At 67.0% G+C, this 55,922-nt stretch carries 55 protein-coding genes (1 of these 55 running past the window's edge); 30 read left to right on the forward strand and 25 right to left on the reverse strand.

The annotated features are described in order from the left end of the window. Positions 1-308: 308 nt before the first annotated feature. Entirely contained in the window at positions 309-1,085 is a 777-nt protein-coding gene (locus tag AC1DT6_RS06370; RefSeq protein WP_441634115.1) for an enoyl-CoA hydratase, read from the reverse strand. Between the two features lie 195 nt (positions 1,086-1,280). Between AC1DT6_RS06370 and paaG the strand changes: the two genes are divergently transcribed. Genes paaG through paaK form a run of 3 tightly spaced genes read left to right on the forward strand, consistent with a single transcriptional unit; the run spans position 1,281 to position 3,933 of the window. Next, entirely contained in the window at positions 1,281-2,084 is an 804-nt protein-coding gene (gene paaG, locus AC1DT6_RS06375; protein WP_441634176.1) for a 2-(1,2-epoxy-1,2-dihydrophenyl)acetyl-CoA isomerase PaaG, read from the forward strand. Positions 2,085-2,135: 51 nt separating this feature from the next. After that, positions 2,136-2,579, forward strand: coding sequence for a hydroxyphenylacetyl-CoA thioesterase PaaI (gene paaI, locus AC1DT6_RS06380; RefSeq protein ID WP_441634117.1), 444 nt, complete (start codon positions 2,136-2,138; stop codon positions 2,577-2,579). Between the two features lie 52 nt (positions 2,580-2,631). Continuing rightward, complete coding sequence (paaK, locus tag AC1DT6_RS06385; RefSeq protein ID WP_441634119.1) at positions 2,632-3,933, forward strand: phenylacetate--CoA ligase PaaK; 1,302 nt, start codon at positions 2,632-2,634, stop codon at positions 3,931-3,933. A 36-nt stretch (positions 3,934-3,969) separates the two neighbouring features. Here paaK and mltA read toward each other — a convergent pair whose 3' ends face one another. After that, positions 3,970-5,139 (reverse strand): murein transglycosylase A, encoded by a 1,170-nt coding sequence (gene mltA, locus AC1DT6_RS06390; protein ID WP_441634121.1) that lies wholly within the window; start codon positions 5,137-5,139, stop codon positions 3,970-3,972. 114 nt (positions 5,140-5,253) lie between these two features. On the opposite strand from mltA, the gene AC1DT6_RS06395 reads away from it, so the two are divergent. Further along, positions 5,254-5,463 carry a hypothetical protein gene (locus AC1DT6_RS06395; protein WP_441634123.1) on the forward strand — a complete coding sequence of 70 codons (210 nt, stop codon included), beginning with the start codon at positions 5,254-5,256 and terminating at the stop codon, positions 5,461-5,463. A gap of 67 nt (positions 5,464-5,530) precedes the next feature. Here AC1DT6_RS06395 and apaG read toward each other — a convergent pair whose 3' ends face one another. Continuing rightward, the gene (apaG, locus tag AC1DT6_RS06400; protein WP_035872641.1) at positions 5,531-5,905 is read right to left on the reverse strand and encodes a Co2+/Mg2+ efflux protein ApaG; all 375 of its coding nucleotides are present in this window, start codon (positions 5,903-5,905) and stop codon (positions 5,531-5,533) included. A gap of 164 nt (positions 5,906-6,069) precedes the next feature. On the opposite strand from apaG, the gene rpe reads away from it, so the two are divergent. The 8 genes from rpe (at position 6,070) to AC1DT6_RS06440 (ending at position 13,507) form a co-directional block, all read left to right on the forward strand. Beyond that, a complete protein-coding gene (rpe, locus tag AC1DT6_RS06405; protein WP_045238867.1) occupies positions 6,070-6,771 on the forward strand; it encodes a ribulose-phosphate 3-epimerase in 702 nt (233 codons plus the stop codon). Then, positions 6,768-7,499: a phosphoglycolate phosphatase gene (gene gph / locus AC1DT6_RS06410; protein WP_441634128.1), complete on the forward strand. Its 732-nt coding sequence runs from the start codon at positions 6,768-6,770 to the stop codon at positions 7,497-7,499. Before rpe ends, gph begins: the two co-directional genes overlap by 4 nt. 456 nt (positions 7,500-7,955) lie before the next feature. Further along, positions 7,956-9,473, forward strand: a complete 1,518-nt coding sequence (gene trpE / locus AC1DT6_RS06415) for an anthranilate synthase component I (RefSeq protein WP_045238889.1) — start codon at positions 7,956-7,958, stop codon at positions 9,471-9,473. 24 nt (positions 9,474-9,497) lie between these two features. Continuing rightward, positions 9,498-10,067, forward strand: a complete 570-nt coding sequence (locus tag AC1DT6_RS06420; RefSeq protein WP_441634130.1) for an aminodeoxychorismate/anthranilate synthase component II — start codon at positions 9,498-9,500, stop codon at positions 10,065-10,067. A 56-nt stretch (positions 10,068-10,123) separates the two neighbouring features. Continuing rightward, a complete protein-coding gene (trpD, locus tag AC1DT6_RS06425; RefSeq protein ID WP_477102476.1) occupies positions 10,124-11,152 on the forward strand; it encodes an anthranilate phosphoribosyltransferase in 1,029 nt (342 codons plus the stop codon). Positions 11,153-11,193: 41 nt separating this feature from the next. Further along, positions 11,194-11,997 carry an indole-3-glycerol phosphate synthase TrpC gene (gene trpC / locus AC1DT6_RS06430; protein ID WP_441634134.1) on the forward strand — a complete coding sequence of 268 codons (804 nt, stop codon included), beginning with the start codon at positions 11,194-11,196 and terminating at the stop codon, positions 11,995-11,997. A gap of 19 nt (positions 11,998-12,016) precedes the next feature. Then, positions 12,017-12,658, forward strand: coding sequence for a CYTH domain-containing protein (locus AC1DT6_RS06435; protein WP_441634136.1), 642 nt, complete (start codon positions 12,017-12,019; stop codon positions 12,656-12,658). A 57-nt stretch (positions 12,659-12,715) separates the two neighbouring features. Continuing rightward, positions 12,716-13,507: a uracil-DNA glycosylase gene (locus AC1DT6_RS06440; RefSeq protein WP_441634138.1), complete on the forward strand. Its 792-nt coding sequence runs from the start codon at positions 12,716-12,718 to the stop codon at positions 13,505-13,507. Positions 13,508-13,516: 9 nt separating this feature from the next. Here the strand turns inward: AC1DT6_RS06440 and AC1DT6_RS06445 are convergent, their stop codons facing one another. Further along, on the reverse strand, positions 13,517-13,789 hold the full coding sequence (locus AC1DT6_RS06445) for an acylphosphatase (protein WP_441634140.1): 273 nt from the start codon (positions 13,787-13,789) through the stop codon (positions 13,517-13,519). 268 nt (positions 13,790-14,057) lie between these two features. On the opposite strand from AC1DT6_RS06445, the gene AC1DT6_RS06450 reads away from it, so the two are divergent. Together AC1DT6_RS06450 and AC1DT6_RS06455 are read left to right on the forward strand one after the other, a co-directional pair. Beyond that, positions 14,058-15,812 (forward strand): ABC transporter permease, encoded by a 1,755-nt coding sequence (locus AC1DT6_RS06450; RefSeq protein ID WP_441634142.1) that lies wholly within the window; start codon positions 14,058-14,060, stop codon positions 15,810-15,812. 70 nt (positions 15,813-15,882) lie between these two features. Then, positions 15,883-17,235: an ABC transporter ATP-binding protein gene (locus AC1DT6_RS06455; RefSeq protein ID WP_441634144.1), complete on the forward strand. Its 1,353-nt coding sequence runs from the start codon at positions 15,883-15,885 to the stop codon at positions 17,233-17,235. Between the two features lie 27 nt (positions 17,236-17,262). On the opposite strand, the gene AC1DT6_RS06460 is transcribed toward AC1DT6_RS06455, so the two are convergent. The 5 genes from AC1DT6_RS06460 to AC1DT6_RS06480 all read right to left on the reverse strand — a co-directional run bounded on the left by AC1DT6_RS06460 (position 17,263) and on the right by AC1DT6_RS06480 (position 24,741). Beyond that, the gene (locus AC1DT6_RS06460; protein ID WP_441634146.1) at positions 17,263-19,728 is read right to left on the reverse strand and encodes an FUSC family protein; all 2,466 of its coding nucleotides are present in this window, start codon (positions 19,726-19,728) and stop codon (positions 17,263-17,265) included. A 25-nt stretch (positions 19,729-19,753) separates the two neighbouring features. Next, the gene (locus tag AC1DT6_RS06465) at positions 19,754-21,559 is read right to left on the reverse strand and encodes a M61 family metallopeptidase (protein WP_477114562.1); all 1,806 of its coding nucleotides are present in this window, start codon (positions 21,557-21,559) and stop codon (positions 19,754-19,756) included. Between the two features lie 54 nt (positions 21,560-21,613). Then, positions 21,614-22,603, reverse strand: coding sequence for an acrylyl-CoA reductase (NADPH) (gene acuI, locus AC1DT6_RS06470; protein WP_045238857.1), 990 nt, complete (start codon positions 22,601-22,603; stop codon positions 21,614-21,616). Positions 22,604-22,684: 81 nt separating this feature from the next. Further along, a complete protein-coding gene (locus AC1DT6_RS06475; protein ID WP_441634151.1) occupies positions 22,685-23,434 on the reverse strand; it encodes a DsbC family protein in 750 nt (249 codons plus the stop codon). A 50-nt stretch (positions 23,435-23,484) separates the two neighbouring features. Next, positions 23,485-24,741 (reverse strand): UbiH/UbiF family hydroxylase, encoded by a 1,257-nt coding sequence (locus AC1DT6_RS06480; protein ID WP_441634153.1) that lies wholly within the window; start codon positions 24,739-24,741, stop codon positions 23,485-23,487. A gap of 331 nt (positions 24,742-25,072) precedes the next feature. On the opposite strand from AC1DT6_RS06480, the gene ychF reads away from it, so the two are divergent. After that, positions 25,073-26,164: a redox-regulated ATPase YchF gene (gene ychF / locus AC1DT6_RS06485; protein WP_441634155.1), complete on the forward strand. Its 1,092-nt coding sequence runs from the start codon at positions 25,073-25,075 to the stop codon at positions 26,162-26,164. A 128-nt stretch (positions 26,165-26,292) separates the two neighbouring features. Here ychF and AC1DT6_RS06490 read toward each other — a convergent pair whose 3' ends face one another. Beyond that, on the reverse strand, positions 26,293-26,583 hold the full coding sequence (locus AC1DT6_RS06490) for a hypothetical protein (RefSeq protein ID WP_441634157.1): 291 nt from the start codon (positions 26,581-26,583) through the stop codon (positions 26,293-26,295). A gap of 595 nt (positions 26,584-27,178) precedes the next feature. On the opposite strand from AC1DT6_RS06490, the gene AC1DT6_RS06495 reads away from it, so the two are divergent. Together AC1DT6_RS06495 and AC1DT6_RS06500 are read left to right on the forward strand one after the other, a co-directional pair. After that, positions 27,179-27,817: a DUF433 domain-containing protein gene (locus AC1DT6_RS06495; protein WP_477114563.1), complete on the forward strand. Its 639-nt coding sequence runs from the start codon at positions 27,179-27,181 to the stop codon at positions 27,815-27,817. Beyond that, positions 27,814-28,218 (forward strand): PIN-like domain-containing protein, encoded by a 405-nt coding sequence (locus tag AC1DT6_RS06500; RefSeq protein WP_441634161.1) that lies wholly within the window; start codon positions 27,814-27,816, stop codon positions 28,216-28,218. Before AC1DT6_RS06495 ends, AC1DT6_RS06500 begins: the two co-directional genes overlap by 4 nt. 258 nt (positions 28,219-28,476) lie before the next feature. On the opposite strand, the gene AC1DT6_RS06505 is transcribed toward AC1DT6_RS06500, so the two are convergent. From AC1DT6_RS06505 to AC1DT6_RS06515, 3 genes are read right to left on the reverse strand one after another with little or no spacing between them, the layout of a single operon-like run. Continuing rightward, the gene (locus AC1DT6_RS06505; RefSeq protein WP_441634163.1) at positions 28,477-28,977 is read right to left on the reverse strand and encodes a GDYXXLXY domain-containing protein; all 501 of its coding nucleotides are present in this window, start codon (positions 28,975-28,977) and stop codon (positions 28,477-28,479) included. Next, on the reverse strand, positions 28,974-30,095 hold the full coding sequence (locus tag AC1DT6_RS06510) for a DUF4401 domain-containing protein (RefSeq protein WP_477114564.1): 1,122 nt from the start codon (positions 30,093-30,095) through the stop codon (positions 28,974-28,976). Before AC1DT6_RS06510 ends, AC1DT6_RS06505 begins: the two co-directional genes overlap by 4 nt. Further along, the gene (locus AC1DT6_RS06515) at positions 30,092-31,147 is read right to left on the reverse strand and encodes a DUF2157 domain-containing protein (RefSeq protein ID WP_441634167.1); all 1,056 of its coding nucleotides are present in this window, start codon (positions 31,145-31,147) and stop codon (positions 30,092-30,094) included. The genes AC1DT6_RS06510 and AC1DT6_RS06515 overlap by 4 nt, the downstream gene beginning before the upstream one ends. A 156-nt stretch (positions 31,148-31,303) precedes the next feature. On the opposite strand from AC1DT6_RS06515, the gene AC1DT6_RS06520 reads away from it, so the two are divergent. Continuing rightward, positions 31,304-32,071 (forward strand): 5'-methylthioadenosine/adenosylhomocysteine nucleosidase, encoded by a 768-nt coding sequence (locus tag AC1DT6_RS06520; protein WP_441634169.1) that lies wholly within the window; start codon positions 31,304-31,306, stop codon positions 32,069-32,071. A 79-nt stretch (positions 32,072-32,150) separates the two neighbouring features. On the opposite strand, the gene AC1DT6_RS06525 is transcribed toward AC1DT6_RS06520, so the two are convergent. Next, on the reverse strand, positions 32,151-32,387 hold the full coding sequence (locus AC1DT6_RS06525; protein ID WP_441634171.1) for a hypothetical protein: 237 nt from the start codon (positions 32,385-32,387) through the stop codon (positions 32,151-32,153). A gap of 263 nt (positions 32,388-32,650) precedes the next feature. Between AC1DT6_RS06525 and hemA the strand changes: the two genes are divergently transcribed. The 6 genes from hemA to AC1DT6_RS06555 all read left to right on the forward strand — a co-directional run bounded on the left by hemA (position 32,651) and on the right by AC1DT6_RS06555 (position 37,890). Next, positions 32,651-33,955: a glutamyl-tRNA reductase gene (hemA, locus tag AC1DT6_RS06530; RefSeq protein WP_035875423.1), complete on the forward strand. Its 1,305-nt coding sequence runs from the start codon at positions 32,651-32,653 to the stop codon at positions 33,953-33,955. Positions 33,956-34,088: 133 nt separating this feature from the next. Then, positions 34,089-35,171, forward strand: a complete 1,083-nt coding sequence (gene prfA / locus AC1DT6_RS06535) for a peptide chain release factor 1 (protein ID WP_477114565.1) — start codon at positions 34,089-34,091, stop codon at positions 35,169-35,171. Between the two features lie 234 nt (positions 35,172-35,405). After that, entirely contained in the window at positions 35,406-35,732 is a 327-nt protein-coding gene (locus AC1DT6_RS06540) for a hypothetical protein (RefSeq protein WP_045238844.1), read from the forward strand. Positions 35,733-35,932: 200 nt separating this feature from the next. Further along, positions 35,933-36,856 (forward strand): peptide chain release factor N(5)-glutamine methyltransferase, encoded by a 924-nt coding sequence (gene prmC / locus AC1DT6_RS06545; protein ID WP_441628964.1) that lies wholly within the window; start codon positions 35,933-35,935, stop codon positions 36,854-36,856. Between the two features lie 115 nt (positions 36,857-36,971). Continuing rightward, positions 36,972-37,283, forward strand: a complete 312-nt coding sequence (gene grxD / locus AC1DT6_RS06550) for a Grx4 family monothiol glutaredoxin (RefSeq protein ID WP_035875397.1) — start codon at positions 36,972-36,974, stop codon at positions 37,281-37,283. A gap of 7 nt (positions 37,284-37,290) precedes the next feature. Next, positions 37,291-37,890 carry a UbiX family flavin prenyltransferase gene (locus AC1DT6_RS06555; protein WP_045238842.1) on the forward strand — a complete coding sequence of 200 codons (600 nt, stop codon included), beginning with the start codon at positions 37,291-37,293 and terminating at the stop codon, positions 37,888-37,890. A 45-nt stretch (positions 37,891-37,935) separates the two neighbouring features. On the opposite strand, the gene AC1DT6_RS06560 is transcribed toward AC1DT6_RS06555, so the two are convergent. From AC1DT6_RS06560 to AC1DT6_RS06570, 3 genes are all read right to left on the reverse strand, one after another. After that, entirely contained in the window at positions 37,936-38,145 is a 210-nt protein-coding gene (locus tag AC1DT6_RS06560; protein WP_441628961.1) for a hypothetical protein, read from the reverse strand. A gap of 132 nt (positions 38,146-38,277) precedes the next feature. After that, complete coding sequence (amaB, locus tag AC1DT6_RS06565) at positions 38,278-39,798, reverse strand: L-piperidine-6-carboxylate dehydrogenase (protein ID WP_477114566.1); 1,521 nt, start codon at positions 39,796-39,798, stop codon at positions 38,278-38,280. Next, positions 39,795-40,922 (reverse strand): saccharopine dehydrogenase family protein, encoded by a 1,128-nt coding sequence (locus tag AC1DT6_RS06570; RefSeq protein ID WP_441628973.1) that lies wholly within the window; start codon positions 40,920-40,922, stop codon positions 39,795-39,797. The genes amaB and AC1DT6_RS06570 overlap by 4 nt, the downstream gene beginning before the upstream one ends. 312 nt (positions 40,923-41,234) lie before the next feature. Here AC1DT6_RS06570 and AC1DT6_RS06575 point away from each other — a divergent pair, with 312 nt between their 5' ends. Together AC1DT6_RS06575 and dapB are read left to right on the forward strand one after the other, a co-directional pair. Further along, positions 41,235-41,684 (forward strand): Lrp/AsnC family transcriptional regulator, encoded by a 450-nt coding sequence (locus AC1DT6_RS06575; RefSeq protein ID WP_441628957.1) that lies wholly within the window; start codon positions 41,235-41,237, stop codon positions 41,682-41,684. 92 nt (positions 41,685-41,776) lie between these two features. Further along, the gene (dapB, locus tag AC1DT6_RS06580) at positions 41,777-42,586 is read left to right on the forward strand and encodes a 4-hydroxy-tetrahydrodipicolinate reductase (RefSeq protein WP_441628955.1); all 810 of its coding nucleotides are present in this window, start codon (positions 41,777-41,779) and stop codon (positions 42,584-42,586) included. A 77-nt stretch (positions 42,587-42,663) separates the two neighbouring features. On the opposite strand, the gene AC1DT6_RS06585 is transcribed toward dapB, so the two are convergent. The 3 genes from AC1DT6_RS06585 to AC1DT6_RS06595 form a co-directional block, all read right to left on the reverse strand. Beyond that, complete coding sequence (locus AC1DT6_RS06585) at positions 42,664-43,332, reverse strand: hypothetical protein (protein ID WP_441628953.1); 669 nt, start codon at positions 43,330-43,332, stop codon at positions 42,664-42,666. Between the two features lie 95 nt (positions 43,333-43,427). Beyond that, positions 43,428-43,748, reverse strand: coding sequence for a hypothetical protein (locus AC1DT6_RS06590; RefSeq protein WP_441628951.1), 321 nt, complete (start codon positions 43,746-43,748; stop codon positions 43,428-43,430). A gap of 128 nt (positions 43,749-43,876) precedes the next feature. Continuing rightward, entirely contained in the window at positions 43,877-45,340 is a 1,464-nt protein-coding gene (locus AC1DT6_RS06595; RefSeq protein WP_441628949.1) for a chloride channel protein, read from the reverse strand. A 29-nt stretch (positions 45,341-45,369) separates the two neighbouring features. Between AC1DT6_RS06595 and AC1DT6_RS06600 the strand changes: the two genes are divergently transcribed. After that, entirely contained in the window at positions 45,370-45,507 is a 138-nt protein-coding gene (locus tag AC1DT6_RS06600) for a hypothetical protein (protein WP_441628947.1), read from the forward strand. Here the strand turns inward: AC1DT6_RS06600 and AC1DT6_RS06605 are convergent. The 3 genes from AC1DT6_RS06605 to AC1DT6_RS06615 all read right to left on the reverse strand — a co-directional run bounded on the left by AC1DT6_RS06605 (position 45,494) and on the right by AC1DT6_RS06615 (position 48,966). Continuing rightward, positions 45,494-46,471 carry a Bug family tripartite tricarboxylate transporter substrate binding protein gene (locus AC1DT6_RS06605; protein ID WP_441628945.1) on the reverse strand — a complete coding sequence of 326 codons (978 nt, stop codon included), beginning with the start codon at positions 46,469-46,471 and terminating at the stop codon, positions 45,494-45,496. The genes AC1DT6_RS06600 and AC1DT6_RS06605 overlap by 14 nt on opposite strands. A gap of 63 nt (positions 46,472-46,534) precedes the next feature. After that, on the reverse strand, positions 46,535-48,040 hold the full coding sequence (locus AC1DT6_RS06610) for an acyl-CoA synthetase (protein ID WP_441628943.1): 1,506 nt from the start codon (positions 48,038-48,040) through the stop codon (positions 46,535-46,537). After that, on the reverse strand, positions 48,040-48,966 hold the full coding sequence (locus AC1DT6_RS06615) for an SDR family oxidoreductase (protein ID WP_441628941.1): 927 nt from the start codon (positions 48,964-48,966) through the stop codon (positions 48,040-48,042). The genes AC1DT6_RS06610 and AC1DT6_RS06615 overlap by 1 nt, the downstream gene beginning before the upstream one ends. A gap of 170 nt (positions 48,967-49,136) precedes the next feature. Between AC1DT6_RS06615 and AC1DT6_RS06620 the strand changes: the two genes are divergently transcribed. The 3 genes from AC1DT6_RS06620 to AC1DT6_RS06630 all read left to right on the forward strand — a co-directional run bounded on the left by AC1DT6_RS06620 (position 49,137) and on the right by AC1DT6_RS06630 (position 52,355). Further along, positions 49,137-50,063 (forward strand): LysR family transcriptional regulator, encoded by a 927-nt coding sequence (locus tag AC1DT6_RS06620; protein ID WP_441628939.1) that lies wholly within the window; start codon positions 49,137-49,139, stop codon positions 50,061-50,063. A gap of 377 nt (positions 50,064-50,440) precedes the next feature. Next, a complete protein-coding gene (locus AC1DT6_RS06625) occupies positions 50,441-50,980 on the forward strand; it encodes a winged helix-turn-helix transcriptional regulator (protein ID WP_441628937.1) in 540 nt (179 codons plus the stop codon). Positions 50,981-51,050: 70 nt separating this feature from the next. Continuing rightward, on the forward strand, positions 51,051-52,355 hold the full coding sequence (locus tag AC1DT6_RS06630) for an MATE family efflux transporter (RefSeq protein WP_441628971.1): 1,305 nt from the start codon (positions 51,051-51,053) through the stop codon (positions 52,353-52,355). Positions 52,356-52,393: 38 nt separating this feature from the next. Here AC1DT6_RS06630 and AC1DT6_RS06635 read toward each other — a convergent pair whose 3' ends face one another. Both AC1DT6_RS06635 and AC1DT6_RS06640 read right to left on the reverse strand, forming a co-directional pair. Beyond that, entirely contained in the window at positions 52,394-53,839 is a 1,446-nt protein-coding gene (locus AC1DT6_RS06635) for an efflux transporter outer membrane subunit (RefSeq protein ID WP_441628935.1), read from the reverse strand. Further along, positions 53,836-55,922, reverse strand: partial view of an efflux RND transporter permease subunit gene (locus tag AC1DT6_RS06640; protein WP_441628933.1) — the 3' portion only. It continues 1,078 nt past the right edge of the window; only the last 2,087 of its 3,165 coding nucleotides appear in the window; the start codon falls outside the window, past its right edge; it ends in the stop codon at positions 53,836-53,838. The genes AC1DT6_RS06635 and AC1DT6_RS06640 overlap by 4 nt, the downstream gene beginning before the upstream one ends.

Below are 55,922 nucleotides of genomic sequence, written 5' to 3' on the forward strand. Positions count from 1 at the left end.
TGAAGAGCAATCAGCGTTTCGTCAACAGGTTTTTTTACTTCAGTTCGCCGCGCCTTTCGCGCCGCCAACCACCCCTGCCAACCCCGCAACCCTTGTCCCGCCTGCTTTGCAGCGCGGTAGTTGTGTTGCGAGGGGGCGAATCTTAAGGGGATCAACCCAACTTGGCAACAGCTTTGTCACACAAGTATGAGAGAGGTTTTTGGCGATCGAAATCAACCCATTGATCTATAAAGAAAATATGCCCTTTCCAGCCGCATCGGGAAGATGAGTACCCGATAAGGTTACTCGGGTATTTACCTATCAAGTTTTCAGCAATGCTGGAAATTGGCCGCGCGCTTCTCCACAAATGCGGCCATTCCCTCCTTCTGGTCCTCAGTCGCGAAGGTCGAGTGGAACAGGCGGCGCTCAAGGTGAACACCTTCGGAAAGACTCGTCTCGTAAGCGGCGTTGATCGACTCCTTGATCATCATGACCACTGGCAGCGAGAAGCCGGCGATGGTCTCGGCGGCGGCCAGGGCGTCGTCGAGCAGTTTGTCGGCCGCAACCACGCGCGACACCAGGCCTGCACGCTCGGCTTCCGCCGCATCCATCATGCGCGCGGTCAGGCACAGGTCCATGGCCTTTGCCTTGGACACGGCGCGCGGCAGGCGCTGGGTGCCGCCGGCCCCGGGCATCGTGCCCAGCTTGACTTCCGGCTGGCCGAAGCGGGCGCTATCGGCCGCGATGATGATGTCGCACATCATGGCCAGTTCGCAGCCACCGCCCAGCGCGTATCCCGCTACCGCCGCGATCACCGGCTTGCGGACGCGGCGGATAGCCTCCCAATTCCGCGTGATGTAGTCCCCCTTGTACACATCCATATAGGAGTACTTGGCCATCATGCCGATATCCGCGCCCGCGGCAAAGGCACGCTCGCTGCCGGTAATCACGATGCTGCCGATGGCCTCATCGGCATCAAAGGCAAGCAGGGCCGCGCCCAGTTCATCCATCAGCGCGTCGTTAAGCGCGTTCAGGGCCTTCGGGCGATTCAACGTCACCAGGCCTACGCGGCCGCGCGTCTCCACCAGAATGTTCTCGTACGACATGTGCTCTCCTCTTGGAAGTGGATCGATTCGTTACCCAGCGAGACAATACTCGCGCGTGGAAATTAGTGCTACCATTCGCCGACCGACTGGTCGGTTTATTTAAACGGCGCTCCGCTTCCGTCTATATATAAGGGAGCGCCGGCGTACCACCAGACATAGCAGCCACAAACATGGCAGGAGACAAAGATGCCAGAAATGCCCCCACAGGTCAGCCTGACTTCCGGCCCGATACTGCTCGCATGGCACGGCCAGGTAGCGGTTATCACGCTCAATCGCCCCGACAAGCTCAATAGCTTCACCCGCGAGATGCACGCCGTGCTGCAGCAGGCGCTCGACCATGTCGAGGCCGGCGGCGCGCGGTCCTTGCTGCTGACCGGCGCAGGGCGTGGCTTCTGCGCGGGACAGGATTTGGCCGACCTGGATTTCACACCCGGTGCGATGACGGATCTGGGCGAATTGATCGATGTGTGGTTCAACCGCTTGATCCGGCGCCTGCAAAAATTGCCGCTGCCCGTGATCGCCGCTGTCAACGGCACGGCGGCCGGCGCGGGTGCCAACCTTGCCCTGGCCTGCGACATGGTGCTGGCGGCGCGCTCCGCCAGCTTCATCCAGGCTTTCGTCAAAATCGGGCTGGTCCCGGATTCCGGCGGCACCTGGCTGCTCCCCAAACGCATCGGCATGGCGCGCGCCATGGGCCTGGCCATGACGGGCGACAAGCTCAGCGCGGAAGAGGCCGAGAAATGGGGGCTGATCTGGGAGGCGATGGACGACCCCCTGCTGCCCGAGCAAGCGCTGGCCCTGTCCACCCACCTGGCGGCTCAGCCGACGCGGGCGTTGGCAGCCATCAAGCAGGCGATGTACGCCGGCGCAAGCCAGGGGCTCGACGTCCAGCTCGACCTGGAACGCGACCTGCAGCGCGAACTGGGCGCCTCGCATGACTATGCCGAGGGAGTGAACGCCTTCCTGGAAAAGCGCGCGCCGCGCTTCACCGGCCGCTAAGGCCGGCCCCCACCGGTAATCCACCCTCCCCGCCCCCGACAGGAGACCAGCTTGACCCACAATCCCCAGGCCCTTGCCGAAGCGGCCGCCGCCAGCATGTACGAAGCCGATGCCTGCAGCCGCTGGCTGGGCATTACCCTTGAGGCCGTACGGCCCGGCTACGCGCGCCTGTCCATGCCGGTACGGCAGGAGTTCCTCAACGGCCACGGCATCTGCCACGGCGGCCTGATGTTCACGCTGGCCGATTCGACCTTTGCCTTCGCCTGCAACAGTCACAATATCAACACGGTGGCCGCGGGCTGCAGCATCGAATTCCTCAAACCCGTACACGATGGCGACGTGCTGACCGCCGAAGCCACGGAACAGGTCCTGTCGGGCAGGCATGGCATCTACGATATCCGCGTAATCAACCGTGCGGGCGAAGTGGTGGCGATGTTCCGCGGCAAGTCCGCCCAGATCAAGGGGCATGTGGTTACCCCGCCGGAACCGGCGTGAATCCATCGACATAGACACACCAATACATAAGCCCCCACGCGCAGGAGACACTATGACGCGCCTGACAGATCTGCCGCTCGATCCGATCGAGACCGCCAGCCGCGACGAATTGCAGGCCTTGCAGCTGGAACGCCTGAAATGGTCGCTCAACCACGCCTACCAGAACTCGCCGGTCTACCGTGCCAAGTTCGACGCCGCCGGCGTGCATCCGGACCAGGTGCGGACCCTGGCCGACCTCGCCCGCTTTCCCTTCACCACCAAGCAGGACCTGCGCGACAACTATCCGTTCGGCATGTTTGCCGTGCCGCAGGACCGTGTGGCGCGCATCCATGCCTCGTCGGGCACGACCGGCAAGCCCACGGTGGTGGGCTATACGCTGAAGGACATCGACACCTGGGCCACGGTGATGGCGCGTTCGATCCGCGCGGCAGGAGCCCGGCGCGGCGACAAGGTGCATATCAGTTATGGCTACGGGCTGTTCACCGGCGGCCTGGGCGCGCACTATGGAGTGGAAAAAGCGGGGCTCACAGCGATCCCCTTCGGCGGCGGCCAGACCGAGCGGCAGGTTCAGCTGATACAGGATTTCAAGCCCGAAGTGATCATGGTCACGCCCAGCTATATGCTGGCCATCGCGGACGAATTCGAGCGCCAGGGCATCGATCCCGCGTCCACCTCGCTTCGGGTCGGCATCTTCGGCGCCGAACCCTGGACGCCCGAGATGCGCCTGGCCATCGAGAAGCGCATGGGCATCTCGGCGGTGGATATCTATGGGTTGTCGGAAGTGATGGGGCCGGGTGTGGCCAACGAGTGCGCCGAGACCAAGGACGGCCCGACCATCTGGGAAGATCATTTCTATCCGGAAGTGATCGATCCGGTCACTGGCGAAGTCCTGCCCGATGGCGAGTTTGGCGAACTGGTCTTCACCTCGCTATCCAAGGAGGCGCTGCCGATCATCCGCTACCGGACCCGTGACCTGACCCGCCTGCTGCCCGGCAGCGCCCGCCCGGCCTTCCGCCGGATGGAAAAAATCACCGGCCGCTCCGACGACATGATGATCGTTCGGGGCGTCAATGTGTTCCCCTCGCAAATCGAGGAACTGATCCTCAAGCATGCTGAACTGGCGCCGCACTACCAGTGCGTGCTGAGCAAGGACGGCCATCTCGATGTGCTGACCGTGCGCGTGGAATGCGCGCATGGCGTCGATCCTGCGGCCGCGCAGCAGGCCAACAAGCAGCTGACCTACGACATCAAGGCCTATATCGGCGTCACCGTCAGCATCGAGATCCTGCCCTCCGGTGGCGTGGAGCGCTCCGTGGGCAAGGCGCGGCGCATCGTCGACCAGCGCCCGCGCTGAAAGCCCGTGGCCGGCCAGGACTGGCCGGCCGGCGGCCTAGCTACGCGGCATCAGCACCCACATGCGCCCGCCCTGCTTCATGCGGCCGGCGGTTTCGCCCGCCGCATCCCCGGCGCCCCAGAAGAAGTCAGCGCGCACGCCCCCCTTGATGGCGGTCCCCGTATCCTGCGCGAACATCAGGCGCTGGATCGGCTCGGTGGAGAGCGGCCTGGTGGTGGAGAGGAAGACCGGCACGCCCAGCGGAATGGTGGCGGGATCTACCGCGATGGAGCGCTCCGCAGTCAGGGGCACGCCCAGTGCGCCGACCGGCCCATCGTTGTTGGCCGGCAGCTCACGGAAAAACACAAAGCGCGGATTGACGTTGAGCATTTCCTCGACGCGGCCCGGATTGGCGCGCGCCCAGGCCTTGATGCCCTGCATGGTGGCCTGCGCCGGCGTGATCTCGCCACGGTCGAGCAGCCACTTGCCGAAGGAGCGGAACGGCTGGTCATTGGTACCGCCGAAGCCCACCCGCATGACGCTGCCGTCCTGCAGGCGGATCCGGCCTGAGCCCTGGATCTGCAGGAAGGCGGCTTCCACGGGATCGTCCACCCAGACCAGCTCCTGGCCGCGCAGCGCCGGGTTCTGCAGCAGTTCGGCGCGCGCCGGCAGCGGCCGGTTGGCCCATTGGGGCGGCTTGCGGTACAGCGGGATCTGGTACTGGCCCTGGCGCGTGCGCGCGCCATGCAGGATCGGCTCGTAATAGCCGGTGATCAGCCCGCTGTCGGTGCCGTCGCCGTTGACCACGCGGAAGGGCTGGAAGTTGGATTCGAAGTAGGCGCGCATGGCGCCCAGGTCGCCGGCATCGACCAGCATGCCAAGCGCACAAACGCGGTTCCATTCGGCGCGCTTCTTCAAGGCCTGGCAGCTGGCCTGCAGCGCCGGCCAGGCGGCGCGCACGTCGTCCTGGCCCCAGCCCCCGATCTCGTTCCAGTTGGCGGCCTGCAGGACGCCCTTCTGCGTGGAACCGGTCGGCGGTGTCACGGGCCGCGTCCCGGGCCCCTCGACGCGGGGCGGCGGACCGCTCATGCAGCCGGCCAGCAGCGAGGCCGCGGCGGCCAGCCCCAGCCAGCCGAGCCGGCACCCRCCGGCCTCCTTGCGTGCCTGTGCGGCCGAGGCCCGGGGGGGAGAAAATGGAAAACGGAAAAAGGAATGCAGGTATGCCATCTTGATTGGATGAAAACTCAGCTTGTCGCGGATGCAGCGGATGCCACGGCCAGCCGTGGCGGGCTATGGCCTACAATGCCCACCGTCGCCTCCACGTAGCCCTGTCGCCCTGTCATGAGCAAGTTTTTCGAAGCCCATCCCATGCTGCTGTTCGCCCTTGAGGCCGGACTGGCGCTCTTCCTGCTGATCTTTATCGTGCTCTGGACCATGGGCACGGCCAAGAAAAACCCGCGCCCAAGCCGCGCTCCGGACAATCATCCTTCACGTGCCGGCCAGGACGCTGCCCATACCCGACAGGATCAGGACCGCACGCCGGGCCAATAGGTTCCGCGCCGCGCCGGCGGGCAGCCTTGCACGCATTGCAGCCCGGCCCCGCCCCGGCGGGCGCGCCTCAATGCAGCATGCGCGGCAGGACCAGCGCAAACTCCGGAATCGGCACCTCGAAGCGATGACCATCCTCGGCCACGCAGAAATACTCTCCCTTCATCGAGCCCACCGGCGTCGAGATGGTGGCCCAGCTGGTGTATTCGAAATGCTCGCCCGGCTTGAGCAGCGGCTGGTGCCCRACCACGCCAAGGCCGGCCACTTCCTGGGTACCATTGTCGCTATCGGTAATGACCCAGTGGCGCGAGATCAACTGCGCCGCCACCTCGCCGGTATTGTGGATCGTGATGGTGTAGGCGAAGGCATGGCGCCCCCGCTCGGGGTCTGACTGGTCGGTCAGGTACTGGGTCCGTACAGCCACGGAAAACGCGTATTCGCTCATTGTCGGCACATCGCAGGCGGGATCAGGGTAGCCGCATTGTGCGGCAAGGCTCCGGGGGCGGCAAGCAAAGCCGCCGCGAGTTGCCCGCCTGCGGGCAGCGCCACGCTGCGCGGGGAGGGTAAAATACCGCCTTCCCCTTGAAGCACCCTCCTCCGAGCCCCGCCATGAGCACGCCCACCTACCGCATCGCCCCGTCCATCCTGTCCGCCGACTTTGCCCGCCTGGGCGAGGAAGTGCGGCGCGTGACCGCGGACGGCGCCGACTGGATCCATTTCGACGTGATGGACAACCATTACGTGCCGAACCTGACCGTGGGCCCGCTGGTGTGCGAGGCGATCCGCCCGCATGTGACCGCCCCGATCGACGTGCACCTGATGGTGCGCCCGGTGGACCGCATCGTCCCGGACTTCGCCAAGGCCGGCGCCAATATCATCTCCTTCCACCCGGAGGCCAGCGACCATATCGACCGCACGCTGTCGCTGATCCGCGATCATGGCTGCCAGGCGGGTCTGGTGTTCAACCCGGCCACGCCGCTGCACCATCTGGACCACGTGATGGACCGCATCGACCTGATCCTGCTGATGTCGGTCAACCCCGGCTTCGGCGGCCAGTCCTTCATTCCCGAAACGCTCAACAAGCTGCGCGAGGCCCGCAAGCGTATCGACGCCTACGCCGAGCGCACCGGCCGTCGCATCCTGCTGCAAGTGGACGGCGGCGTGAAGGTGGACAACATCGCCGAGATTGCCGCGGCCGGCGCCGACACCTTTGTCGCCGGCTCGGCCGTGTTCAGCAAGCCGGACGCCGATGGCGGCTACAAGGGCGTGCTGTCGGCCATGCGCGCCGAACTGGCCAAGGTTGGCCAATGAGCGTGGTCCAGCCTAAACGCACCGACTGGCGCGGTATCCGGGGCGTCATTGTCGACCTGGACGGCACCATGGTGGACACCGCGGGCGACTTCCATGCCGCGGTCAATGCCATGCTCAAGGCGCTGGTCCACCTGCATCCGCAACTCGGCAGCGCCGAGCCGATGGGCAAGGCGGAAATCGTCAGCTTCGTCGGCAAGGGCTCGGAAAACCTGATCCGGTGCGTGCTTGACGCGCGCTTCTCGCCAGCCCACGCCAATGGGATGTTCGCGGATGCGCTGACCCTGTACGACCGCGAATACCTGCGCATCAATGGCCAGTTCTCGCGAGTCTACGCCGGCGTCACCGAGGGGCTGGCGGCGCTGAAGGCAGCAGGCCTGCGGCTGGCCTGCGTAACCAATAAGCCACACAACTTCACCGAGCCGCTACTCGCGAAGACAGGCCTGGGGCGCTTCTTCGAGCTGGTCTACGGTGGCGACGCCTTCGCCCTGCGCAAGCCGGATCCCCTGCCGCTGCTCAAGGTGGCCGATGCGTTCCGGCTGGAGCCGGCCCAGATGGCGGCGATCGGCGACTCGGAAAACGATGCGCAGGCAGCGCGCGCGGCGGGCATGGGAGTGCTCCTGGTGCCCTATGGCTACAACCATGGCAATCCTGTACAAGGCGTCGACGCCGATGGTATAGTCGATTCCATTGTCCTGGCTGCGGAGCTTTTTGCGGCACATCGGACATGACCCTGGCGGCCACGGCCGTCGGACACCAGCATCGCCAAACACCCAAACCATAAATCGCTGAACACGATTTCATGTTTCTGAACCGCAAACGCATCTCTTCTGGCAGTGATCGGCAGGCCTGGCCCTGGCGTCGCTGGCGCGCCTCCCAACAGGCGTAAAGTGCGTTCGCGAGTCTCCTGACCGCCCCCTTCCCGCATCCCCGCGATGCATCCGTACCAGGATGGGGCCGGCCAGACCGGCAGGTTGCCGGACCCTCACTGATTTTCCAGCCGCCCGACATCCCAGCCTTGCGCCGGTGTCACCCGAACGCGCTGCACGCCCACCCCGGCCGTGCGTGGACACTCGTCCGCGCCATGGTCTCTCCGGGGCGGGTCTGACGACCTTCCAGCCCCAAGTTGCCGACATCGCGGCGTGCGCCATACTGATACGCAGGCGCCGCAGCACAAGAGGATCGACATGACCGAACTGGAATTCAAATCGCTGGCCGAGCAGGGCTACAACCGCATCCCGCTGATCGCCGAAGCCTTCGCCGACCTGGAAACGCCGCTGTCGCTGTACCTGAAGCTGGCGCAGTCGCAAACGCGCGGGGTCAACACCTTCCTGCTGGAATCCGTGGTGGGCGGCGAGCGCTTCGGCCGCTACTCCTTTATCGGCCTGCACGCCCGCACCCTGCTGCGCGCCCACGGCATGCGCACCGAAGTGGTCACCGACGGCCGCGTGGTGGAAACCCATGAAGGCAACCCGCTCGACTTCATCGCCGATTTCGAGAAGCGGTTCAAGGTGGCGCTGCGCCCCGGCCTGCCGCGCTTCTGCGGCGGCCTGGCTGGCTACTTCGGCTACGATGCCGTGCGTTATATCGAAAAGAAGCTGGCCAACACGCAAAAGCCGGACGATCTGAATCTGCCTGACATCCAGCTGCTGCTGTGCGAAGAGCTGGCGGTAATCGACAACCTGTCAGGCAAGCTCTACCTGATCGTCTACGCCGACCCGACCACGCCAGAGGCCTACGCCCGTGCCCGCCAGCGCCTGCGCGAGCTGCGCATGAAGCTGCGCCAGCCGGTGGATGTGCCGATCACCAGCCCCTCGGTGCAGACCGACGTCTACCGCGAGTTCGACAAGGCCGATTACCTCACCGCCGTGCACAAGGCCAAGGAGTACATCATGGCCGGCGACATGATGCAGGTGCAGATCGGCCAGCGCCTGGTCAAGCCGTACCGCGACTCGCCGCTGACGCTGTACCGCGCGCTGCGCTCGCTGAATCCGTCGCCCTATATGTACTTCTACAACTTTGGCGACTTCCAGATCGTGGGCGCCTCGCCCGAGATCCTGGTGCGGCAGGAAACCCGCCGGGTTGGCAGCAATGGCGACCAGCGCGAGGATCACATCGTCACCATCCGTCCGCTGGCCGGCACCCGCCCGCGCGGCAACACGCCGGAAAAGGACGCGCAGCTCGCCACCGAACTGCTCAACGACCCGAAGGAAATCGCCGAGCACGTGATGCTGATCGACCTGGCGCGCAACGATATCGGCCGCATCGCCGAGACCGGCTCGGTCAAGGTCACCGACCAGATGGTGATCGAGAAGTACTCCCACGTGCAGCACATCGTCAGTTCCGTGGAAGGCACGCTCAAGCCCGGCATGAGCAACCTGGACGTGCTGCGCGCCACCTTCCCGGCCGGCACGCTGTCGGGCGCGCCCAAGGTGCATGCGATGGAGATCATCGACGAACTGGAGCCGCGCAAGCGTGGCATCTATGGCGGCGCGGTGGGCTACCTGTCCTTCGGCGGCGAAATGGACCTGGCGATCGCCATCCGCACCGGCATCGTCAAGGACGGCAATCTCTATGTGCAGGCCGCCGCCGGCATCGTTGCGGACTCGGACCCCGAAGCCGAATGGAGGGAAACCGAAGCCAAGGCGCGCGCCGTGATCCGCGCCGCCGAGCAGGTCCAGGACGGCCTGGATTCGGATATCTAAGGTAAAGGGAACAGGGGAACCGCCATGCTGCTGATGATCGACAACTACGATTCGTTTACCTACAACCTCGTCCAGTACTTCGGCGAACTCGGCGCCGACGTGCGCACCTATCGCAACGACGAAATCACGCTGGAAGAGATCGAGGCGCTCAGGCCCGACCATATCTGCGTCTCGCCCGGCCCGTGCAGCCCGAAGGAAGCCGGTATCTCCGTGGCGACGCTGCAGCACTTTGCCGGCCGCATCCCGATGCTGGGCGTGTGCCTGGGCCACCAGGCCATCGGCGAGGCCTTCGGCGGCAAGGTGATCCGCGCCAAGCAGGTCATGCACGGCAAGGTCAGCCGCATCGAGACCACGCAGGAAGGCGTCTTCGCCGGCCTGCCCAAGCATTTCGACGTGACGCGCTATCATTCCCTGGCGATCGAGCGCGAGACATTGCCGGATTGCCTGGAAGTGACCGCCTGGACACCGGATGGCGAAATCATGGGTGTGCGCCACAAGACGCTAGCCGTCGAGGGCGTGCAGTTCCATCCCGAGTCCATCCTGTCCGAGCATGGCCATGCGCTGCTGGCCAACTTCATCAAGGCGCCGCGATGAGACTGCTCGATACGCCGAACGCGCCCGCGCCATCAAATATCAAGACGGAAACCGCCATGTCCATCACGCCCCAGGAAGCCCTGACCCGCTGCATCGAACACCGCGAGATCTTCCATGACGAGATGCTGCACCTGATGCGGCAGATCATGCAGGGCCAGATGTCGCCGGTGATGGCGGCGGCCATCCTGACCGGGCTGCGCGTCAAGAAGGAGACCATCGGCGAGATCTCGGCGGCGGCGCAGGTGATGCGCGAGTTCGCCAACAAGGTGCCCGTCAAGGACCGCGAGAACTTCGTCGACATCGTCGGCACCGGTGGCGATGGCTCGCACACCTTCAATATCTCCACGGCGTCGATGTTCGTCGCCTCCGCCGCCGGCGCGCGCATCGCCAAGCACGGCAACCGCGGCGTCAGCTCCAAGTCGGGCAGCGCCGACGTGCTGGAAGCGCTGGGCGTCAATATCATGCTGACGCCGGAACAGGTCGGCGCGTGCATCGAGCAGACCGGTATCGGCTTCATGTTCGCGCCCACCCATCACCCGGCCATGAAGAACGTGGCGCCGATCCGCAAGGAAATGGGCGTGCGCACCATCTTCAATATCCTGGGCCCGCTGACCAATCCGGCAGACGCGCCCAATATCCTGATGGGCGTGTTCCACCCCGACCTGGTCGGCATCCAGGTGCGCGTGATGCAGCGCCTGGGCGCCAGGCATGCACTGGTGGTCTACGGCAAGGACGGCATGGACGAAGTCTCACTGGGCGCCGCCACGCTGGTGGGCGAACTGAAGGACGGCGAGGTGCGCGAGTACGAGATCCACCCCGAGGACTTCGGCCTGCAGATGATCTCCAATCGCGGCCTGAAGGTGGCTGATGCCACCGAGTCCAAGGAGATGCTGCTCGAAGCACTGACCGACGTGCCAGGCACTCCGCGCGAGATCGTCACGCTCAATGCCGGCACCGCGCTATACGCGGCCAATGTGGCCACCTCGATCGAGGACGGCATCCAGCGCGCGCGCGAAGCCATCGCCAGTGGCGCGGCGCGCGAGAAGCTCAACCAGTTCGTGCGCGCCACGCAGCAGTTCAAATAAGCCGGCCCCGTAGCCCATCCGTCGAGCGAGAGAATTACCGCATGTCCGATATCCTGCAGAAGATCCTGGCCGTGAAGGCCGACGAAGTGAACGCGGCGCGCAAGAAGCGCGACCTGCCCAGCTTGCGCGCCGAGGCCGAGAGCCTGCGCGGCGAGCCGGGCCTGGCGCCGCGCGGCTTTGAGCGCGCGCTGCGCGAAAAGATCGCCGCCGGTGACGCCGGGGTGATCGCCGAAGTGAAGAAAGCCTCCCCCTCCAAAGGCGTGCTGCGCGAGAATTTCGTGCCGGAGGCGATTGCCGAGAGCTATGCCAGCCATGGCGCGGCCTGCCTGTCAGTGCTGACCGACGTGAATTTCTTCCAGGGCCACGCCGACTTCCTCAAGCGCGCCCGCGGCGCCTGCCCGCTGCCGGCTCTGCGCAAGGACTTCATGATCGACCTCTACCAGGTCTATGAAGCCCGCACCTGGGGCGCCGACGCCATCCTGCTGATCGTGTCCGCGCTCGACCACGGCCTGATGGCGGAACTCGAAGCCTGCGCCCATGAGCTTGGCATGGACGTGCTGGTGGAAGTGCACGGCGGCGAAGAGCTGGATGCCGCGCTGCGCCTGAAGACGCCGCTGCTGGGCGTGAACAACCGCAACCTGCGCACGTTCGAAGTCACGCTCGACAACACGCTGGACCTGCTGCCGCGCATCCCGGAAGACCGCCTGGTGGTGACCGAATCCGGCATTCTCGGCCCGGACGACGTGCAGCGCATGCGCGACGCCAATGTGCATGCATTCCTGGTGGGCGAGGCCTTCATGCGCGCGCCCGACCCCGGTGCCGAGCTGGCACGCCTGTTTGCCTGAGCGGGAAGCACACACCAAAATGGCCCAGGAAATCGAACTCAAACTGGCGGTGCCGGACGGCGCCATGCCGGCGCTCGCGGCCTGGCTGGATGCGCAAGGCCAGGCGCGCGGCGAGCACACCCTGCTCAATGTCTACCTCGACACCCCCGCGCGCGACCTGGCCGGCGCCCGTGCCGCCCTGCGGCTGCGCCGCCACGGCGAGCAATGGCTGCAGACCTTGAAGACCGCCGGCAAGAGCGAGGCCGGCATGGCCACCCGCCACGAGTGGGAAACCAAGGTGGCCGCCGAAGCCATCGAACTCGACGCCTTCCCGGCCGAAGCCCGCGCCTTGCTGACGCCGCTCGCCGCAACACTGGCGCCGGTATTCCGCACCGATTTCGCGCGGCGCACCTGGCTGGTCGAACAGGATGGCGTTCGTATCGAGGCCGCACTCGACGTCGGAACGATTTCGGCGCCGGCGAGCGCCGAGCAAGAGACGATCCGGGAACTGGAGCTTGAGTGGCTTCCCGGCGATGCCGGACAGGCGCCCACGCAGCAACAAGCCGAGGCCGCGCTGCGCGCACTGGCGTTGCGCCTCCAGCATGTCGCGCCCCTTAAGCCGTCCGACCAGAGCAAAGCCGCACGCGGCTACCGGCTCGCGGCCGGAGCGGGCCGCGCCTGACGTCGCGCCGGCGCCCTCCTCGGCCCCTCCCAACAAAGAACCAGGTATTCCTCCAGCATGAGCAAGCACAACAGCGTACAGGCCGACCTGTTCGCAGCCCCGGCCGTTGCCGATGCCGCCCCCGCTCCGGCCGCCGCCAGCCTGTCCGCGCAAGCCGCGGCGCTGCCGGCTGCCTGGCGCGAATTGCTGGCCCCCTGCATGAACACGGCCGGCTGGCGGGAACTGGCCAGCTTCGTCGACGGCGAACGTGCCAACGGCAAGCCCGTCTTTCCGCATGAGGTGTTCCACGCCTTGCACCTGACGCCGCCCGAGACCGTCAAGGTGGTCATCCTCGGACAGGATCCCTACCACGGCACTGGCGTGGTCAACGGCAACGAGATTCCGCAGGCGCACGGGCTGGCCTTCTCGGTACCCGACGGCGTGCGCGTGCCGCCCAGCCTGCGCAATATCTTCAAGGAGATCGCCGCGGAATACGGTGACGGCGCCACGGCGGCGCCCACCTCCGGCAACCTGGAAGGCTGGGCGCGCCAGGGCGTGCTGCTGCTCAACACCGTGCTCACGGTGGAGCAAGGCCAAGCCGCCAGCCACGCCAAGCGCGGCTGGGAAGCGATAACGGACTGCCTGATCCAGGGCTTGTCCGCCGCCCGCCCCAACCTGGTCTTCCTGCTGTGGGGCAGCCACGCCCAGGCCAAGAAACCCTTGCTGGCCGGCTCGCACTGCGTTCTGGAAGCGCCGCACCCGTCGCCGCTTTCGGCGCATCGGGGTTTCCTGGGGTGCGGACATTTCCGGCTGGCCAACGACTGGCTGCAGCGGCACGGCGCCGCACCGGTGGATTGGCGCGCCAACTGACCCCGGACGCTAGGCTGTCGGCAGGCAGTCGAAATCGTCGAACTCGCCCGCGCCGGGCAGCGCCACCAGCGCGCTGACCTGCGCGGCTGGCGGCCCGCGCCGCATCCAGGCGCAAAGTGCCTCCAGCCGATCAGGCGGCCCGTAGGCCATCACTTCCACCGAGCCATCCTGCCGGTTGCGCACCCAGCCGCCCAGCCCGAGCGCCCCGGCCTGCCCTGCGCAGGCCGCGCGGTAGCCCACGCCCTGCACCCGCCCCTTGACCACGATGTGCCATGTTTCCATCTGGGTTCCCCTTGCCCGACGCGGCGGCTGAAACAGCCGCGGCATGCATCACAAGTAAACTAGACTGCGATCCCAAGCGTTACCAGTAAGGACACCCCAACACGGGTAACGCCAAAAGCACAACGATGCGCCCGGCGTTGCGGCATCATTGCAAATCCCGCTCTCCGCCAACGCCGGCGCGGCGCCACGCGCGCGCCGCCGATCCATCCAGGCCCCGGGGCCAGCCGGCCCCGCACCGGCAACCGCTCAACGATCCACTGTCAAGATAATGCAGCAAGCCGAACACGACCAGGCCAGCTCGGTCACACTCCGAGGCTATGCCAGCCAGTTGCTGACCGCGCCGCCGAACCGATTCGACCTGGCGCTGCTGCCCATCATCCTGGCGGTGATCGTGCTGGTGGCCTTTGCCGCCCGGCAAATGAACGTGCCCTACCAGCCCGGCGAGCCGCTGGCGGTGCATCTGGACATCGCCTACCTGCCGTATTACCTGATGCGCACCAGCATCCGCATGCTGGTGGCGCTGATGGCGTCGCTCCTGTTCACCTTTGCCTTTGCCGCGCTGGCCTCCAAGAACCGCACCGCCGAGAAAGTGATGGTCCCGGCGCTGGACATTCTGCAATCGATTCCGGTGCTGGGCTTCCTGTCGATCACCGTGACCGGTTTCATCGCGCTGTTCCCCGGCAGCCTGGTAGGCGTCGAGTGCGCCGCCATCTTCGCCATCTTCACCTCGCAGGCCTGGAATATGGCGTTCAGCCTGTACCAGTCGATCCGCACCATTCCGACCGACCTGGTGGAAGCGGCCGCCATGTTCCGGCTCTCGGCGTGGCAGAAATTCTGGCGCCTCGAAGTGCCCTTCGCCATGCCGGGCCTGCTGTGGAACATGATGATGTCGATGTCCGGCGGCTGGTTCTTCGTGGTGGCTTCCGAGGCCATCTCGGTGTCGGGCAACGACATCCGGTTGCCGGGCATCGGCTCCTACATCGCGCTGGCGATCCAGCAGCAAGACCTGGCGGCGATCGGCTGGGCCATCCTGGCCATGCTGATCGGCATCGTGCTCTATGACCAGTTGTTCTTCCGTCCGCTGATCGCCTGGGCCGACCGCTTCCGCTTCGAGACCATGGCACAGGAAAGCGAGCCGCAATCGTGGCTGCTCAACCTGCTGCGCCGCTCGGAATGGGTGCGCATGCTGCTGGGCCGCACGGCAGCGTTGGCGGAACGCACGCTGGCCTGGCGCTCGGGCCGCAAGGCAGTGGACCCCAAAGCCAGCGATGACCGGCGCGCGCTGTGGTTCGAGCGCCTGAGCAATCTCGTCATCATCCTGATCGCGGTGGCGGCCTTGTATCGCGTGATGCATTTCGTGCGTACGGAGGTGGGCTGGGCGGAGGTGGGCCATGTGCTGTGGCTGGGCTCGCTGACGATGGTGCGGGTGATCGTGCTGATCGCGCTGGCGGCGGTGATCTGGGTGCCGATCGGCATCCGCATCGGCCTGAACCCGAAGGTGGCGCGCATCGCGCAGCCGGTGGCGCAGTTCCTGGCCGCCTTCCCGGCCAACCTGATGTTCCCGCTGGTGGTGATGCTGATCGTGCGCTTCGGCCTGAACCCCGAAATCTGGCTGAGTCCGCTGATGATTTTCGGCACGCAGTGGTACATCCTGTTCAACGTGATTGCCGGCGCCTCCGGCATCCCCACCGAACTCAAACTGGCGGCGCGCAACTTTGGCCTGCGCGGCTGGCTGTTGTGGAAGCGCTTCCTGATCCCGGCCGTGTTCCCCAGCCTGCTGACCGGCCTGGTGACCGCGGCGGGCGGCTCATGGAATGCGAGTATCGTCTCCGAATACGTCACCTGGGGCGACCGCACGCTGGTCGCCACCGGCCTGGGCAGCTATATCGCGGAAATGACCGCCAAGGGCGACTTTCCCCGCATCGCGCTGGGCATCGGCGTGATGGCGGTGTTCGTGGTGGGCTTCAACCGCCTGCTGTGGAACCGCCTGTACCTGCTCGCGCAGGAACGCACGCGCCTCTGACCCGCACAAGCCGCACAAGCCATACAAGCCGTACAGGCGGCAAAGCCCTGAACTCGAACGGAACATCATCATGGCAAGCCCCATCGCAAACGCAGTCGAATCCGTCATCGAACTGCGCGGCGTCTCGAAAATCTTCCGCACCGCGGACCGTACCGACCGCGCGGTGCTCGAAGGCGTGGACCTGACCCTCAAGCGCGGCGAGATCGTCGCCATGCTGGGCAAGTCCGGTTCGGGCAAGTCCACGCTGCTGCGCATCATGGCCGGGCTGGTAGGCGCGGATCGCGGCCAGGTGCATTTTCGCGGGCAGCCGTTGCGCGGCACGGCCGAAGGCATCGCCATGGTGTTCCAGTCGTTCGCGCTGTTCCCGTGGCTGACCGTGCAGCAGAACGTGGAACTGGGGCTGGAAGCCCAGGGCGTGCACAAGGAGGAGCGCGGCCGCCGGGCCGAGGCGGCGATCGACATGATTGGCCTGTCGGGCTTCAACAGCGCGCTGCCGCGCGAACTCTCCGGCGGCATGCGCCAGCGCGTCGGCATTGCCCGCGCGCTGGTGACCGAACCCGACCTGCTGCTGATGGACGAAGCCTTTTCCGCGCTCGACGTGCTGACCGGCGAGACCCTGCGCGACGAGATGCTCGACCTGTGGGAAGACGGCCGCACCAATATCAAGTGCATCCTGATCGTCTCGCACAATATCGAAGAAGCGGTGATGATGGCCGATCGCATCGTAGTCCTGTCGAGCGATCCGGGCCGCATCCGCGCCGAGGTGAAGATCCCGTTCCCGCGCCCGCGCAACCGCGATTCGGCGCAGGTACGCGCGCTGATCGACGAGGTCTACACGCTGATGACGTCGCCCGCGGCGCTTGAGCCACGCGCGCCCGCGCTGGCGGCGGCCCAGGACATCGGCTACCGCCTGCCGGACGCCGACATCAGCCAGATGGAGGCCATTCTCGACCTGCTCTGCGAAGCGCCTTTCTTCGGCCGGGCCGACCTGCCGCACCTGGCCGAGGAAGCCAGCCTCACCGACGATGACCTGCTGCCCGCCTGCGAGGCCCTGCACCTGCTGAAGCTGGCGACCATCGAACGCGGCGACATCAACGCCACCGACCTCGGCCGCGCCTACTACGAGACGGAGCCACCGGAGCGCAAGGTGCTGTTCGGCAGGCAACTGCTGCAACACGTGGCACTGGCCGCGCACATCCGCCGCGAGCTCGAACAGTCCGAGGACGGCGAGATCCGCGAAGAACACGTGCTGCGGGAACTCGAGGCTTTCCTCAAACCGGAAGAAGCCAAGCGCGTGCTGACCATCGGCATCGAATGGGGGCGCTACGGGGAGGTCTATGAATACAGCTACAACAGCGGCATGCTGACGCTGCCGCGGGAAGAGCAGCCGGCGCCGGGCGCGGGCACGGACACCCAGCCCTGATTGCGTTTGGCCCGGCGGCCCGGTAGCCTAGCGCTCCCGCATCGCGCGGCCGATCGCGCCGGTGCGCAGGGCGATCTTTGCGGTGTCCTCGCGCAACGCGCGCAGGCGGCGCTCCAGGACGGCATTGGCGGTGCGGCCGGTTGAGCTGGCCGTACTGGCGGTGCCGCCGGCTTCGCTGGCAGCGCGTGTCAGCTCGCCCGACGCTGCGGCATGCACCAGCACATCGGCGCGGCGGCGGTCGGCCGAATCGGCCAGGCGGGCACGGCGCTCGCTGGCGTCTTCGGACGGCGGCGGCGCATCGGCGGTGGCCGCGGCAAGCGCCAGGTCGGCGGTCCGGGCCGCATGGGCATCGGAGACGCTGGCGGCTACGCCCGCAACGGCGACCCCGGCAGCGCCTGCCATCGCGGCGCCGGTGCTCTCGTTGGCCACGTCAGCCGCCTTCGGTTCCTTTACCGCCGCCTTGCCCTTCGCCGGACGAATGAATCCCGCGCCACGCCCGCCGAAGCGATCGCCCTCGGCCAGCCTTTCACTGGCCAGTTGCAGACTGTGAACAGCGGCATCGGTGGCCTGGCGGATAGCGCTTTCGGCGGCCGGCAAATCCAGCTCGCCATAATGCTCGCGCACCTGGATGCGTGCCGCGGCCACGTGCGCCGCCACCAGGTAGTTCTGCACGATAAAGCGGTTCAGGTTGTCCACCGCGCGATGCCGGCTCTTTGGCTCGTCGAGCATGCGCTGGAACGAACCAATCAGCGCGGACAGGCTGTCCATGAACTGCTTGCGCTGCACCCGGTAGGCAAAATCGTCCTTGGCCACGCGCAGCAGCAGGTCGCGCGTGGCGGCAATGTAGCGGCGGTTGACCTCAAGCACGGTCTCCACCAGCGCGGGCAGCGCGCGGTATTCCCAGCTGGGCAGCACGAAGCTGAACACCGTGGCGATCAGCCCGCCGATCACGGTATCGATCAGCCGCTCGCCAGCCACGGTGGGGCTGCCCGGCATCAGCAGGTTGATCTGGATCAGCACCTGCACGCAGGCCGCCACCGCGGTGTAGCGGTACTTGATGGTGGAAAACGCCGTGCTCGCCACCAGCGCCAGGAACAGCACGCCCAGCAGGATCAGCGGCTGGTGCACAACCCTGAGCACGGCTACCGCGATCACGCAGCCAATCAGCGTGCCGATCAGGCGATCGTTGTAGCGCTGCTTGGTCATGCTGAAGTTGGGCTTCAGGATCACGATGATGGTCAGCAGGATCCAGTAACTGTGCGACACATACGGCAGGTGATCGGCGATCCACAGCCCCGCCCCCACCGCCATGGTGATGCGCACCGCAAAGCGGAAGGCGGGCGATTTCCAGTGCAGGTTGTCGCGCAGCACCTTGAGCTCGTAGCGCTGGCGCGTGAGGAAGGGCGTCATGTCCGGCCCGGGCAGCACCTTGCTGGGCTCCACCGGCGTGCGCGACGCCTCGTGCAGTTGTTCCACCAGCACGATGGCGCCCTTGATCATGTCGAGCGTCTCCGCCACCGCCGTCATCGCCGCGGCGTTGATGTGGTGATGGCGCAGCTGCGCGATCTCGTGCTCGACCGCACGCAGCTCCTGGCGGTAGTCCACGGTGGCGTAGGAAGGCCGGCCACGCGTGATGTCGTAGGCGATCCCTTCCACATCCTTGCACATCAGCTGTACCAGCCGGCTCAGGTGATCGAGCACCGGCGTGCCGGCAAAGGTCTGGCGCAGCAGCGGGTAATCCGTATTGGTGGAAAGGATGTACTCGTACAGGTCCAGCATGCGCAAATGGACCTGCACCAGCAGCCCGTCGTGGGTGGTGGTGTTGCCGCGCAGCACCAGGTCGCGCGCCGCCTGCTGCCGCTCCGCCACCACGATCTGCTGGCGCACCAGCTGGTTGAACTGCGCCTCGTAGTCATTGCCGGCATCGTAAAAGCCCGCCTTGATCTGGAGGTAGCCCGCCATCTCGTACAGCGCCTCGGCCAGCACCTGCTGCTTGGTGCGCCGCTGCGTTGCCCAGCTCACCACCATCGCGTAGGCCATGTAGGCCACCGCGCCAATGCCGAACAACAAGGCATGCTCGAACGCGCGCCGCACCACGAAGTCCTCGTTGATGGTCAGCGTCATGACAAACAAGGCCGAGAACTGCAATGGCAGGGTCTTGTTGCCATACACCGTCATCATGCCGGCCATGAAGGTCACCAGTACCAGCACCAGCGGCATCACGCGCGGGAACGGCGTGGCCATGGCCACCAGCAAGGTCACCGCCGTGCACAGCAGCACGCTGGCCAGCATCTCATTGAACTTGTGGCTGAACGGGCTGGGCAGGTCCATCAGGCTGGTGCACAGCGCGCCCATCGACACCACCATGGCGGTGGGCAGGTCCGTGAACTGCATGGCGATCAGCGTGGCGCCGATCACCCCGGTCGCGGAGCGCAGCCCGCGATAGACGTAATGCGAATAGACGAAGGTGCGGGCGTCGTGCGCGTATTGCATGTGGCGGCGTGTGGTCCTTACCGGCCTAGAGGCCCAGCCAGCGCGCGCGCATGGCCTGGCGGCCGCCTTCGGCCGTCACGGTGTACTGCGCCGCCGGCTCGCGCGCGAAGGTCAGCGGCAGCACGTGCAGCTCGTCGCGGCGGAACACGTGGCATTCGGCGCTGTCGCCGGTGCGGTAGCGCGCCAGCAGCTTGTCGAGCTGCCCCGGTGCCACGCGCAGGCCATCCACCGCGGCCAGCAGGTCGCCCGCCGAAAGCCCGGYCGCCTGCGCCGCGCCGCCATCGAGTACCTGGGTCACGCGCACCCAGCCGTCTTCGTTCTTGGTCTTGATGCCGAGCGCGGCGTTGCGCTCCGGCTTGGCCGGCACCGCCTTGATGCCGAAAGGCTTGAACAGCGCCGCCAGCTGCAGCTCGCCGGTGCCCTCGGTCAGCGAGCGCAGCAGCGCGCCCAGGCGCAGGCCGCTGACCTCGTCGAACAAGGCATGCAGCTCCGCCTCGGTGACGCCGCGCTGCTGCGCGCCCGGCGCATAGAAGCCGCTGCCATAGCGCTGCCACAGCGCGCGCATGATGTCGTCGAGCGAGCGCCGGTTGCGGGTCCTGGCGCGGATGGTGAGATCCAGCGCCAGCGCCACCAGCGAACCCTTGGTGTAATAGCTGACGATAGCGTTGGGCGCGTTCTCGTCCTGGCGGTAGTACTTGGTCCAGGCATCGAAAGAGCTTTCGGCCACGCTCTGCTTGGTGCGGCCATTGCCGCGCAGCACGCCGTTCCAGGTCTTGGCCAGCAGCTCCACGTACTGCTTCTCGGTGATGCGGCCGCTGCGCACCAGCATCAGGTCGTCGTAATAGCTGGTGAAACCCTCGAACAGCCACAGCAACGGCGTATAGGTTTCTTCGCGCAGCCGGTACGGCACGAAGGCCGCGKGCTTGACGCGCTTGACGTTCCAGGTGTGGAAATATTCGTGGCTGCACAGCCCGAGGAAGGTGCGGTAGCCCTCGGTGGCCTCCTCCTTGCCAAGCGCCGGCAGGTCCGCGCGCCCGCAAATCAGCGCCGTGCTGGCGCGATGCTCCAGCCCGCCGTAGCCGTCGGTGGTGACCATGGTCATGAACACGTAGCGGCGGTTGCTGTCGAGGAACGGTGCTTTTTCCGTCTTGGGCTCGAACAGCCGGATCTGCGCTTCGCAGATCTGCTTCAGATCGCGGCACACGCGGTCGAGGTCGAGTTGCGGCACGCGGCCCGTGAACACCACGTCGTGCTGGGCGCCGCAGGCCCGGAAGCTGCCCATGGTGAAGTTGCCCATCTCGACCGGGTGGTCGACCAGCTCGTCGTAGTCGGCAACCTGGTAGCGGCCGAAGCCGTAGCGCTTGGCGCCGCCGCGGCCAGCCGCTTCGCGCATGGCGGTGGCGACGCGCCAGCCGGTATAGGCCTCGCCGGCTGGCGCATGAATGTCCACCGTGCAGGGACGATCTTCCTGCCCTTCGGCGCACAGGAACACGGAACTGCCGTTGAAGAATCCGTGGGTGGCGTCGAGGTGCGCGGCGCGCACCGACAGATCCCAGGCGTAGACCTCGTAGCTGAGCGCGAGCGGCCCGTCCACCGGCGCCGCCTGCCAGCTCTGCTTGTCGAGCTTGGCGAGTGCCACCGGCTTGCCGCCGGCATCCGCGCGGATGCGCACGATATTGCGTGCGAAGTCGCGGATCATGTAGCTGCCGGGAATCCACGCCGGCAGGTAGAACTGCTGGCCGGCGGGATCGGGGGCGTCGACCGTGACAGTGACGGCGAACAAGTGCGCTTCGGGTTGAAGCGGGGCGATGGCGTAATGGATCGGCTTCATGAGCGTGATTGTAGCGCCATGCCCGGCCCCGCCTGCCCCGGACCCCGCGCCGGCTCAGGCGTTGACGTTCACCACCACGCGGCCGCGCATGCCGCCATCGACGATCTTGCGGCCAGCCTCGATCGCCTCGGACAAGCCGATCTCGCGGGTAATGGCGCGCAGGCGATCCGGCTCCAGGTCTTGCGCCAGGCGTTGCCAGGCTTCCTCGCGCCGCGCCATCGGCGCCATCACGCTATCGATGCCGTAAAGCGTGATGCCGCGCAGGATAAAGGGCGCCACCGAGCCCGGGAAGTCCAGTCCTTGCGCCAGCCCGCAGGCCGTCACGGCGCCGCCGTAGCGCACCTGCGCGCAGGCGTTGACCAGCGTATGCGAACCCACCGAGTCCACCACCGCGGCCCAGCGCTCCTTTTGCATCGGCTTGTTCGGCTTGCCGAGTTCGGTGCGGTCGACGACATCCGCCGCGCCCAGCGCTTTGAGGAAGTCAGCCTCGGCAGTCTTGCCGGTGGACGCCACCACGCGATAGCCCAGCCGGGACAGGATCGCGATGGCGACCGAGCCCACCCCGCCCGAGGCACCGGTCACCAGCACCTCGCCATCGCCCGGCTTGACCCCGGCGCGCTCCAGCGCCAGTACCGACAGCATGGCGGTATAGCCCGCGGTGCCGATGGCCATGGCCTGCCGCGTGGTGAAGGCATCCGGCAAGGCCACCAGCCAGTCGCCCTTGAGGCGCGCGCGCTGCGCCAGGCAGCCCCAGTGCGTCTCGCCCACGCCATAGCCGTTGAGCACGACCTTGTCGCCGGCCTTCCAGCGCGGATGCGTGGATTCCAGCACCGTGCCGGCCCCGTCGATGCCCGCGACCATCGGCCACTTGCGCACCACCGGCGAGCGGCCCGTGATGGCCAGCCCGTCCTTGAAATTGATGGTGGAGTAATCGACGGCGACCAGCACGTCGCCCTCGGCGGGGAGGCTGGATTCATCGAGCGCGGTAACGGCGGCCTGGGTGGCGCCGTCCGCCTGGGTCAGCAGCAAAGCCTGGAACGTCATGGTGTCTCCTTCGGATTCTTGATGAAAGACATCCGGACGCCCCCGGCACGGCAGCGCCGGGAGGCCGCCGGCGCCAAGTGCTTACTTCTTGAGGCTGGCGAGCTTGCGCTCGAGCGTGGCAACGTCCGCGGCGCCGGGGATGCGGGTGCCGTCCATGAAGAACACTGCCGGGGTACCGGTGATATTCAGGCTCTGGCCGAGCGCCAGGTTGTCATCCACCGGCGTCTTGCAGCTGCCGTTGCCGGTCAGCGCCACATGGCTCAGCATCCAGTCGCGCCAGGCCTTGGTGCGGTCGGTTGCGCACCAGACCTGCTTGGCCTTCACGGAGGAATCTGGCGACAGCACCGGATAGAGGAAGGTGTAGACCGTGATGTTGTCCATCTGCTGGAAGGTCTGCTCGATGCGCTTGCAGTAACCGCAGTTCGGGTCGGAGAACACCGCCACCTGGCGGCTGCCGTCGCCCTTGCTCCACTTGATGGCGCGCGCCAGCGGCAGGTCCGACCACTTGATGCGGTTGATTTCGGCCAGCCGCTCCTCGGTCAGGTTGGTGCCGGTCTTGCTGTCGACCATCTCGCCATTGATGATGTAGCGGCCGGTCGCATCCGTATAGACCACCTGGCCGCCGACATTGACTTCGAACAAGCCGGGCACCGGGGTCTTGGCCACGCTCTTCACTTCGGCGCGCCCGCCGAGCATCTTCTGCATCGATTCCTTGATGCGGTCGGTGCCGGGATCGCCGGCAGCCATGGCGTGGAGCGCGAAGCCGGCAGCCGCCAAACCGCCAACGATGGTGGCTGACAGGGCGGTACGGCGGCGCAGGAATTGCAACATGTTGACTCCAGTGAATCGATGGTTCGGTACGCGTGAGACGGGCTCGGGGCTCAGCCCAGCGCGCGCCCGATAAGAAAACGTTTAAGCAGCGGCTGCCCTCCCACCGCCCTCATGCCGGTATTGCGCACTGCGCGTGCGATGCCGCCAGGCAGGGAAAACAGCCGGTGCAGGCCATCGGTGGCAGCCGTCAGGGAAAGCAGGTCTGTGGCGCGCGCCCGCTCATAGCGGCGCAGCAGGCGCAGGTCGCCTTCGCCACGGAAAGACTCTTTGTCGGCCATTACGCGGCCAAGTTCCGCCACATCGCGCAAACCCAGGTTCATGCCCTGGCCGGCCAGCGGGTGCACCACGTGCGCTGCGTCGCCTACCAGTACCACGTGCGGCTGGACGAACTGCTCGGCGCGCTGCAGCACCAGGGGGAAGCCCTGCGCCGGCGTCACGCAGCGCAGCGCGCCGAACTGGCGCCCCACGGCGCCGCTGGCGGCCTGCATCACGGTATCAGCCAGTGCCTCCGGAGACAGCGCCAGCAGGTCGCTCGCGTGGCCCTCCTCGGCCGACCACACCATGGAGACGCGGCGTCCGGGCAAAGGCAACAGCGCCAGGATCTCGCCGTTGGCGGGCTCCTCGTCGGCCATCAGCTTGGGGGGCGTACCCAGGAACCACTGCCAGGCCGTGTCCTGATGCGGGAGCTCGCACTCGAAATTGGCCACCACGCCGAGCTGGCGGTAGCGGCGCTTCGCAACTGCGATATGACACTGGTCGCGCAGCCACGAACGCGCGCCATCCGCGCCCACCACGCAGGCGGCGCGCACCTTGTCGCCACCGGCGAGCGTCAGCGTGGCGCCCTCGTGGTCGCGCGCGAAGGCCGCCGCGGTATCGTCATGCCAGTGCACCTGTGGCTGGAAACGCAAGGCGGTATCGAGCACGCGCTCGACATGGCCGGATTCGATGATCCAGGCCAGTTGCGGCACGGTCGCGGCATATGCCGAAAAATGCAGGTCGCCGGCGGCCGGGGTATCGGCCTGCGCTGCGCTCACATCGCCGAACACACGCATATCGGACACCATTTGCATCCGTGCGGGATCCAGCGCCTCCCACACACGCAACTGCTCCAGCAACGCCTGCGAACTCGCCGAGAAGGCGTAGATGCGGCTGTCCCACTGGTCCGGCTCCGGCACGGCCCCGCGGGGCCGCGGCGCGATCAGCGCCACCTGCATGCCCTGCTGGGCCAGCAGCAACGCACAAGCCTTGCCGACGATGCCGCCGCCGACCACGGCAACCTGGAAACGGGAGGGAGATGGACGAGTCATGCGTGAATTATAGCCACCCCGGCACATTGCCCTTGCCGTACCCACGCGCGTCGGAACCGGCCGCGTAACGTGCAGGGCAAACGGGGGTACCTGCGGAGAGCGAGGAAATACGAGGACCAGAGGGAGCGGCCGGCGGGTTCAGCGCAACGTCTGGCGAGGTTACAATAGCCATCTTTCCGATGGCAATTCCGGCACAAAAGCGGTGAGTGAAGCCCCGCTTTGGCTGTCTTGCCTCGTGCTGCACTTTTCCCCTCTGCGTCCCAATCGCCGCGCCAACCGCGCCAGACGCACCCAGGGCGAACCGCAACCCATTGATTTTTAAAGGTTTACCATGAGCCTCAAATGCGGCATCGTCGGCCTGCCCAACGTCGGCAAGTCCACGCTGTTCAACGCCCTGACCAAGGCCGGCATCGCCGCCGAGAACTACCCGTTCTGCACCATCGAGCCCAATGTGGGCGTGGTGGAAGTGCCGGATCCGAGGCTTGTCAACCTGGCCGAGATCGTCAAGCCCGAGCGCGTCCTGCCGGCCGTGGTCGAATTCGTCGACATCGCCGGCCTGGTGGCGGGCGCCTCCAAGGGTGAAGGCCTGGGCAACCAGTTCCTGGCCAATATCCGCGAAACCGACGCCATCACCCACGTGGTGCGCTGCTTCGAGGACGAGAACGTCATCCACGTCGCCGGCAAGGTCGATCCGCTGTCCGACATCGAGGTGATCAATACCGAACTGGCGCTGGCTGACCTCGCCACCGTGGAAAAGGCCCACGCCCGCTACATCAAGCCCGCGCGCGCCGGTGACAAGGAAGCGCTGCGCCTGGTGGCCGTGCTGGAAAAGGCCCAGGCCGTGCTCAACGAAGCCAAGGCCGTGCGCACGCTCGACCTGTCGGACGAAGAATGGGCCGCCATCAAGCCGCTGTGCCTGATCACCGCCAAGCCCACCATGTACGTAGCCAACGTGCGTGAAGACGGCTTCGAGAACAATCCGCACCTGGACGCCGTGCGCGCCCACGCCGCCAAGACCAAGTCGCCGGTCGTGGCCGTCTGCGCCGCCATCGAAGCCGAGATCGCCGACCTCGACGATGCGGACAAGGCCGAGTTCCTGGCCGACCTCGGCATGGAAGAACCCGGCCTGGACCGCGTGATCCGTGCGGGCTTTACCCTGCTGGGCCTGCAGACCTATTTCACCGCCGGCGTGAAGGAAGTGCGCGCGTGGACGATCCATGTGGGCGACACCGCTCCGCAGGCGGCCGGCGTGATCCACACCGACTTCGAACGCGGCTTCATCCGCGCCCAGACCATCGCCTATGAAGACTTCATTACCTACAAAGGTGAGCAAGGCGCCAAGGAAGCCGGCAAGATGCGCGCGGAAGGCAAGGAGTATGTGGTGAAGGATGGCGACGTGATGAACTTCTTGTTTAACGTCTAAGCAGACTGCGCCACTGTCCGCCGGCTGGATTCGGCGGGCGACGAAAAATGAGCCCCGCAAGGCATGTGTGCCTGCGGGGCTTTCTGTTTCAGGTGACGGCCCGTCGCTCGTGCCGAGCCACCGCAAATTCATCCATCATGCGCGCCCTCCGAGTCCCGCAAGACCGCGAGTTCGCTCAACACCAGCGCTTCGTTAGCGAGTGTCGCCGCCAGCGAGAGCAGGTGACCTTGTGTCTCGTCAGTCAAGTTCGCAAGGGTGCCACCGGCAGCGTTCTCGATCGCGACCGACAGCAGCGCGTTGAGTTGGGCAGCCTTTTCCGCGGCGAGGCTAAGCGGGCTTTCGGATGCAGCGTGCGCGGTCACGAAGATATCGCGGCCTGTCTGCTCGGCGCTAATGTTGTACTGCGGGTGCTTACACATCGAACGCCCTCCGTTGGGAAGCGCGCTCGCGCTAACCGGGAGGAGTTTGGGGAAATACAGATTGCCCGAAATGGGCGTACGAAGACTGGGGCATGCAGATGCCTCCTACGTTGCGGTTTCAACTCCGCTCCCCCGACGCCAATCGGGGTGGGCGGGCGCAAGGCAGGGTTGGCGTACCAGAACGTAGGGAACCGGCGAGCCCGAAGGCTCCCCCGCCCAGGCCCGCCCATAGGGACGTGCGAAGGCGCGACGGAAAAAACCGCCTGGCGGCGGTTATCCGCCTACGTTTTCGGGACGCCAATCCCGGTCGCTGTGGTTGCAGCGGCTCCCCTAGTATAGCGCCGGCAGCAATGATCTTGCGCATTCCCGAGGCATCGGCTGCTGACTCCACGAAGAAGCACAAACACAGATTGGAGCTGCTCCCTAGTAGACTCACGCCGGTCAGGCACCGGAGCGTGTTAACGAAAACATGACAACTGCACGCCCGCGAAGCCGCTAAAATATCCAGATTCGCCGCCGGCATTTAGCTGGCAGGACACTACGTGGAAGGAGGGGGCAATGATGAAGTTGACTGGCATTGGCCTATACACCTTCCATGAAGCTGCGACCCGTGCGCGACCTGCGGCGCTGGCTGGACGGCTATGCATATCGGGACAAGACAACCCGGCATGCGGTCCCGGTTGCTCCACTTTGGGAGACCGAACTGGCGGAAGCGGACGTGGATGGGATCAGTTTTCATGATTTGCTGGAAGTCCGATTCGTCCGAGCGTTTCGCCAGCACGGCGTCAGCCTGCAAACGATACGCCTCGCCAGCCGCAAGGCACGCGAGCTTTTTGCCCTGCCACATCCCTTTACCTCCCGCCGTTTCCAGACGGACGGCCGCACAATCTTCGCGTCCACCATACAAGAATCCGGTGAGACCGAATTGCTGGACTTGGTGAAAAGCCAGTACGCGTTTCAGAAGATCATCGAGCCCTCTTTGTATCGTGGCATCGAATTTGGTGCTGACGATGCCGCCGCGCGCTGGTACCCGACGCTGCGCAGCAAGGCCGTGGTCTTGGATCCTGCAATCGCCTTCKGCAAGCCCATTGTCACTGATGGCGCCATCAGAACTTCAATCCTCGCCGAGGCATTCCAGGCCGAAGGCGACAAACAGCTTGTTGCCAGGTTGTATGAAGTGCCTGTTGCCTCGGTGGAGGCCGCAGTCGCGTTTGAAGAACGCCTGGTAGCGTGAAGTTCTTCGCTGACAACAATCTCTCTCCAGCGCTGGCACGGGCGCTCCACTCGCTTTCCGAACCATACGGGCACTCCGTCGCTCCCTTGCGAGACCGCTTCCCACAAGACACAACGGATGCGGCCTGGATCGACGCTCTCTCGCAAGAAGGTGGATGGGCGGTCATCACGCACGACAAGCTGAACAAAGGCCTCGAGCGAGAAGCACTACGCCGTGCGGGGCTAATTGTCTTCTTTCTCGACAAAAGCTGGTCAAACCATAGGCTCTGGGATATTGCGCACAATCTGGTGCGGTGGTGGCTACGGATCATCGAGCAATCTGAAGGAATCAAAGGCGGAGCCGCCTTCAAGGTTCCCTTCAACTTCTCTGGCAAAGGCCAGTTCGAACAAGTCAAACTCTAGGACAGGCGCAAAGCGGCGTCTCACGACACCCTATGCCAATGGCTGTGGCACCAACGCCCGATCTCGACCTGGCCTGGACAAGGAAGCTACAAAAGGCGCGGGCTTGCAACCAGTGCGCGCTTTGCGTCGGGCCTCCGGCATCTGCGAGCGCCATCAAGCCGGCGGTCACACAACGCAGCAATGTGAATCGGCTCTGATGTTCCAGCCGATCCAATCATGGTTGGCGCACAGCGGCATGCTGACGGCAACTGTCACCTCTCACAGTGCCCCCAAATCCTCCCCCCGCAGCCCCACCAGCAGCGCCTGTCCGTCCGGCCCTACGCGGAACTCGCCATAGCGCGCCTTCTCGAACCGCGCCCCCTGCCCTTCCTGGAAGAAGAACGCATCGGTGGACACCTGTGCCTGCACGCCGCCCCAGCGGGTCGGCACGTTCTGGAAGCGCAGCAGTTGCTCGCCGCCGGCCAGTGCCGCGCCCGTGTACAGGCGCACGAAGGTGGCTTCGCCGCGTGCATCGCGGCGGATCACGGCAACTTGCTCGCGGGTGGGCTCGATGCCTTGCAGCTTGCCTGCCTGGCGGATGGACTCGGCGATGGCAAAGTTCAGTGCCATGTAGTCGCCTTGCATGAGCGAGCGCGGATCGACTGGCGCCAGTCGCAGGTAGACGGTGCCGCCATGCGCCAGCAGCCGTTCCTTGCCGGCGATGGCGAAGGCGGCCAGCCCGAGCGTGAGCACCCATGCCAACAATATCCAGCGTTTCATGCTTGTCTCCTTGCGCCTTCGCGGCGCAGCGCCAGGCGCAGCAGCAGCACGGYGATGCCGGCGCCGGCGAGCGTGGCGGACTTGATCAGCAGCGTCCAGTGCAGCGCGCTGTAGTACCAGATGAAGCCGCTGYCGAGCGCGGCGACGGCCAGGCCCAGCCAGGGCAGCGAGCCGCGGCGCAGCGCCAGGCCGAGCGCGAGGGCGGCGGCGACTACCGCCGGCGCACCGGCGAGCAACGCGCTGAACAGCACCGCGCCGACAAGCGCGCTGCCCCGCACTGCCGGGCTTAGCTGCATCCGGCCTGCCTCGGCAAGTACAAACGCGGCGAGCACCGCGCCAAACAGCGCGCCAGCCATCCAGTAGTTGCCGGCGTGGCGCCCGGTATCGGCATCGAACAGCAGTGCCTGAGGCTGGCTGAGGCCGGTCACCACCAGGGCCGCGCCCAGTGCGAACAGCAGCGTGGCATCCGCGGCCGGCTCGATCCAGTTGTGCAGACCGGCGGCGCAGAGCCGCCCTTCCGCCACCACGAAGCCGGTGAGCAGCGTCATGGCGAAGGGCGCGAGCCAGCCTAGCGAGAAGCTCATGGCTTGCCAGACGTGGCGCAGGCCGGGCGTCATGGCCAGGTGGAGCGCCAGGGCCACGCCGGTCCATACGCCCAGCGCGGCCAGGAAGCGATGGAGCCGGTTGCTGACCAGCACATAGAGCACGGCCTCCAGCAGCGCGAGCGCGCCCCAGAAGGCGGCCGATTCGAGCAGGCGGCCGCCGCCGTAGGCCTGGCTCGCGCCGTACACGAGCAGGCCCTGGCCGCTGAGGCTGACGGCCAGCGCGAATTGCTCGAGCGCGGTGGCGCCCGCGCGGCGCCGGTACAGCACCGCGGCCAGCGCGATCATGGCGGCGCCGCAGAGCGCCATTGCCGTGGCGTTGTCGCGCGCGGCCACAAAAACCGAGCCGAGCAGGAAGGCGAGGAAGAACACCGCACCGAGCCAGCCCGCAAGTCCCATCAACAGCCTGACGGCCCATGGCGTGCGCCCTTGTGCGGCTTGCGGCTGCCCTTGCACCAAGCCGAGCGCGGCCAGGTCCTGCCACAACCTTTGTACTACGTGACGGTCGCTGGTCATGCCGGCTCTCCATTGGGCGCGCCGCTTTGGGCTTGACCGTGGTGTCGATAGGCGCGCAGCAGCCAAGCCGCCGCCGCCGCGGACAGACCGATGGTCAGCAGCCCGAGGATCAGGAAGGCGCCGAACGCGTCCCGGCTGCCCTCCAGCAGTAGCCGGGCAACCCCGGTCACCAGCAGCACGATGACCGAGAAGCTGGCCAGGCTGAGCGCCACCACATCGAATGCCCGCAGCCGGAACCAGGCCAGCAGCCCGCCCAGCGTGAGCATGGCCACGCCGAACATGGCGGGATCGAAGCGGTTGTGCAGGATGCTGGCGAGGCCGAGCCAGCCGGCGTAGGCGCACGCCAGCGTGGCAAGGATGCGCGCGCTGGCCAGCCCGCGAAAGCCGTAGGCCGGCGCCGCTGCGCGCAGCGCGAACCACAGCACCAGCTGCACGAGCGTGGCCGCCAGCAGCGAGAGCGTGGTGGCGCGTTCGCCAGCCGCGCCAAACAGCAGGTCGAACATGCCGCCCACGCCAAGGCGCACGCTGAAATACCGCAGCAGCGCGACATTGGCCAGCACGATCACCACCCACCAGTGCGGCGCCGCGCGCGCGGCCAGCGCCCACGGGATCGCCAGCAGTGCCCACAGGGCGAACAGCTGCCACGCGTCCGCGCCGGTCTGGTAGACCTGCCCGATCACGGCCAGCAGCACGCCGGCCACCACCTGGGCGCCGCAAAGCGCCGCCAGCCCCGCCATGTCGGCGGGCGGGCGCAGCCAGGCGAATCCCGCCAGCAGCGTCAGCGCGCCGGCCAGCAGGCCAAACTTGGCGAACTTGTGCAGGTCCTGCCAGTTGAAGGCGAAGAACACGATCACGCCGGCGCACAGCAGCGCGGCGCCCAGCATCAGCAACGTGCGATCGAGCCAGGTCCGCCACTGCGCCGCGTCGGGCTCGGTCCCTGGCCAGCCGGCGGCCACGCCGTCGGCGCCGAGCACGCCCTGCTCACGCCAGTGTGCCAGCGCCTGGCGCGCTGCCCGCCGGTCTTGAAAACCCTGCGTTGTGGTTGCCTGCATTGATGCCCCATGTGATGGATACGCCAGCGCACTGTAGCAAAGGCGCCGCCTCTGCGCAGCTTTCCTTGCGTGAGCGGGAACATGCAACAGCGCTGCTTTGCCGCCCTGTCCCGGCCCGGTATGCTGTGCGTTTCTCCAACCCAGCCACGCCTCGCCATGACCCTTGGTATCCTCGCCGCCATCCACGATGAAGTCGACGGCCTGATCGCCGCCATGCGCCACGATGACGCCCGCGCCACCGTGCGGACTATCGGCATGCGCGACTATCACGTTGGCCATCTCTACGGCCAGCGCTGCGTGCTGGTGCTCGCGCGCATGGGCAAGGTGGCGGCGGCGGCCACCACGGTCACCCTGGTGCGCGAGTTCGGCGTGGATGAGATCGTCTTCACCGGCCTGGCCGGCGGCATCGGGGCCGAGACGCGGGTCGGGGACGTGGTGGTGGCGGACCGCACGCTGCAGCACGACCTGGACGCGCGGCCGTTTTTTGCCCGGCATGAGGTCCCGCTGCTGGATCGCGCTGAATTCCCCACCGACCCGGCGCTTACCGCCGCGCTGCGCGATGCAGTGGCAGGCTACCTGCGGGATGATCTGCCGACCTCCGTCCCGGCCGGCGTGCTGGCGCGCTTCGGGGTCAGCGCGCCCAGGCTGCATGTGGGGATGATCGCCAGCGGCGACCAGTTCATCGGCTCCCCCGCCGCCGCGGCCGAGTTGCGCGAGCGCTTGCCCGGCGTGCTGGCGGTGGAAATGGAAGGCGCCGCGGTGGCGCAGGTTTGCCATGAGTATGGCGTGCGGCATGCGGTGATGCGCACGCTATCTGATCGGGCCGACGATAGTGCGCATGTGGATTTCCCGGCGTTCTTGACCGAGGTGGCCAGCCACTATTCGAGCGGGGTTTTGAGGCGGTTTTTGGAACTGCGCGGGTAAGGGGAGGTTTTCGAACTGAGATTCGGATGCCTTGTATTTAAACTCGGCATTCACTTTGAGCCAGGCATCCGGGCACCGTCTACCGCCCCCTGGCAACACCCCAAACACCCACCAGCAGGCCTGCTCCCAGGATCGCCGCAAACCAGCCCGCCATCTGCCCGGCAACAAACCAGTGCAAGCCCTGCCCGCCGTAAAACGCGGCCAGCGCCCCCAACGCCCCGAACAGCATCGCCGCCAGCAGGCTGACCCGGCCCGCCGGGTGCAGCCACCGCGCCGCCAGCCCGACCAGCACCCCTACCACCAGCGTACCCAACATCACTTTCTCCTGTATTCCTGAAATGGCGGCTTGCTTCGACGGCTCCCCTGAAGGCCGTGCGTGGCCATAACAATACGGTAATGCCGGCCTTCACCCATCCGTACCACGGCAAGATCCGCGCCGGGCGCTATAATGTAGCCCGGTTCGGCGGCGCTTTGCGCCGGAATCCGCGCTTGAATTCATGCCCGGATTGCACCTGACTCCCGCGCTGCAGCCTGCAAAGCCGCTGCCCGGAGCCCGGCCAGAGAGACATGCTCCCCACCATGCAACTGCTCGCGATCGGTATCAATCACACCACGGCGCCCGTCTCGCTGCGCGAACGGGTGGCGTTTCCGCTCGAGCAGATCAAACCCGCGCTGGGCGCCTTGCGCACCCACCTGGCGGGCAGGAACGGCACCGAAGCCGCCATCCTCTCCACTTGCAACCGCACCGAGATCTACTGCGCGACCGATGTGCTGGTGTCGGGGTCGGAAGGCTTCGAGCACACGCTGCGCTGGCTGGCGCAGCATCATAACGTGCCGGCCGGAGAACTCGCGCCCCACCTCTATTCCCTGCCGCAGTCGGAAGCCGTACGCCACGCGTTCCGGGTAGCCAGCGGGCTGGATTCGATGGTGCTGGGCGAAACCCAGATCCTGGGCCAGCTGAAGGATGCGGTGCGCACAGCCGGCGAAGCCGGCGCGCTGGGCACCTACCTGAACCAGTTGTTCCAGCGCACCTTTGCGGTGGCCAAGGAAGTCCGCGGCCAGACCGAGATCGGCGCGCATTCGGTGTCCATGGCGGCCGCCGCGGTACGGCTGGCCCAGCGGATTTTTGAAAGCGTCTCGACCCAGCGCGTGCTGTTTATCGGCGCGGGAGAAATGATCGAGCTGTGCGCAACGCACTTTGCAGCGCAAACGCCACGCCAGATCGTGGTGGCCAACCGCACCGTCGAGCGCGGCGAGAAGCTCGCCGAGCAGCTTGCCGGCCAGGGCCTGACCACCGAGGCGATCCGCCTGTCGGACCTGGGCGCGCGCCTGCACGAGTTCGACATCGTGGTGTCGTGCACCGCCAGTTCCCTGCCCATCATCGGGCTGGGCGCGGTGGAACGCGCGGTCAAGCTGCGCCGCCACCGCCCCATCATGATGGTGGACCTGGCCGTGCCGCGCGACGTCGAGCCCGAAGTCGCACGCCTGGATGACGTCTTCCTGTACACCGTGGACGACCTCGGTGCCATCGTGCGCGAGGGCAACGCCATGCGCCAGGCGGCCGTGGCCCAGGCGGAAGCCATCATCGAGAGCCGCGTGCAGAACTTCATGCACTGGCTGGAAACCCGCAGCGTGGTGCCGGTCATCCGTGACCTGCAGGCGCAGGGCGAGGCCATGCGCCAGGCCGAGCTGGAGCGCGCGCGCCGGATGCTGGCGCGCGGCGACGACCCCGAGGCTGTGCTCGAAGCACTGTCCGGCGCGCTGACCCGCAAATTCCTGCATGGCCCCACCCACGCGCTGAACCACACCCAGGGCGACGACCGCGAAACCCTGCTGCGCCTGGTGCCCGGCCTGTTCCGCCACAGCAGCCACTCCGAGCGCTAGCCGCGCTCACCTCGGCCGCGCGTGTCCTGCGCGTGGCCAGCCTTGCGTTGCCCCGGCCCGTTCCGCCGCGCCGCACGCAGCCTCACCCCAGCAACATTTCGCACCCACCGTTTCATCGCGTCCCCGGATATCCATGAAAGCCAGCATGCTCACCAAGCTCGACCAACTGGCCGAGCGGCTCGACGAAGTCAACGCCCTGCTAGCGCGCGAGGACGCCACCGCCAAGATCGACCAGTACCGCAAGCTCACCCGCGAGCATGCCGAACTGTCTCCGGTGGCCGAGCAATATGCGCAGTATCGCCAGGCGCAGGACGACCTCGCCACCGCGCAGGCGCTGCTGGACGATCCCGAGATGAGGGAGTTCGCCGCCGATGAAATCACCGCGGCCCGCGAACAGTTGGAAACGCTGGCAGGCAGCCTGCAGAAACTACTGCTGCCCAAGGACCCCAACGATGACCGCAATCTGCTGCTGGAAATCCGTGCCGGCGCGGGYGGCGAGGAAAGCGCGCTGTTCGCGGCCAACCTGCTGCGCATGTACACGAGCTACGCCGAGCGCCAGCGCTGGCAGGTGGAGGTCATGAGCGAATCCCCGTCGGACCTGGGCGGCTACAAGGAAGTGATTATCCGGATCGCCGGCGATGCGGCATTCTCCAGGCTCAAGTTCGAATCCGGCGGCCATCGCGTGCAGCGCGTACCGGCCACCGAGGCGCAGGGGCGCATCCATACGTCCGCCTGCACGGTGGCGGTGATGCCCGAGGCCGACGAGGTGGGCGAGATCGAGATCAATCCCTCCGACCTGCGCGTCGATACCTTCCGCGCCTCGGGTGCCGGCGGCCAGCACGTCAACAAGACCGATTCGGCGGTGCGCCTCACCCACCTGCCCACCGGCATCGTGGTGGAATGCCAGGACGACCGCAGCCAGCACCGCAACAAGGACAAGGCCATGAAAGTCCTGGCCGCCCGCTTGATGGACCAGAAGCTGCGCGCTGCCCAGGCGCAAGAAGCCACTACCCGGCGCAACCTGATCGGCACCGGCGACAGAAGCGACCGTATCCGCACCTACAACTTCCCGCAGGGGCGGGTGACCGATCACCGGATCAACCTGACGCTCTACAAGATCGACATGATCATGGACGGCGACCTGGACGAACTGTTGTCCGCGCTGGCCGCGGAACACCAGGCCGATCAATTGGCGGCGCTCGGCGAAGGACATTAATCGCGAATCGACGCGCGGCAATACCACGTTATTGCGAAAAAATAACTATCGCCGGGGTAATCAGTCGAATCGCGAGGCGTAAATCGAGATATCTGAACGAAAACCTTTGTATCTGTTGTAAATGCTTGCAACAGCACTAGCGTGCCATTTTTCGCTGTCTATAATCGTTTTCGACCGAGCCGCCATCCAGAGGTCGGCGTGTCGCTACTCTAAAACGGACAAAAGGACGAAATCATGAAGAAACTGCTCGCGCTGCTGATGATCACCGCCGCCATGGCCGCCTGCGGCAAGAAGGACGAAGCCCCGGCCACGTCGAGCGCCGAAAGCGCCATGCAGAACGCCGCCGAATCCGCCAAGGCCGCCGCCAGCGATGCCGCAGCCGCCGCCGGCCATGCCGCCGATGCCGCCAAGGCTGCCGCGAACAGTGCCGCTTCCGATGTCTCGGCCGCTGCCGACAAGGCCAAGGAAGACGCCGACAACGCCATGGCAAAGGCCAAGGAAGCTACCAAGGACGCCGTCAACGCCAGCGCCGACAAGGCCAAGGACACCGTCAACAAGTAATTCCCGCACCTTACGCGTTTCACGCTGCCCGCAGCGATCGCGCGGGCGGCCCGAAAGTGCCCGCCGCTCAGGCAAGCGCGTTACACTGCAAACCCCGTCCGGGCGCCTCCCGACGGGGTTTTGCTTTTCCCTTGTTCGTTTTCGCTTCCGGTCTTCCGTCTTGCGCCCCCGTGGCGCGCCTCGCCCTGCCCCGCCGCCCCATGTCCAGCACCCAGTCCAACGCCTCCTCCGCAGCCGCCGGCCCGCATGCCGCCACGCCAGTCGCCTTGCCTGAAGCGGCCACTGTGCGTGAAGTCCTGGCGTTGGCTGCCGCAGCGGGATTGCCGGCGCTCGAAGCGCGGCTGCTGGTGAGCCACGTCACCGGGTTGTCCCGCACGCAGTTGATCACCCGCGATGACGAAACGCTGAACCCCGTCCAGCGCGAAAGCATCGCGGCCCTGCTGGGGCGCCGCTTGGCCGGGGAGCCGGTGGCCTACCTGCTGGGTGAACGTGAATTCTTCGGGCGCGGCTTCCGCGTCACGCCCGATGTGCTGATTCCGCGCCCGGACACGGAAATCGCCGTGGAAGCCGCCTTGAAGCTGCTGGCCCCGCTGCCATCCCCGCGCGTGCTCGACATGGGCACCGGCTCGGGCGCGCTGGCAGTCACCCTTGCATGCGAGCGTCCCGACGCCGAAGTCTGGGCCACCGACATATCGCCCGGCGCCCTGCAGGTTGCCGAAGGCAACGCACGCGCGCTCGGCGCCGCCAATGTGCGCTTTCTCGCCTCCGACTGGTATGCCGGGCTGCCCGGCGGCCTGCGCTTCGACCTGATTGTCAGCAATCCGCCCTATATCGCCGCCGGCGACCCGCACCTGGCCCAGGGCGACCTGCGCTTCGAGCCGATCGACGCGCTGACCGATCACGGCGATGGTTTGTCCGACCTGGCCGCCATCGTGGCCGGGGCGCGCGCGCGCCTGCATGCGGGTGGCTGGCTGCTGATGGAACATGGCTATGACCAGGGCCAGGCTGCGCGCGACCTGCTGGCCGCGGCCGGCATGACGGAAATCTTCACCGTGCGCGACCTGGCGGACCACGAGCGCTGCACCGGCGCGCGGCTGCAACCCGCGTCCGGGGCGGGCGCCTGAAGCAAGCGGCCGATTCCGGTAAAATCAATCGCTTGCAGGCGCGTACATCACGCGCCCTCCGATTTCCAGATGGCGGCGCCCGAACCGGCACCGCATTCAACCGTAAAGAGACATCATGAGTGACGTGCAGCAAAAGATCGACCAGATCGTCAAGGGCAGCCCGGTGGTCCTGTTCATGAAGGGCACCGCCCAGTTCCCGATGTGCGGCTTCTCCGGCCGCGCCATCCAGATCCTGAAGGCCTGCGGCGTCGACGCGCCGACCACGGTCAATGTGCTGGAAGACGAAGGCATCCGCCAGGGCATCAAGGAATACGCCAGCTGGCCAACCATTCCGCAGCTTTACGTGAACGGCGAATTCGTCGGCGGCTCGGACATCATGATGGAGATGTACCAGAACGGCGAACTGCAATCGCTGCTCAAGGCCTGAGCGCGCGATGACCGCAGCGGGTGACGCCAAGCCGCGGCGCATCGTCGTCGCGATCACCGGCGCCACCGGCGCGGTCTACGGGGTCCGCCTGGTACAGATACTCAGTGCCGCGCCCGGCATCGAAACCCACCTGCTGATTTCGCCGGCAGGCGTGATGAACCTGCAGCACGAACTCGACATGGGCAAGGCCGAGGTGGAAGCGTTTGCCCACGTCGTCCACAACGTGCGCGATATCGGCGCGACCATCGCCAGCGGCTCCTTCGCAGCCCACGCGATGGTGGTGGCGCCCTGCTCCATGCGCACGCTGGCGGCGGTAGCCCACGGCATGTCCGACAACCTCATCACCCGCGCCGCCGACGTCACGCTCAAGGAGCGCCGCAAGCTGGTGCTGATGGTGCGCGAAACGCCGCTGAATCTAGCGCACCTGCGCAATATGACCGCCGTCACCGAGATGGGCGGCATCATCTTCCCCCCGGTCCCCGGCTTCTACCAGAAGCCGCAGAGCGTGGCCGAACTGGTCGACCACACCGTTGGCCGCGTGCTGGACCTGATCGACGTACCGCAGACACTGGCGCCGAGCTGGGCCGGACTCAACGGCCAGGCCTGAAACCTCCCGCAAACGCAGCGCGGCAGGCGCCTGCGGTGCCCGCCGTCAACGCCAGTAGCGATAACGGCGGCCGTATCCGCCGTAGTAGCCGTATCCACCGTAATAGCCCGGGCTCACCACCACCGCCGGAGCGGCATAGACCGGTGCGGGCGCAACGGCAACCTCGCCGCCATAGCCCGGATAAGCCGGGTACACCGCGCAACCGCCCAGCATGGCGGCACCCGCTACCGCGATTCCCATCATCCACGTCTTCATTTCATCGTCCTTGCGGCTTTGTGTAGCCTCAAGAACGTTATACGGGCCAGCTTGGTAATACAGGGTCAACGCCCTGTAACCCTTGTTACGAATCGCAACGTTTAGGCGAAGGTAAAAACCCGCGCGACCACCCTATATCTCAAACCTGACCCCCTGCGCCAACGGCAACGCGTCGCCATAGTTGACCGTATTGGTAGCCCTGCGCATATACCCCTTCCAGGCATCCGACCCGGATTCCCGCCCCCCACCGGTGGCCTTCTCCCCACCAAACGCGCCACCAATCTCCGCCCCGCTGGTCCCGATATTCACATTGGCGATCCCGCAATCGCTCCCCGCGGCCGACATGAAGCGTTCCGCCTCGCGCAGCGACTCGGTGAAGATGCAAGACGACAAGCCATGCTCCGACGCATTGTTCAGCGCGACGGCCTCCTCCAGCATGGTGTAGGGCATCACATAGAGAATCGGCGCGAAGGTTTCCGTCAGCATCGTCTCGTGCTGGCGATCGGTCAGCACCAGCGCCGGCCGAACATACTCGGCATTGGGGAAACGCTCCGCCAGCACGCGCTCGCCGCCGTGCACGGTGTTGCCGTGCTCGCGGCACCGGAGCAGCGCGCGAGCCATGGCGGCACCGGCAGCGCCATCGATCAGCGGGCCGACCAGGGTCGACTCGGCGAGCGGATCGCMCACCTGCAGGCGGCCGAACACCTGGACCAGCCGCGACGTCACGGCTTCCAGCACATCGACATGCACGAAGGCGCGGCGCAACGAAGTGCAGCGCTGCCCCGCGGTGCCGGCGGCGGAGAACGTCATGGCGCGGATGGCCAGTTCAAGGTCGGCCGATGGCGCGATGATCGCGGCGTTGTTGCCGCCTAGCTCCAGGATGGCGCGCTTGAAGCGTTCGGCGCAGGCAATGCCCACTTCGCGGCCCATGCGGGTGGAGCCCGTCGCGCTGATCAGCCGCACATCGGCATGCTCGACCAGATGCTGGCCCAGCGCCTGACCGCCCGGGAGCACCGTGGCGATGCCAACGTGCTGCGGCGCCGCGATCTCCAGCACGCCGTCCAGCAAGCCTTGCATCGCCAACGCGCACAGCGGGGTCTTCTCCGACGGTTTCCAGATCACCCCGTTGCCGCACACCAGCGCCAGCGCCGCGTTCCAGGCCCATACCGCCACCGGGAAGTTGAAGGCAGAGATGACGCCGCACAGGCCATAGGGATGCCAGGTCTCGCGCATCGCATGCTGGGGCCGCTCGGAAGCGATGGTCAGGCCGTGCAGCTGGCGCGACAGGCCAACCGCGAAGTCGCAGATGTCGATCATCTCCTGTACCTCGCCCAGCCCTTCCTGCAGGATCTTGCCGGCTTCGAGCGAGACCAGTTGCCCGAGATGCTTCTTGTGCTCGCGCAGGACTTCGCCAAAGCGCCGCACGACTTCGCCCCGCACCGGCGCGGGCACCAGCGCCCAGCTTGCCTGCACCGCACGGGCGCGCCCGATGCGTGCATCGGCATCAGGCAACGTGCATGCGGGCAGATGCCCGAAGGCCTCGCCGTCGATGGGCGAGCGCACCGGCAATGCGCCGGCCGGACCTTCGCCGTCGCGCCAGGGCGCCGTCAGCCCGATGGCCTGCCAGCAGGCCGCGAATTCCTTTGCTTTCATACCATTGCCTCTTGAAGCGGATGACGGGTGTAGTGTCGGCCGAAACGGTTGGCCAGGAAAGTGTCCAGCGGCATCGCCTCCTGCGGCACGAAGCCGGCCTGCGGCAGTTCGCCGCTGGCAACCAGGTCCAGCGCGGTGCAGATGCCGGCCGCCGTGGTGAGCTGGATCGCATTGACGTGGCCCGCGGCCGTATCGGCACCGCCGATGCGCACCGAGAACGAAGCCTGCGTCAGCGGGCCACGCCCGCCCTTGCCGCCTGCCGCATAGCCGGTTGCGTTGGCGAACACGATCACCACATCCTGCCGCGTGGCGGGAATCGCGCTCTCGAAAATTTCCCGCATCCAGTCGCGGCGTTCGCGCAGGCGCAGGTCGTTGAGCAACAGCTTCATTACCGCGCAGTGCCCCGGATACCGGATCGACTTGTAGTCCACGTCGCGCGCCCGGCCGGCCAGTGTCTCGGGCAAGGTGCCGAGCCCGCCAGACGTATTAAAGGCTTCGTACTCGATGCCGTCCAGCGAGAAACTCTCCAGCCCTTCCAGTGCGGGCACTTCCACGCGGCGGCCATCGACGATGGCTTCGCACGGATTGCAGTATTCGTTGATCAGCCCTTCCGTGCTCCAGGTCAGGTTGTACTTGAGTGCATTGCTCGGGTAGCGCGGCAGCGCGCCAACGCGCATTTTCAGGTCGAGCAGTTCGCCGCCGCCACGCAGGAAGCGCTGGGCGAGATCGTTGCCGACCACGCCGATAAACCCCGGTGCGAGCCCGCACTGCGGCATCAGCACGGAGCGCGCGCCTTCGGCCAGCCGGCGGACGGCGTGGGTGGCGGCAACATCTTCGGTCAGGTCGAAATAGTGCACGCCGAGGCTGACCGCGACCGTGGCCACGGCGACGGCGGCATGGAATGGCAGCGCGTTGAGCACGGCGTCCGCGCCGCCCAGCAGGCAGGCGCAATCCTGGTCCTGGCCCGGGTCGCCGACGCGCACGGCGATGCCTTCGGGCAAGCCTTCGAGATGGGCGGGTTCGCGGTCGACCAGGGTGACGCGGTAGTCGCCGCTGTCATGCAGCATGACGGCGATGGTGCGGCCGATCTTGCCTGCGCCCAGCACGACCACGCGCATCGGCATCTGCCTGGCATTGCGGGCGGGGGTGCCGGGAGTAACGGAAACGGCCGGGTTGGCGGGCTGCGCGGCGGACACCGCGGCTTGGGTGGTTCGTCCAGTCTGGTCCAGATGGCCGGTTGGCGTGATGCAGGTCATGATGTCCCTCGTGGAAAGTGTGGATCGGCCTTCGTCCGTGCTTGAAGTATGGTTGCGGGCAAAGCCAGAATGAAGGGACAAGATTGACGAAAGGGCCTCACAATCGAACGAATCGACGAGACCATCGGTCGAATCGTCAAGACCGACTTGTTTTCTGCCTTCGCGAACCGCGCCAAGCCCATGACCGAACTCGATCAGACCGACCGCCACCTGCTCTCCCTGCTGCAGGCCAACGCGCGCGAGAACGCCGCCAATCTCGCGCGCAAGCTCGGCATTGCCCGCACCACCGTGGTGGCCCGGATCGCGCGGCTCGAACGCGACGGCGTGATCGCCGGCTATGGCGTGCGGCTTGGCCAGGAGATGGAAGACAATGCCATCCTGGCGTTCTGCGGCTTGTCGGTGATGCCAAAGACCGCGCCGGCCGTGGTGCGGGCGCTGCAGCGCTTTCCCGAGATCGAGGAACTCAATTCGGTCAGTGGCCCCGTGGACTACATGGCGGTGATCCGCTGCGACACGCATGCCCGCCTGGACAAGCTGCTCGACGAAATCGGCGCGCTGGACGGCGTCAACCACACCACCACGTCGATCGTGCTGGCGCGCAAGATCGACCGGCGCCGGGCCGCGGGCTGACACAGCGGCGAAAGCGCAAAAGGCTTATGCTGCACAACTTGGCAGGCAGCCGGGACATCCCGGAAAACCATCCAGATCAGGAGAGCAAGACGATGAGCAATCGCATTCGAGTCGCCGTGGGCGGCGTGACCGGCTGGGCCGGCGGCGAACTGGCGCGCGGGGTGGCGCACGCGGACGATATGACGCTGGTGGCCGGGTTGTCGCGCGGCGCCGCCGGGCAGACCTTGGCCGAACTGACCGCGCACAAGGGCACACCCGGCGTGGCGGTGGCCAGCATCGACGAACTGGCGGACGGCGCCTGCGACGTCTATGTGGAATACACCAAGCCGGACGTCGCCAAGCGCAACATCCTGCAGGCGCTGGCAAAGGGCGCGCATGTGGTGGTCGGCACGTCGGGGCTGTCGGACGAGGACTACGCCGAGATCGACGCCGCCGCGCGCCAGGCCGGGCGCGGCGTGCTGGCCTGCGGCAACTTCGCCATTACCGTGGTGCTGCTGCAGAAGTTCGCCGAGATGGCCGCGCGCCACCTGGAGCACTGGGAGATCATCGACTACGCCAAGGCCGGCAAGATCGATGTGCCCTCCGGCACGGTGCGCGAACTGGCGTATCGCCTGGGGCAGGTCCGCGAAGCCGCGCAAGTGGTCCCCGTCGACCAGGTCAAGGGCCCGAAGGAAACCCGCGGCGCGACCCTGTCCGGCAGCCAGGTGCACGCGGTGCGGCTGCCTGGGTACCAGCTGGGCGTGGAGGTGATCTTTGGCGCCGACGGGCAACGCCTGCACCTCAAGCATGAGGCCGGCGATGGCTCCAAGCCTTATGTGTCCGGTGCGCTGCTGGCGATCCGCAAGGTGCACGCGGTGACCGGGCTGGTGCGCGGGCTGGACAAGGTGATGGAAGGGCTTTGAGCTTCGCTCGCCTCTCGCCCCGAGAGGAGAGGCGAGCAAGCACAATCCGGCACTTCAGGCGGCGCTGGCGCGCCCTCTCACCACTTCCCGTCCTTCCCCTTCTTCGCCTCCGGCTTGCTCGCCGGCGCCGCCGGCGCTGCCGAAGCGGCATTGGGATTGAGCTGTTGCGCCATGGCCTTGTCCTGGTCGGCCATCAGCACGCGGGCCTGGGGCAGCAGCATTTCGATGGTGCCGTTGTTGGGATCGTCCGGAATGGCGTAAAGCTCCACGGTCAGCGGCTTCCTCATCCAGCCGGCATGCGTGCTCTTGACGGGCTGGCCGGCCTTGTCCTTCATCTCCACCTGTTCCGAGCGGAAGGGCTTGCCGTAACGCGCGGTCAGGCTGTCCACCGCCGTCTTTTCGGAGCGCACGCCATCGGTCGGCACGATCAGCCCGACCAGGGCGTTGCGGTCCACAAAGGCGACTACGTGCGGGCCGTCCATGAAGGCGGGCCGCTTGTCGCGCGGTACGCCGACCTGGCGCATCACGCCGTCGCCGCGCACTTCGACGCACAGGGCGGTCACGTCGCGGCCATCGGGGGTGCGCTTGTCGGCGCAATCGGGCAGCGTGGGCAGCGGGCTGCCGATCTCCAGGCTCTCGAGCATCGGCGCCAGTTTGTCGGCGGCGCCATCCTTGGGCGCGGCGCCCGCCCAGGGCGAAACCAGCAGCAGGCTGGCAAGGGCCAGCCCGGCGAGGGGGTATTTCATCCAGACTCCTGAGAAAAGCTCCGGATTGGAGCGCCCCCTGCGCGCGTGGTTCCTGCCGGACCCACAAGGTGGCAAGGCAGGCACTCCGCCGGGGGTTAATGCGACATATTCAGCACGGCGTTGGCCAGCACTGCCAGCAAGACTAACAGCAACCCCCACAACAGCAGCCGCGGCACCCGGCTGGGCGGCAGTTGCCGCTGCGGCGAGCGCGCCGATGGCGGCAGCGGTGAACGCCGCCGGGTATGGCCGTGCAAGCCGCGCGTATGCCACACCGTATCCGGGCCGAGATCGCGCAGGGCGGTGCTTTCCTTGCCCGGCGGTTTCTGCGGCGGCACGCCCGGCGCGCCTTGCTGGCGGCGCCGCGCGCTCGGCGGACGTTGGGCGCCGGTGCTGTCCGGCGGTCGTTGCGTGGCCATCTGTGCTCCCCGGTTCATCGTGCCGGCGCGGGTCCTGATGTGCCGCCGGTACACAGAGCCGGGCACCTGGCCTGCGCGCCGCTCATGTTAAGGCAAAGCGGCGCCGCAAAACCGTGGCTTCGCCCGGCTTATGTGGCCGGCGCCACTTTTCGCGTGACGCTCAGCGCTTCGCGGCGGAAGGTATGCGCGACATGGTGGTAGAACGGATGCGGGCAGAACTGGCGCGCGAGGAAGGAAGCCAGCAGCGAAGCGGCCAGCAGGAAGAGCGTGAGATCCTGCGAGCGCGTCATCTCCATCACGATCACGCTGGCCGTGATGGGTGCCTGGGTGGCGGCGGCCAGGAAGGCCGCCATCGACACCAACGCCAGCACGCGGGGCTCGGTCATGCCGCCGAAGATGTGGCCGACCCACTGCGCCACATTAGCGCCGATGCCGGAGCCGATCGCCAGCGAGGGCGTAAAGATGCCGCCGGGAATGCCCGCGAAATACGACACCACGGTGGCCACCAGCTTGGCGATGCCGAACCACAGCGTGCTGTGCGGCTCGCCGTTGATCAGCCCGGCGGCCTGCTCGTAGCCGGTACCGAAGGTCGCGCCGCCGGTGGACCAGCCAATCACCGCCGCCACCAGGCCGCACAGGAATGCCACCAGCACCGGATGCTCCACCGGCCAGCCGCGCAGCCGTGCCGGCAGCAGCGCCGGCACGCCGCCGATCAGCAGTTTGGCGAACAGGCCGCCGAGCACCCCATTGACCAGCGCGCACAGCAGTACCGGGCCCCAGGCGTCGTGCAGCGCAAGGATCGGCGTCTTGACGATGAAATACGGGTTGTTGCCCAGGATCGCCAGCGACAGGAAGCCGGCGGTCAGCACGCCCGAGAGCACCAGCCGGTCCCAGCGCACGGCGGTGCCGCGGCCAAGTTCCTCAATGGCGAATACCACGCCGGCCAGCGGCGTATTGAAGGCCGCGGCCAGGCCGCCGGCGGCGCCGGCGGCGATCAGTGCATTGGGGTGGAAGCCGATGCGGAACTGCAGGCGCTCTTGGCACCAGCGGCCCCAGGCCAGCATGGCGGCGGCGCCCACCTGCACCGAGGGGCCCTCCCGCCCGATCGACGCGCCCGCCAGCAAGCCGCCCGTCGTCAGCAGCACTTTCCACATCGACTGGCGGAACGACACCAGCACGGTCTGCGCCGGCCCGGAGGGCGGCAGGTTGACCGCCGCGATCACTTGCGGAATACCGCTGCCGCGCGCCTGCGGCGCCAGCCGGATGGTGAGCCAGCGCAGCGCGGCCAGCCCGAATGGCAGCAGCACGAAGGTCAGCCACGGCGTACCGGCGGTCAGCTGGTAATTCCAGCGCAGCGCCACTTCGGCAATCCACGCGAATATCAGCGAGAACAGCGCCACGCAACCAGCGCCGCACATGAAGACGGCGTAGCGCAGGGTGGTTCGGGAGATGCGCCACATCTGGCGCGATTTGCGGCCGGCGGCAAGGCGGGCGCGGCGGCGCAGGGCGTGCAGGCGATCGGTTTCGGCGCTGGGATCGCGCAGGGGACCGGCAAGGGGCTCTTGGTGCGGATCAGGCTCTGAGTCGTTCATGGCGCGGCGGGCGTGGGCAAGAGAACGCCGTGACTGGCCCGAAGGCCGAATGCATCACGGCGCGACAGAACTATACGCCGATCGCCGCCAGCCGGCCGGCGCGCGCCATGGCGCTGCGCCACGGCTGCCGCCGCTCGCCTGGCGCGCCTGCGCTCAGTCCAGGCTGATGTTGTTGGCGCGGATGACCTTGCCCCAATGCGCGCGGTCCGCTTCGATATAGCGATCGATCTCGGCCTGGGTGCGCGGTTGCTGGATCACCAGCCCCAGTGCGCTGAAGGTGGCGCGGAACTGCGGGTCCTTGAGCACATGCGCGGCCGCGGCCTGCAGCTTTGCCACGGCCTCGGGCGGGGTCTGTGCCGGCACGGCGAGGCCGAACCAGGTGGCGGCCTGGAAGTTGGGATAGCCGCTCTCCGCCACGGTCGGTACATTGGGCAGCACCTCCAGCCGGGTGCGGCCGGTCACCGCCAGCGCGCGCAACTTGCCGCCCTTGATGTGCGGCAGCGAGGTACTGACCACGTCCACCATCAGCTGCACGTCATTGGCGAGCAGCGCCGACAGCGCCGGCGCGCTGCCGTTGTATGGAACGTGAGTGACCGAGATGCCGAGTTCGGTCTTGAGCATTTCGGTGGCCAGCTGCAGCGCGTTGCCGAGCCCGACCGAGGCGTAGTTGAGCTTGCCGCCGCTGGCCTTGGCATACGCCGCGAACTCGCGGATATTGGTGGCCGGCACCTGGTTGTTGGTCACCACCACCAGCGGCACCTCGGCGCCGATGCTGAAGATCTTGAAATCGCGCGGCGGATCGTAGGCGATCTTCTTGTAGAGCATCGGGTTCAGCACCATGCTGCCATTGGTGGCCAGCACCATGGTGTAGCCATCTGCCGGCGCGCGCGCCACGCTCTGCGTGCCGATCATGGTGGCGGCGCCGGGACGGTTCTCCACCACCACCGTCTGTTTCAGCTCGCGGCTCATGCCGTCAGCCAGCCCGCGCCCGAACTGGTCGGTAGAGCCGCCCGGCGTATAGGGCACCACCAGCTTGATGGGACGGTCGGGATAGGCGGCCACGGCCAGTTGCGCACAGGCCAGGATGGCGACGCCGGCGCAGGCGCGCCATCCGGTTTTCCAGCTTTGCATGGCTAGTCTCCTTGGTTCTTCTGATGTTCTCGGTCTTGCCGGTATGTCCGGGCTGCGCCGCGCTCAAACCCGCCGCGCGCGCCCTTCCCAGTATTTGTCGCGCAGGCGGCGCTTGGCCAGCTTGCCGGTATCGTCGCGCGGCAGTTGCGCTTCCACCACGATGGTGCGCGGCACCTTGAAGCCTGAGAGGCGCTGGCGCAGCCATTCGATGATCGCGCCCTCCTCCAGCATGGCGCCCTGCACCGGCTGCACCATGGCCAGCAGGCGTTCGCCATACTCGTCGTCGGGCACGCCGAACACCACGCAATCGGCCACGCCGGGGTAGCGCACCAGTTCGTGCTCGATCTCGGCCGGGTAGATGTTCACGCCGCCGGAAATCACCATGTCGGAGGCGCGGTCGCAGATGAACAGATAGCCATCGGCGTCGAGATAACCCATGTCGCCCAGGCTCACCAGGCCACCGCGGTCGATGGCGCGGCGGGCTTCGTCATTGTTGCGGTAGGTGAAATCGGGGTAAGCCGGCTGCCGCACATAGACCAGCCCGATCTCGCCGGGCGCGCAGGCCTTGCCCTGCTCGTCGAGGATGCGCACTTCGCCATCGTCGACCGGACGGCCGGCGGTGCCGGGCTTGGCCATCGCGTCGACCGGCGTGGCCACGGTGATCATGCCGGCCTCGCTCGACGCGTACGTTTCATGGATGACCGGACCGAACCAGTCGATCATGGCGCGCTTGACCTCGGGCGCGCACGGCGCGCCGGTCGACGCGACGAAGCGCAGCGAGGAGAGGTCGTAGCGCGCACGCACCTCCGGCGGCACCTTGAGCATGCGCACATACATGATGGGCACCAGGTAGAGCACGTCGATGCGGTGCTTCTCCACCAGCGCCAGCACCTGCTCCGGATCGAAGCGCGCGCACAGCACCAGGCGCTCGCCGAGCTGCAGCGCATTCTGGATGAATACGCCCGGCGCGCTGTGGTACAGCGGCGCGGCCATCAGCGCGCGGGTGCCTTCCACGATGCCCATGGTCTGCGCCACCACCGAGCGCATGCGCGCGAGTTGCGTTTCCAGCGTGGCCAGCGGCACCGCGGCGCGCAGCACGCCCTTGGGGCGGCCGGTGGTGCCGGAGGTGTAGGCCATGTGGCCGCGCGGCGCCACGCGCGGGCCGGCGTACGGCGCCTGCGCATCGAGCCAGCTTTCATAGTCGGTGGCGCCTGCCGCGCTGTCCTTGCCCGGCACCGCGACCGCCAGTACCTGCACGCCCTCGGGCACCGCCGCGCGCACGCCGTCCAGCAGATCGGCATGGACGATCAGCGCCCTGGCGCCACTGTCGGCCATCAGGAAGCGGATTTCCTCGACGGTGAAGTGCCAGTTGATGGGGCAGTAATAGACGCCGGCCGTACGACAGGCGTGGACGATATCGGCAAAGACCGGATCGTTGCGCAGCAGCACCGCGACCACGTCGCCTTCGTTGAGCCCAAGCGCGCGCAAGCCGCCAGCCAGGCGCGTGCCCCGCTCAAGCAGGTCGGCGGCGGCAAGGCGGGTATCTTCGAACCAGAGGTCGGCGGCCATTATTCGTTGTCTCCAGATTGGTCGGGTGTCGGGGAAGGCGTGGGTGCATTCACCGTGCGCGCGGCGCGGTCGGCGGCGTTCCTGGCGGAGATGCGTTCGCGCGCGGCCTGCCATTCGGCATCGCCCCAGCCCAGGTATTGCTTGAAGTAAGCGCCGTTGGCGAGCCAGTCTCCGCCATCCAGCGCAATGGTCTGTCCGTTGATCCACGAGTTGTCGCGGGCCAGCAGGAAGGCGGCGAGGTTGCCGATGTCCTGCGGCTGGCCGATGCGACCGGTGGGGTTCTGGCCGCTCAGCTGGTCTTGCTGCGAATCCTGCGGGCGCAGTCGCGAGCCCGCGCCTTCGGTGGGGATCACGCCCGGCGCGATGGCGTTGCAGCGGATGCCGTGGCGGCCCCACTCCACGGCCAGCGACTTGGTCATGGCGTCCACGCCGGCCTTGGACATGGCCGACGGCACCACGAAGGGCGAGCCGGTCCAGACCCAGGTCACCACGATGGAGAGCACCGAACCGGGATGGCCGTCGCGGATCCAGCGCTTGCCCACCGCTTGCGTCATGTAGAAGGTGCCGCGGAAGACGATGTCGGAGATGGCGTGAAAGCCATTGGGCGAGAGGTCCTCGGTGCGGCTGATGAAGTTGCCGGCGGCGTTGTTGACCAGGCAGTCGAGCGGGCCGTGTTGGGTCCAGATGGTCTCGATCATGGCGTCGACGGCGGCGGCATCGCGGATGTCCACCGCGTGGGTCACGACCTTGACGCCGTGCTGCTGCCGCAACGACCCGGCGGCCTCGTCCAGCACCGGCAGCCGGCGCCCGCACAGGTGAAGCTCCGCGCCCAGCCCGGCCAGGCGCTCGGCCATGATCAGACCCAGCCCGGTACCGCCGCCGGTGATCAGCACACGCTGGCCAGCGAAAAGATCGTTCTTGAACATGGTGTCTCCTGCTTGTTGTTCGCGTCGTTGGCGTCGTTGCGCCCGCCTGGCCCCGCTCCCGGCAATCCGGCAGGGAACGGACACTGTAGTCCTGACGCCCGGCATCGACAATTCCCCTGCGGCGACTCACAATGTTGCGCCATACGCGACAATACTCCTGGGAATCCCGGATGGACCTCAACCTCATCCAGGCCTTCGTCGACATCGTCGAGGCCGGCAACTTGTCCGAAGCGGGACGGCGGCGCGGCGTCACGCGCTCGCAGGTCAGCCGCCAGCTGCGCGAACTGGAACACCAGGCCGGCGCGCAGTTGCTGCGCCGTACCACGCGCCGGCTGGAGTTGACCGAGCCTGGGCGCTCGCTGTACCAGCACGGCCTGCGCATCCTGCAGGAAGTGGCCTCGGCCCAGGCGGAGATCGACAGCCTGGGCACCACCCTGCGCGGCCACGTGCGCCTGAGCGTGCCGACCGGTCTGGGCGACACCTTCCTGGCCCCGCTGCTGCTGGAGTTCACCGGCCAGCATCCAGGCATCTCCCTGCGCGTATTCTTTGCCAACCGCGTGGTGGACCTGATCGCCGCCGAGATCGACGTGGCGCTCAAGGTCACCTCGCAGCCGCCGCTGGACCATGTGGCGCGCGACATCTGCGCGATCGACTGGCAGCTCTGCGCGTCGCCCGCCTACCTGGCGCGCAACGGGCCGCTACACGCCCCGGCCGACCTGGCGTGGTGTCAGTTCCTGTGCCCGCCCTACCCCGCGCGGCGCTTCGTCCTCACGCTCGACCGCGGCGAGCAGCGCGAGCAGGTGGAACTGATCCCGCACCTGCAGTCCGAACATTTCCCCTTTCTGATGCGCGCGGTGCGCGACGGCCATGGCGTGGGCCTGCTGCCGGTCTATGCCGGCTGGGACGATGTGCGCGAGGGCCGGCTGGTGCCTGTGCTGACCGACTGGAAGCCGGAGGGCCTGGGCAGCCGGCTCTACATCATCACCACGCCCAACCTGCATCCATCGATGGCCACGCGCGCGCTGATCGATTTCCTGCGCGCGCGGATTCCGGCCCTGGATGTATTCAGCGATGCGATGCGCCAGACACTTTGCTGATCCCCCTGGTCTTTTCGTGTGGCCCCGGCGCCCCGCGATGCAAAGCGAGCCCCCCAAGCGATGTGAAGCGAGCCGTCAAGGTGTACCAGGCCGTATGGGGCGCCTTTTTTGCCTACTTTTTTGGCAAGACAAAAAAGTAGGTCGCCCCCCGCAGGGGGTGAAACCGCCTTTGACTTTAAGCCTTTGACTTTGATTTTGCAGGCAAGCAGTTGTAGCCATCCACCAGCCCCTAAAGACAAACCGCTCCGAACATCGCACAGAGTTATCCCCCACACCCAAGCAAACTTTCAAATTGCAAGTTAAGATGCGCGGAACGCCCTGGCTTGCAAATCGAAAGTAAACGCCGAGGGCCAACCGCTAGTCAGATGGAGAGGACCATGGGCCACACCGACTTTGCCAGCATGCCATGCCCCATCGCCCGCTCGATGTCGGTGCTAGGCGAGCGCTGGGCCATCCTCCTGCTACGCGAAGCGTTCTACGGCAGCACCCGCTTCGACGAATTCCAGCGCCACCTGGGCATTGCACCCAACATCCTCAGCGCGCGCCTGAAAAGCCTGGTCGAGCACGGCATGCTGGAACGCCTGCCTGCCCCCGACAGCGCGCGGCACGTCTACCACCTCACCGAGAAGAGCCGCGACTTCTTTCCCGCCTTTGTCGCCCTGAAGGCCTGGGCCGACCGCTGGATGAACGATGCGTCCGGCCCGCACACCGTGCTGCAGGACAAGCGCACCGGCGCCGCGATTGCCGCGCCGGCACTGGCACGCGCGGACGGCAGCCCGCTGACGCTGGACGACCTGCGCGTAGTGCCCGGCCCGGCCGCCAGCGGCGCCCTGCGGCGGCGCCTTGCCCGCGAAGGCGATCCAGCCGTACCGGCCAAGCGCGAAACGACGGATGAAACGGAGTCCAGCCATGAATGAACCCCAAGCCAATCCGCTGGCGGCAGCCACGCTGGCGTCCGTGACTACTACCGCCCCCACGCAACCGTTGATGCGCGAACTCTTGCGCCGCATTCTCGTACTGGCCGCACCCACCAGCCTGATCGCGTTCCTGCAGGCGGGCGCACAACTGATCGAAACCTGGCTGGCGGCGCGCCAGGGCACGGCGGCACTGGCGGGCTGGGCAGTCGTGCTGCCCTTCGCCCTGCTGCTGCAACAGATGTCAACCGGCGCCATGGGCGGCGGCGTGGTATCCGCCATCGCCCGCGCGCTCGGCGCGGGCAAGCGCGAGGAGGCTTCCTCCCTGGTGTTGCATGCGCTCATCATCGCCATCACGGCGGGGCTGGTGTTCGCCGTGGCGATGGCGGGCTTCCCCCGCGGCATCCTGGGCGCGGTGGCCGGGCAAACGGCTGCCGACGCGGCCGCCACCTATGCGATCTGGCTGTTCGGCGCCGGCGCGGTGCCAGCGTGGCTGGCCAACACGCTGGCTTCCGTGCTGCGCGGCGGTGGCCGCCATGCACTGGCGGCGCGCGTGCTGTCGCTGATGTGGATCGCCTTCCCTATCCTGGCCTGGGCGCTGGCCGAGCCGGCCGGCATGGGGCTGGCCGGCATCGGCGCCGCACTCGCGGCAGTGTCGTGGGTGGCGGCGCTGGCCATGGCCTGGGTAGTGCTGCGCGGCGGCGCCGGCTTTGTGCCAATGCTGCGGATACGTCCATCGCGCGCGCTGTTCGTGCGCATCCTGTCGGTAGGGCTGGTGGCCTGCGCCCTGGCATCGGTGGCTAACCTGACCACCATCCTGGTGACGGCGGAATTGCGTCATTACGGTACGGCCGCCGTGGCTGCCTACGGCATCTCCGCGCGGCTCGAATTCCTGATGATTCCACTGGCTTTCGGCGTGGGCTCGGCCCTGACCGCGCTGGTGGGCGGCGCCGTGGGCGCCGGCGACTGGGTGACCGCGCGCCGTACCGCCTGGGCCGGCGCGTTGCTGGCGCTGGCGGTAGCCGGGGCGGTGGGTGCGGCGGTGGGCCTGGCGCCGGAGGCCTTTGCCGGGCTCTTCACCAAGGACGCCGAAGTCGCCGGCATCGCCGCACGCGCGCTGTCCTGGGTCGCCCCGGCCTTTGGTGGCTTCGGCCTGGGCATGGCACTGTACTTTGCCTCGATGGGCGCGGGCCGCATGGGCTGGCCGATGGGGGCCGGCGTGGCCCGCATCGCCCTGGCCGCCGGTGGCGGCTGGGTGCTGGCTAACATGGCCGGCATGGGTCTGGACGGGCACTTCCTGGGCGTGGCGCTGGGCATCAGCGCCTACGGCGTGGTGACCGCGCTGGGCGTGCGCGATGCCAACTGGTCCGCACGCTAGGGCTAGCTAGGCGAATTGCGCGAATCGCGCGCATCGCCTCAGCGCTGCACCACACGCGCGTCGCCGCCCATCCCGGCGTCCCTGACCTCGGCCGGCACCGCCGGCCATCCGCCGCCCAGCGACTTGTACAAGGCCGCCGCGCCATTGAGCACGTCGACCTGGCCCTGGATCGCAGCAAGCTGGGTGTCGAACAGCTTCTCCTGCGCGTTGGTGACTTCGAGATAGCTGGAGTAGCCACTCTCGTAGCGCGCGCCGGCCTGGTCGGCGTACACCGTCAGGCTGCGCTCCTGATTCTGCAGGCTGCCCAGCCGGTTGCGCGTTTCCAGCCCGTTGGCCAGCGCGGTGTTCACATCGGCCAGCGCCGCCAGCACACTGCTCTGGTAGGCCAGCATGGCCTGCTCGCGCTGTGCGCCGGCAGTCTGCACCTGGCCGCGGATGGCGCCGCCCTGGAAGATGGGCTGCGTCAGCCCGGCAGACATGCCCCACACCTGCGAGGCGCTGTGCCACAGCGCGCCCGGCGAGGCCGCGATTGCGCCAAACAGGCCCGACAAGTTCACGGCCGGCAGGTAGAGCGCTTCGGCAGCACCCAGCAGCGCGTTGGCCGCCACCGCATTCTGCTCGGCCTGCAGCACGTCCGGGCGGCGCGCCAGCAGGGCTGCCGGCAGGTCGGCGCCAACCGGCGGCACCTGCAATTGCGCGATGGACTTGCCGCGCTCGATCGGCCCGGCCTCGCGCCCGAGCAGCACCGACAGCGCGTTCTCCGTCTGTGCAATGGACGCGCGCAGCGGCGGGATCGATGCCTCGGTGGCGTAGTAGTCGTTCTCGGCCTGCGCCAGCTCAAGCTGCGAGACCACGCCGCCCGCGTAGCGCATGCGGAAGATATCCAGCGCGCGGCTGCGGGAGTCCAGGGTCTGGCGGGCAACATCCAGCTGCGCGTCAAGCCCGCGCAGGCTGGCATAGCCCTGCACCACCGAGGCGGCCAGCGCCAGCACCACGCCACGCCGCGCATATTCCGCGTTCCACAGGTCGGCTTCGGCGGCTTCCGCCTGGCGGCGGATACGGCCCCACAGGTCGATTTCCCAGCTTGCGTTGGCCAGCAGCTGGTAGCTGTTGCCTGGCCGCTCCAGCGATGCGAACGGCGTGCCGTTGAAGGTGCCGGCGCGCTGGCGCGTGGCCGATGCCGACAGCCCGACTTGCGGGAACAGGCCGGAGCGCGCCACCAGCAACTGCCCGCGGAACGCGTCGATGCGCGCGGCGGCGATGCGTACGTCGTAGTTGTTGCGCAGCGCGGCGTCGACCAGTGCGTTCAACACCGGATCGCCGAAGCTGTCCCACCAGGCGCTGTCCGCGGCCACGGTCAGCGCGCCGGTATCGAGGCGGTACTGCGGCGGCTGCGCGACGTCCGGACGGCGATAGTCCGGCCCGAGCGCGCAGGCGCCCAGCGCCATCGCGCATGCGGCCAGGAGCAGGCGGCGCGCGCTCACGATGCCTCTCCCGCCGCGGCTTCGGACTGCACAGCCGGGGCCGGCGCGCCTTTGCGGCTGGCCCATTTGTCGGCGGCCGTGCCGATCAGGTAGGAGAACAGCGGCACGAACACCAGCGCCAGCGTGGTCGCGGCAATCATGCCGCCGATGATGCCGGTGCCGATCGAGTGCCGGGCGTTGGAGCCCGCACCGCTGGCGATAAACAGCGGCACCGCGCCCAGGATAAAGGCCAGCGACGTCATCACGATTGGCCGCAGCCGCAGCTTGGCCGCCTCCACCGCGGCGTCGGCGTGCGACATGCCCTCCTTCTGCTTCATCACCGCGAACTCCACGATCAGGATGGCGTTCTTCGCCGCCAGCCCGATCAGCGTGACCATGCCGATCTGGAAATACACGTCATTGGACAAGCCACGCATCAGGATGGCGAGCAGCGCGCCGAACAGGCCAAACGGCACCGCACTCAGGATTGAGAGCGGCAACGACCACGACTCGTACTGCGCGGCCAGGATCAGGAACACCATCACGATGCCGAACACAAACACGATGGTGGTGGTGTTGCCCGACTTCTTCGCCTCGAACGCCTCGCCGCTCCAGCCGTAGGCGTAGCCCACCGGCAACGCTTCCTTCGCCACCGCCTCCATCGCCGCCAGCGCCTGGCCCGAGCTGTAGCCAGGCGCAGCATCGCCGGTGATCTTGGCCGCCGGGAAGTTATTGAAGCGCGACAGCAGGTCGGGGCCGCTGCTGTAGGTGGTCTTGAGCAGGCCGGACACCGGCGCCATCGCCCCGCTTTGCTGGCGTACGTAGAGGAACTGCAGGTCGTTCGGATTGGCGCGGTACTGCGGCTCGGCCTGCAGGATCACCTGCCAGACCCGGCTGTATTGCGAGAACTGGCTGATGTAGAGCGAGCCGAATTGCGTCTGCAGCGTGCCATAGACATCGGCAATGGGCACACCCATGGTCTCCGCCTTCTCCTTGTCCACTTCCACCCGCATCTGACGCGAGGCGGCCTGGATGGTGCTGTTGAGGTGGCCCAGCTCCGGATGGCTGGCGGCGGCCTTGATAAAGGCGCGCGTAGTCGCCTCCAGCTCCGCGGTGGTGCCAGTGCCGCGGCTTTGCAGCCAGAACTCGAAGCCGCCCTGCGAGCCCAGTCCGGGGATCGACGGCGGATTGACCGGGATGATGATGGCTTCGGGAATGGCGCGCAGCTTCGGCGTGATCGACTGCAACATGCCCGGCACCAGCAGGTCGGGCTTGTTGCGCTCGCCGAACGGCTTCATGGCGACGAAGACCGTGCCGGCATTGGTCTTGTACTGGCTGTCGATAAAACTGTAGCCGGACAGCGCGGAGGCGTCCTGCACCGCGGGGTGCTCGCGGAACATGGCCGCCACCTGCGAGGTGATTTTCTCGGTACGGTCCAGGCTGGCGGAATCCGGCATCATCACCGCCACCAGCACATAGCCCTGGTCCTCGGATGGCACGAAGGCGGTGGGAATCCGGTTGAACAACTGCCACACCGCCAGCAGCATCAGGCCGAAGCAAAGCATCGCCACGACCGAGCGCCGCATGAACACGCGCACCCAGCCGCCATAGTGATGCACCAGCCGGTCGAAGCGCTTGTTGAACCAGACAAAGCCGCGCCACGGCTCGTGATGGCCCGGCTTGAGGATCAGCGCGGCCAGCGCCGGCGACAAGGTCAGCGCGACGAAGCCCGAGATCACCACCGACACCACGATGGTCAGCGCGAACTGCCGGTACAACTGCCCGGTGGTGCCCGAGACGAAGGCCACCGGGATAAACACGGCCGAGAGCACCAGCACGATGGCGATCACCGGGCCGGTCACTTCCTTCATCGCGCGCAGCGTGGCGTCCTTTGGCGACAGGTGGAACTCCGCCATATTGCGCTCGACGTTTTCCACCACCACGATGGCGTCGTCGACCACGATGCCGATCGCCAGCACCAGCGCGAACAAGGTCAGCAGGTTGATCGAGAAACCCAGCGCCAGCAGCCCGGCAAAGGTGCCGAGGATCGAGACGAACACGGCCAGCACCGGGATGATGGTGGCGCGCACGTTCTGCAGGAAGA

The sequence above is a fragment of the Cupriavidus sp. 01L45 genome, from assembly GCF_056399885.1.

Coding starts and splice junctions, on each gene's coding strand:
- AC1DT6_RS06370 (WP_441634115.1), bottom strand. CDS start 1,085: ATGTCGTACGAGAACATTCTGGTGGAGACGCGCGGCCGCGTAGGCCTG.
- paaG (WP_441634176.1), top strand. CDS start 1,281: ATGCCCCCACAGGTCAGCCTGACTTCCGGCCCGATACTGCTCGCATGG.
- paaK (WP_441634119.1), top strand. CDS start 2,632: ATGACGCGCCTGACAGATCTGCCGCTCGATCCGATCGAGACCGCCAGC.
- AC1DT6_RS06395 (WP_441634123.1), top strand. CDS start 5,254: ATGAGCAAGTTTTTCGAAGCCCATCCCATGCTGCTGTTCGCCCTTGAG.
- rpe (WP_045238867.1), top strand. CDS start 6,070: ATGAGCACGCCCACCTACCGCATCGCCCCGTCCATCCTGTCCGCCGAC.
- gph (WP_441634128.1), top strand. CDS start 6,768: ATGAGCGTGGTCCAGCCTAAACGCACCGACTGGCGCGGTATCCGGGGC.
- trpE (WP_045238889.1), top strand. CDS start 7,956: ATGACCGAACTGGAATTCAAATCGCTGGCCGAGCAGGGCTACAACCGC.
- AC1DT6_RS06420 (WP_441634130.1), top strand. CDS start 9,498: ATGCTGCTGATGATCGACAACTACGATTCGTTTACCTACAACCTCGTC.
- trpD (WP_477102476.1), top strand. CDS start 10,124: ATGTCCATCACGCCCCAGGAAGCCCTGACCCGCTGCATCGAACACCGC.
- trpC (WP_441634134.1), top strand. CDS start 11,194: ATGTCCGATATCCTGCAGAAGATCCTGGCCGTGAAGGCCGACGAAGTG.
- AC1DT6_RS06435 (WP_441634136.1), top strand. CDS start 12,017: ATGGCCCAGGAAATCGAACTCAAACTGGCGGTGCCGGACGGCGCCATG.
- AC1DT6_RS06440 (WP_441634138.1), top strand. CDS start 12,716: ATGAGCAAGCACAACAGCGTACAGGCCGACCTGTTCGCAGCCCCGGCC.
- AC1DT6_RS06445 (WP_441634140.1), bottom strand. CDS start 13,789: ATGGAAACATGGCACATCGTGGTCAAGGGGCGGGTGCAGGGCGTGGGC.
- AC1DT6_RS06450 (WP_441634142.1), top strand. CDS start 14,058: ATGCAGCAAGCCGAACACGACCAGGCCAGCTCGGTCACACTCCGAGGC.
- AC1DT6_RS06455 (WP_441634144.1), top strand. CDS start 15,883: ATGGCAAGCCCCATCGCAAACGCAGTCGAATCCGTCATCGAACTGCGC.
- AC1DT6_RS06460 (WP_441634146.1), bottom strand. CDS start 19,728: ATGCAATACGCGCACGACGCCCGCACCTTCGTCTATTCGCATTACGTC.
- acuI (WP_045238857.1), bottom strand. CDS start 22,603: ATGACGTTCCAGGCTTTGCTGCTGACCCAGGCGGACGGCGCCACCCAG.
- AC1DT6_RS06475 (WP_441634151.1), bottom strand. CDS start 23,434: ATGTTGCAATTCCTGCGCCGCCGTACCGCCCTGTCAGCCACCATCGTT.
- AC1DT6_RS06480 (WP_441634153.1), bottom strand. CDS start 24,741: ATGACTCGTCCATCTCCCTCCCGTTTCCAGGTTGCCGTGGTCGGCGGC.
- ychF (WP_441634155.1), top strand. CDS start 25,073: ATGAGCCTCAAATGCGGCATCGTCGGCCTGCCCAACGTCGGCAAGTCC.
- AC1DT6_RS06490 (WP_441634157.1), bottom strand. CDS start 26,583: ATGTGTAAGCACCCGCAGTACAACATTAGCGCCGAGCAGACAGGCCGC.
- AC1DT6_RS06505 (WP_441634163.1), bottom strand. CDS start 28,977: ATGAAACGCTGGATATTGTTGGCATGGGTGCTCACGCTCGGGCTGGCC.
- AC1DT6_RS06515 (WP_441634167.1), bottom strand. CDS start 31,147: ATGCAGGCAACCACAACGCAGGGTTTTCAAGACCGGCGGGCAGCGCGC.
- AC1DT6_RS06520 (WP_441634169.1), top strand. CDS start 31,304: ATGACCCTTGGTATCCTCGCCGCCATCCACGATGAAGTCGACGGCCTG.
- AC1DT6_RS06525 (WP_441634171.1), bottom strand. CDS start 32,387: ATGTTGGGTACGCTGGTGGTAGGGGTGCTGGTCGGGCTGGCGGCGCGG.
- hemA (WP_035875423.1), top strand. CDS start 32,651: ATGCAACTGCTCGCGATCGGTATCAATCACACCACGGCGCCCGTCTCG.
- AC1DT6_RS06540 (WP_045238844.1), top strand. CDS start 35,406: ATGAAGAAACTGCTCGCGCTGCTGATGATCACCGCCGCCATGGCCGCC.
- prmC (WP_441628964.1), top strand. CDS start 35,933: ATGTCCAGCACCCAGTCCAACGCCTCCTCCGCAGCCGCCGGCCCGCAT.
- grxD (WP_035875397.1), top strand. CDS start 36,972: ATGAGTGACGTGCAGCAAAAGATCGACCAGATCGTCAAGGGCAGCCCG.
- AC1DT6_RS06555 (WP_045238842.1), top strand. CDS start 37,291: ATGACCGCAGCGGGTGACGCCAAGCCGCGGCGCATCGTCGTCGCGATC.
- AC1DT6_RS06560 (WP_441628961.1), bottom strand. CDS start 38,145: ATGAAGACGTGGATGATGGGAATCGCGGTAGCGGGTGCCGCCATGCTG.
- AC1DT6_RS06570 (WP_441628973.1), bottom strand. CDS start 40,922: ATGCCGATGCGCGTGGTCGTGCTGGGCGCAGGCAAGATCGGCCGCACC.
- AC1DT6_RS06575 (WP_441628957.1), top strand. CDS start 41,235: ATGACCGAACTCGATCAGACCGACCGCCACCTGCTCTCCCTGCTGCAG.
- dapB (WP_441628955.1), top strand. CDS start 41,777: ATGAGCAATCGCATTCGAGTCGCCGTGGGCGGCGTGACCGGCTGGGCC.
- AC1DT6_RS06585 (WP_441628953.1), bottom strand. CDS start 43,332: ATGAAATACCCCCTCGCCGGGCTGGCCCTTGCCAGCCTGCTGCTGGTT.
- AC1DT6_RS06590 (WP_441628951.1), bottom strand. CDS start 43,748: ATGGCCACGCAACGACCGCCGGACAGCACCGGCGCCCAACGTCCGCCG.
- AC1DT6_RS06595 (WP_441628949.1), bottom strand. CDS start 45,340: ATGAACGACTCAGAGCCTGATCCGCACCAAGAGCCCCTTGCCGGTCCC.
- AC1DT6_RS06605 (WP_441628945.1), bottom strand. CDS start 46,471: ATGCAAAGCTGGAAAACCGGATGGCGCGCCTGCGCCGGCGTCGCCATC.
- AC1DT6_RS06610 (WP_441628943.1), bottom strand. CDS start 48,040: ATGGCCGCCGACCTCTGGTTCGAAGATACCCGCCTTGCCGCCGCCGAC.
- AC1DT6_RS06615 (WP_441628941.1), bottom strand. CDS start 48,966: ATGTTCAAGAACGATCTTTTCGCTGGCCAGCGTGTGCTGATCACCGGC.
- AC1DT6_RS06620 (WP_441628939.1), top strand. CDS start 49,137: ATGGACCTCAACCTCATCCAGGCCTTCGTCGACATCGTCGAGGCCGGC.
- AC1DT6_RS06625 (WP_441628937.1), top strand. CDS start 50,441: ATGGGCCACACCGACTTTGCCAGCATGCCATGCCCCATCGCCCGCTCG.
- AC1DT6_RS06630 (WP_441628971.1), top strand. CDS start 51,051: ATGCGCGAACTCTTGCGCCGCATTCTCGTACTGGCCGCACCCACCAGC.